The following is a 57,671-nucleotide window of genomic DNA, read 5'->3' as shown; positions in this document are numbered from 1 at the left end:
GCGTCTTTCACAATTCCGTTTACTTGAAATTGCGCTTGAAGCGAAAGCGTAAAAAAGAAGAACAATGCAATAAAGTGCTTCATAAAAAAAGATGCTAACTATTCGGACTCTAATCTTAAATGCGATTACACAAAACTTTGAATTGCCTCTAGCTTTAGCTAGAGGAATGAAGTTTTGTTGTAGCAAAAATAGCAATAAAAAAATCCGTCTCGTTCCAAAAAACAAGACAGATTTAATATAATGATCATAAAAGATTAAACTTTCATGATTTCGGCTTCTTTGACAGCTAGATGCTCATCTATTTTTTTTATAAAAGAATTAGTCAAGTTCTGAACTTCTTCTTCGGCGCTTTTGCAAATGTCTTCCGAAGTTCCGTCTTTTTCTAATTTTTTAATATCCGTATTGGCATCTTTTCTGGCGTTTCTAATACCAATTTTGGCGTCTTCAGCTTCTACTTTAGCTTGTTTTGCCAGTTCACGTCTTCTGTCTTCAGTAAGAGGTGGAACACTAATAATGATCAGGTCGCCATTATTCATTGGGTTAAACCCAAGATTGGCAATCATAATCGCTTTTTCGATAGGATGCAACATGTTTTTTTCAAAAGGTTGAAGCGTAATCGTTCTTGCGTCCGGCACACTAATTTTTGAAACTTGAGAAAGCGGAGATGCTGATCCGTAATAATCTACAAAAACACTCCCCAACATGGCTGGTGATGCTTTTCCTGCACGAATATTTAAAAAAGCTTTTTCTAAATGTTCAATAGAACCTGTCATAGATTCTTTGGTACTATCTAATATAAATTCAATTTCTTCTGTCATAATTTTTTATTTAGTGGTCAGTGATCAGTTTTTAGTGATCAGTTCCGACTGCAAACTGAACACTGAATACTGCTAACTATATATTAACTACGGTTCCTATATTTTGTCCTTCACAAATTTTCAATAGATTGCCTATTTTGTTCATGTCAAAAACGACTATTGGTAATTTGTTTTCCTGGCTTAAAGTAAATGCTGTGGTGTCCATTACGTTTAATCCTTTTTTTAATACATCATCAAAAGAAATGTAGTCAAACTTTACAGCCGAAGCATTTTTCTCAGGATCCGAATCATAGACACCGTCTACACGAGTTCCTTTTAGAATCACATCGGCATTAATTTCGATACCGCGTAAAACGGCAGCTGTATCTGTTGTGAAATAAGGGTTTCCTGTTCCTGCTCCAAAAATCACGATTCTTCCTTTTTCAAGATGACGATCCGCTCTTCTTTTGATGTAAGGCTCTGCAATTGATTCCATTTTTAAGGCAGTTTGCAGACGCGTTTTCATTCCTTTTTCTTCAAGAGCTCCTTGTAATGCCATTCCGTTGATAACTGTGGCTAGCATTCCCATGTAGTCACCTTGCACTCGATCCATTCCGGCACTGGCTCCTGCAACACCTCTAAAAATGTTTCCTCCACCAATTACTATAGCGATTTCTACTCCTTTTGCGTGAATTTGCTTGATTTCATCGGCATATTCCGCCAATCTTTTTGGATCGATTCCGTATTGTAAATCACCCATTAAAGCTTCGCCGCTTAATTTCAGAAGGATTCTTTTGTATTTCATCAGTCAGTTTTTATTTTAAGGTCTCCCTAGAATTATCGAAAGTAAATTGCATTACATTTTAAGTCAGTATTGCATAATTTGTGCAAATATAGACATATTCTGATTTTTTTGAAAATAGAGTTACTTAAATATTTAAATTAAGTTTTTTGGCAACTATTCCGTACGCTCATTTAGATGCTAAGGCACTAAGTCGCTATCCCGATAGATTCGGTGTTGATTTACAGTTGAAATATTAATTTTTTATTTTCGAGATATTAATTTTTCTTTTTTTAAACTGTCTGCTTAAACTTTAGCAACTTAGGGTCTAGTGAAGAATTAAGTTTTTTATATGATTTTTTAGCCGACTCGTACCCAATAGTAAAAATAGCTTCCATTTTTGCTTTATTGGTTTCGAATGTGCTATACAATGATAGCGCTTCGGGCTTAATCAACCAATCGCAATGATCAAATTTCTGTATACTGGAATTGGCCGAAAATAGATCAAAAGCTCTGGACGTTACAGATTTGATTGAGTTTAAATCTTTGGCTTCTATTTTTTGCATTGGACTAACGTAAACTCCGATTAAAGTTTCGCATTTATCTTTTAAAATTTCGGTTGGAAAATGATTGAGAATACCACCATCACTGTATAATTTGCCATTAATTTCATAAGGTGACATTACTCCCGGAAATGACGATGATGCCAAAATAGCATCTATTGTTTTTGTTTCGGGATTAAATATTTTAGTTTTTCCTTTGATCATGTCTGTTGCGGTAATATGAACAGGAATTCTAAGTTCTGACAAAGTAGTATCCTTGAAAATTTCGTAAAAATACTCTTTGAAGGATTCTGAATCAATCAATCCGGCTTTTGTGAAGGTGAAATGTTTCCAATGGAAAAAATAAATGGACTTAAAGAATTCCAAAATATCCATCGGTGATTTTCCGATTCCGTATAAAGCCGCAACGATTGATCCAGCACTTGAACCTGCAATCTCAATAGGAACAATGTTTTTTTCTTCCAAGAATTGTAAAACCCCAGCATGTGCAATGCCTTTTGATCCCCCTCCGGATAATATTAAACCGATTGATTTTGATTTGTCGTCCATTTTATAAATTTATGCATTTTGTTTGGTCTAAAGTGATTTTTATCACCTTTTTAAAGGAACAGTATTCCTAATTTTACAAAAAATAATAATTCAATTATGAAAATCTCAGTTGCCAAAGCGTTATTTAATAGTTATACCTATTTGGAGTATAGAAAAATTGTTACCGATTTGTTGTCCGAAGGAAAGTCAACGGGTAATGAGCAATCCGAAGATTTGTTGCATTACAGTACCTTGAATGAAACGCGTTTGAAACGTTTGGATAAAACTATAACCGTTCCCGAGGAAATTAGTGCAGAATTAAAGGCATTGGAAAAGGAATATATTTGGTTGGTCATAGTTGAAGGCTGGTGTGGAGATGGCGCACAAATTTTGCCAATATTAAATAAAATGGCTTTAGAGTCGAACAGAATCGATTTGAGAATCGTTTTTCGCGATTTGAATGATGATGTAATGAATCATTTTTTGACCAATGGAGCCAGAGCCATACCAAAACTTATCATAATTGACAAAGCATCTGGGAAGGTTTGTAATCATTGGGGACCAAGGCCAAAAGGCGCTTCGGAATTAATTAAAAACTATAAGGAACAATTCGGAATTGTAGATGAAGAAGCCAAATCGCAATTGCAATTGTGGTATTTACATGACAAGGGTTTGTCTATTCAGAATGAAGTTGTAGAGATAATGGAAAGTATGAAATGTAACCTATTAATATAATTTTTTTATTTTATTTTTATTTGTGTCAAAAAATATGTAAATTGCTGACTGCTAACCGGATCTATTATTTTGATTTGCTTTTTTATTGGTGCATTTAAATATTGTTTAACAATTTTTTTAAAAAACATCGTTATGAAAAAACTATTTGAAAAAGTTTATGATTATGTGTCTCATTTGCTGTTTGGAAATGAAAGTGCCACTCATTATTAACCAATAGTGGGGGTAAATTGTAGAAAAGTATGGATTAACAATACTTTAGTTTTAGCAAAAACACATCGCAAATCCAATTTTGTATTTGTTATGTGTTTTTTTTTGATTATAATCGAGGAGTTAGAGTTTGCTCGAATAAACTCACATCTATAGCATCTTTCACATCGTAATCCCCAATTTTTGTTCGGCGCAAAACTGTCAAGTGTGAGCCTGAATTCATAGCTTTTCCAAAATCAAAAGCAAGGGAGCGGATATAGGTTCCTTTGCTGCAAACTACTCTAAAGTCGATTTCTGGAAGTGCAATTCTTGTGATTTCAAATTCGTGAATGGTGGTTTTTCTCGAAGCAATTTCTACCGCTTCTCCAGCGCGTGCATGTTCGTATAAGCGTACTCCGTCTTTCTTTATGGCCGAAAAAATAGGTGGCTTTTGGTCAATTTCGCCCAAGAATTGTTTTACGGTTTCGTGTATGAGGGTCTCGTCGATATGCTCCGTTGGGAAAGTTTGATCAATTTCGGTTTCGAGATCATAGGATGGAGTGGTGGCTCCAATATAAAAGGTGCCGGTGTATTCTTTGGCTTGACCTTGAAGTTCAGAGATTCTTTTGGTAAATTTTCCAGTACAAACCAATAATAATCCAGAGGCTAATGGATCCAGAGTACCCGCATGTCCAATCTTGAATTTTTTAGGTAACCCTACTTTATTGATAAGTGCATATTTGAGTTTATTTACCGCTTGGAAAGAAGTAAAATGCAAGGGTTTGTCAATTAAGAGGATTTGTCCGTTTAAGAAATCTTCGGCGGTTATCAATGGGCTATTGTTTTATGTATGAAAAGTAAATTAGAAGAAAAATACCAACGATTATTCTGTACCATCCCCAAGGCTTGAAACCGTATTGTTTGATGATTCCAATAAAAAATTTGATGGCTATAATGGCTACAATAAAGGCAATGACATTACCCATTAAGAATAATTTTATGTTTTCTGGAGATTGAATAAGAAGTTCGTACCCTTTTAGTTGTGATACTTCGTAAGTCTTTAATAATAAAGAATAAGTGGTTACCGCCAACATTGTTGGGACTGCGAGGAAAAAAGAAAATTCCGCAGCGGCTTGACGTGTTAATCCTTGTTGCATACCTCCAATAATAGAAGCGGCAGAACGACTCGTTCCTGGCATCATCGCTAAACATTGCCAAAAACCAATTGCAACTGCTTTTTTAATAGAGATCTCTTCTTCTGTTACTATGGTTGGACTTTGGAATCTACTGTCTACAAATAGCAATATAATTCCGCCAAGGATCAGTACAATTGCAATAGGAATTGGATCTCCAAGTACGGCTTCTATTTTGTCGTCGAATAATTTTCCCAAAACCAAAGCCGGTATCACAGCGCAAGCTAGTTTGATGTAGAAATTTAGTTTAGAGAAATCAAAAAATTTCTTCCAGTATAATGCCACTACGGCCAAAATTGCTCCAAACTGAATGGATACTTGGAATAATTTTACGAAATCGTCGTTTTGAATATTGAAATAAGAACTTACAAAAATCATATGTCCTGTTGAGGAAATAGGAAGATATTCAGTTAAACCTTCAACAATGGCAAGGAGGATAGCTTGTAATGTGTTCATTTTGCAGTAGTGATCAGTGATCAGTTTTTTTAGTGATCAGTTGATTTAGTTTGCTTTTTACTGCAAACTGCAAACTGATTACTGTTTACTGTTTACTTATTTTTTAGGATTTTTAAGAATGGCATAAATGGTGATTCCAAAACCAATTAAAACAGTTGTTGGTGCCAAACGAATTCTTCTGAAATCGAAAACAGAGTCGTTAAAAACATTAGGATCATCACTTCCTCCTCCAGACATTAGGATGAAACCCAATGCAATTACTCCAATTCCGATTAATAGAATTTTATAGTTTACTTTTTCGAAAAGAAAATCTTGTTTGTGTTCTTCGTTTTTCATTTTTATTTATTTTTCTAATCTTAGGATGATTTGCGTTTACTTTTAGTTCTGCACCCGAGCCTAAAAGACGAACTGGTGAAGCAATCTAAAATCTATATTCTAAAATCTTAAATTAGTATAGGTCGTCTGTTCTTAAATTCAAGAAACGTTGTGTGGCAAAATAAGTACTCAGCCAAGTGATTAAAACGCCAATTCCAAAAACGCCAATTAAAACAAGACCTATCAGTAATTTGTCGTCTAGGATTCCAAGATCGGGAAAACTGGTTTCCAGATAAATCAAAACTCCAATTAAAGCAAGAATTGCTAGACCAGCTCCAATCATACCTAGTTTTATGCTACGCATTACAAATGGTTTTCTGATAAAGGATTTGGTAGCTCCCACCATTTGCATCGTTTTGATGATAAATCGATTCGAATGTATAGAAAGTCTCAATGAACTATTGATTAGTAACACCGCAATAAATGTTAGGAATGCACTGACGATTAAAATCCACATACTTACTTTTTTGATGTTATCGTTGACTAAGTTTACCAATTGTTTGTCATAAACGATGTCCGAAACCATTACGTTTTTGCGCAATTGTGATTCGATTTTTGCGATACTGTCTCTAACAACGTAATCGGCTTTTAAGTGAATGTCGTATGAATTTTGCAATGGGTTTTCGCCTAGAAAGGTTACGAAATCCTCGCCTATAATATCGGTGTGTTCTTTTGCAGCTTGCTCTTTGGAAACATACACAAAAGATTTAGAGAATTTGGTTTTCTTCAAATCTTGACCAAAAGCTTTAAGTATAGTGTCGTTGGCTTCTTTTTTGAAGAAAACGGTCATTGCTATTTCTTCTTTGAAGTCATCGGCCAGTTTTTTGGAATTGATAATAAACAATCCCAATATACCCAGTAGAAACAATACCAAGAATACGCTTAGTACTACTGAAAAATAAGAAGAAATTAACCTGCGCTTTTGAAAATTTTCAAAGGATGAACTCATAATGTATCTAAATTATGGGGTAAAAATAATAAACATATTCTTTAATTTGAAGTTAATAACTCCCAAAGTTTTAACTTTCGTACAATAAATGTAAATTTGTCGACTCATTATTCTTTTTAGCTCTTCTTTTTAGCTTTGTTTTTTTGGTGATTGTGAATTATTTACACCAAATGTCTTGGTTTCGAGAGCGCGTGAGGGATAGAAGCTGGCTACCGAAGTAGCGCGCATAGCCCGACCCATTAAGGAAAAGGGCCGAATAAGCGGTGCTATAAGTTGGCCCTTTTTCTTAATGAGGTCACGCCCAAATGAATTTTAAGTTAAAATACGAATTAATATAGATGCACCTTTGGTTGCTTTACTGAAGGTTTTGCAAAACAATAAAAATGACTTGAGTATGCGATAGCATGACTCCATTTAAAAACAATAAAAAAGAGGAATGAAGTACAATCCGAACGAAATTGAGGCCAAATGGCAAAAATACTGGGCAGAGCATAAAACTTTTGCAGCCAAAAACGATTCAGACAAACCAAAACATTATGTATTGGATATGTTTCCTTATCCGTCAGGAGCGGGATTGCACGTGGGGCATCCGCTAGGGTACATCGCATCGGATGTGTATTCGAGATACAAAAGACACCAAGGTTTTAATGTGTTGCACCCGATGGGGTATGACAGTTTTGGGTTGCCGGCGGAACAATATGCTATTCAAACGGGGCAACGTCCTGAGGATACCACTTCGGTAAATATTGATGGCGGTGTGGATAAAGAAGGAAAAGTGATTGCTGGGTACAGAAAGCAATTGGATAAAATAGGATTTTCATTTGATTGGGATCGCGAAGTGCGTACTTCGAATTCGGATTATTACAAACATACGCAATGGATTTTTATCCAATTGTTTAATTCTTGGTATAATAAAAATACGGACAAAGCCGAAGATATTACAACTTTGATTTCAATTTTCTCTACAGAAGGAAATGCGAAGGTGGATGCAGTTTGTGATGACGCTATTGATGCTTTCACGGCAAGTGAATGGAACGCTTTCGCAAAAGAACAGCAGGAGAAAATTTTGCTGCAATACCGATTGACATATTTGGCGGAGACGGAAGTGAACTGGTGTCCTGGATTGGGAACGGTTTTGGCGAATGACGAAATTGTAAACGGTGTTTCGGAACGTGGCGGTTATCCTGTGATTCGTAAAAAAATGACACAATGGAGCATGCGAATTTCGGCTTATGCGGAACGTTTGCTACAAGGTTTGAATGATATTGATTGGAGTGAAAGTATTAAGGAAAGTCAACGCAACTGGATTGGAAAATCTGTGGGGGCGATGGTTTCATTTGCTGTAAAACCTCACCCCCAGCCCCTCTCCAGAGGAGAGGGGAGCCAAGCTGTTGAGAAGGGGTATATGACAGCTAATGCTTCTATTGCTTCGCAATTGGTTGGTAACGCTAGGGAAAAGCGTAAGAATCCAACTGAAGCTGAAGATGTACTTTGGCAGGAAGTTAGGAATTCGAACTTAGGATATAAAATAAGAAGACAGCATTATATTGGTAATTTTATTGTTGATTTTGTTTGTCTTGAGAAAAAGTTAATTATTGAAGTTGACGGAGGGTATCACGATACAAAAGAACAAATTGAATTAGATGAACTACGAACATTAGAGTTGGAACAAAAACATCTTTATAAAGTAATTCGTTTTACTAATGAAGAAGTTTTAAATGATATTAAAACTGTTTTATCAAAAATAAAAGAAGAATTAAGCTTGCGAAATTCTTTTAACACGAACGTGGAGCTAGCTCCCCTCTCCTCAGGAGAGGGGTTGGGGGTGAGGTTTATTGAGGTTTTCACAACCCGTCCTGACACCATCTTCGGAGTAACCTTTATGACTTTGGCTCCAGAACACGAATTGGTTTCGCAAATCACGACTCTAGAACAAAAAGCAGCAGTTGAAGCCTATATAGAAAAAACAGCCAAGCGTTCTGAAAGGGAGCGTATGGCCGATGTGAAAACCATTTCGGGAGTTTTTACAGGAGCATATGCGGAACATCCGTTTACAAAAGAATCAATTCCGGTTTGGATTGGCGATTATGTTCTTGCAGGATACGGAACAGGCGCAGTGATGGCGGTTCCTTGTGGAGACGAAAGAGATTATGCTTTTGCAAATTTCTTCAAAGGGCAAAACGGCATGCAGGAGATTAAAAACATCCAAGAAGGAGCTGATATTTCAGAGAAACCGTTTGATGACAAAGAGAAAACGCTTTTGGCCAATTCCGATTTTCTAAACGGATTGAATTATAAAGAAGGAACCAAAAAGATAATTGAAGAACTAGAAAAAATAAACCAAGGAAAAGGGAAAATCAATTACCGTTTGCGTGATGCGGTTTTCTCCCGTCAGCGTTATTGGGGAGAGCCTTTCCCTGTGTATTATGTGAATGGTTTGCCACAAATGATAGAGGCGAAACATTTGCCGATTATCTTACCCGAAGTGGAGAAATATTTACCAACCGAAGACGGGCAACCACCTCTAGGGAATGCTTTGGTTTGGGCTTGGGATACTTCAAATAATAAAGTGGTTGAAACGAGTTTGGTTGATAATACTACGGTTTTTCCATTAGAATTAAACACTATGCCAGGTTGGGCAGGAAGTTCTTGGTACTGGATGCGTTATATGGATGCGCATAACGAGAATGAATTTGCGAGTAAGGAAGCTTTGGCATATTGGGAAAGTGTGGATTTATACATAGGTGGAAGCGAACACGCCACCGGTCACTTATTATATTCTCGTTTTTGGAACAAATTCCTTAAAGACAAAGGTTTTGCACCTACCGAAGAACCATTCAAAAAATTGATTAACCAAGGGATGATTTTGGGAATGAGTGCGTTTGTGTATCGTTTGGAAGGAACGAATGTTTTTGTTTCCAAAAATAAAATAAACGGGCAAAGTGTACAGCCTATTCATACAGATGTTTCATTTGTGAATGCATCTGATGAGTTAGATATTGAAAGATTTAAAAATTTCAGAGAAGATTATAAAGACGCAGAGTTCATTTGTGACGATAATGGTAAATATATTGTAGGCCGTGAAATCGAGAAAATGTCAAAATCGAAATACAATGTTGTAACTCCAGATGATATTTGTAACGAATACGGAGCTGATACCTTGCGTTTGTATGAAATGTTCTTAGGGCCATTAGAGCAAGCGAAACCTTGGAATACAGCTGGAATTTCTGGAGTTTTTGGATTCTTGAAAAAATTATGTCGTTTGTATTTTGATGAAAATGGTTTGATTGTTACCAATGACGAACCAACGAAAGACAATCTAAAATCATTGCACAAAACCATCAAGAAAGTGGCGGAAGATATTGAGAATTTCTCTTTTAATACTTCGGTTTCTCAGTTTATGATTTGTGTGAACGAATTGTCAACGCAAAATTGTCATTCTCGCGCCATTCTAGAACCGTTAGCGATTGTGATTTCGCCTTATGCGCCGCACATTGCTGAGGAATTATGGTCGTTGTTAGGGAATACAGGTTCTATTGCAACGGTTCCTTTTCCAGCTTTGGATGAAAAACATTTGGTAGAAAGTGATAAGGAGTATCCGGTGTCTTTCAACGGGAAAATGCGTTTTACAATGGTTTTGCCTTTGGATTTAACCAAAGAACAAATCGAGGAAATCGTAATGAAAGACGAAAGAACCATCAAACAACTGGAGGGTAAAACGCCAAACAAGGTAATTATTGTTCCAGGGAAAATTATTAATTTGGTGGGGTAATTCTAAGATTTAAAATATTTAAAAAGTCAAATTTCAACTATTGAGATTTGGCTTTTTTTGTTTTTATAAACGACTAACATTAAAATAATAAAGAGCGATTAAAAATATTTTTTAACTTTTGTAACATTTTAATATGTTCTGTATCTAAAAGACAAATTTGATCATTTAACAACTTAAATCTATTAAAAATGAAAAAGTACATCTTCTTGATTATCGTTCTATTATTTTCAGCATTGTGTTTAAATGTATTTGGGCAAACAAAATCGTATCCGTTTGAAATTGCCAAAACAGGAAAAGGGAAACAATCCATAATCTTCCTACCCGGATTTGCCAGTTCTGGAGACGTCTGGAACGAAACAAAATCTAATTTTGAAAAAGAATTTACCTGTTACACTTTTACAATGGCAGGTTTTGCTGGAGTTAAACCACAACCTAATGCTTCGTTTAAAAATTGGGAAACAGAAATTGCCAATTACATAAAAACAAACAAAATCGAAAAGCCAATTTTAATTGGTCATAGTATGGGTGGTGGGCTTGCACTCGCTATTGCTTCCGATTATCCGGAACTAATTGGGAAAATTGTGGTTGTTGATGCGCTTCCTTGCTTGTCTGCTTTGATGGATGCTTCATTTAAAGCAAAAGAAAATAATGATTGCGCTCCAATGGTCAATCAAATGATAGCGATGTCTGATGATAAATTTTATGAGTCACAAAAAAAGTTCCTACCAAGGCTTTTAGAAGACACATCAAAACAAGATTTGCTACTTAGTTGGAGTGTTAAATCGGATAAGAAAACATTTGCCGAAATGTATTGTGATTTCTCAAATACAGATTTGAGAGATAAAATTGCGACTATAAAATGTCCTTCTTTAATATTATTGGAAGCTTATTTTGCAAATCTAAAACCTGCCATTGAAACTCAATATAAAAACCTTAAAACTGCCAATTTTCAATATGCAAACAAAGGATTGCATTTTATTATGTATGATGATAAGGAATGGTATTTAGCACAACTAAACAACTTTGTAAAATCAATATAATGGAGTTTGGAGAACTATACAAATCCTATTGGCAAAAGATATTTCGCTTGTGCATGGGTTACGTAAATGATTACGACATTGCACAGGATATGGCTCAGGAGACCTTCATTATTGTCTGGCAAAAACTCCATACATATAGGAACGAAGCCAGTATCGGAACTTGGATTTTCAGAATTGCATCCAACAATTGCCTGAGGCAAATAGAAAAAGAAAAGCGATTCCCTAAATCTGAACTGCCTATAAATATTACAGAAGAAAAGCACTATTCGTTGGAACCGCAGATTCAGTTTTTGTACAAATGCATTGCCGAATTGCCAGAAACCGACCGCATTATTATTTCACTCGAACTGGAAGATGTAAAACAAGCAGAAATAGCAAATATCGTTGGACTCTCAGAAGCCAATACGAGAGTTAAAATTCATAGAATAAAAGAAAAATTAACTCAAAAATTTAAAGAAAATGGACAATAATATAGACTTTAAAGATTTATGGAAACAACAGGCTGTAAGTCCGCCAAATATAGAAGAATTACTTTCTAAGATGAAAGATTTCAAGAGAGTAAGTCTGAGAAAGTTAGTTATAACAAATGTTTTGCTTGTCGCGACAATTGTGTTTATTATTTCTATTTGGTATTATTATCAGCCTGAGTTTATTTCGACCAAAATTGGAATTATTTTAACTATTTTGGCAATGGTAATTTATTTATTCAGCTACAATAAATTAGTTGGATTTTATAAAACTATTGATGGTACTCAAAGCAATAGTGAATACCTGCAAAAATTAATTTCAATTAAAGAAAAACAGCAGTTTTTACAATCTACCATGTTGAGTTTGTATTTTATACTGCTTGGTTCTGGGTTATGTTTGTACATGTATGAATACACATCTCGAATGACAACATTTGGGGGAATTTTTACTTATGTAGTAATGTTGGGATGGGTAGGGTTTGCTTGGTTTTATTTAAGACCAAAAGAAATTAAAAAAGAGCAAGCGAGGGTCAACGGTTTGATCGCTAAATTTGAAGATGTAAATAAGCAGTTGAGTGCTAATGGATAGTACTGTTTCTAATTTTCGTGTCATTTTGTCATTTTTTTAATTTGGTTCAGATTTTGCTGTTTCATTTACAGATTTTAAACTTTAAATTAAAAAAAACAAAAGATATGGGAATGAGTTATTTAATTCTTGCAGGTGCTATTATGCTGGCAAGCTGGTTAGTGAGTTCTACACTAAAGAATAAATTTGAATTTTATTCGAAATTGCATTTGCAAAACGGGATGTCGGGTGCCGAAATCGCCGAGAAAATGCTTGCTGATAACGGTATTCGTGATGTTCGGGTAATTTCAACGCCGGGACAGTTGACAGACCATTACAATCCGGTGGATAAAACCGTCAATTTGAGTGAGGCAGTTTACAACCAGCGAAACGCTGCAGCAGCAGCAGTTGCTGCGCACGAATGCGGACATGCAGTACAGCACGCTGTGGGGTATCAATGGCTGACGATGCGTTCTCAATTGGTGCCAATTGTAAATGTAGCTTCGACTTATATGCAATGGATTTTATTGGCCGGAATCTTGATGATTCGTACTTTTCCACAATTGTTATTGATAGGGATTATCATATTTGCAGCAACGACTTTGTTTTCGATTGTTACCTTGCCGGTAGAATACGATGCAAGTAACAGAGCTTTGGCTTGGTTAGAGAATAAAAATATGCTGACACAACAAGAACATGCAGGAGCGAAAGATTCTTTAAAATGGGCTGCCAGAACTTATGTAGTTGCTGCGTTGGGGTCAATTGCGACTTTGTTGTATTATGTCTCGATTTATATGGGAGGTAGAAGGAACTAGTTTAAAGGACAAAGAGCAGAAAGCAGAAAGCAGAGAGCAGAGAGCAGAAAGCAAAGAGCAAAGAGCAAAAAATCAAATTCCAAGTATTCAATTGGGATTTGGTTTTTTTTTATTTTTTATTGCCATTGAAATTGAAATTGCCATTGCCATTGCCATTGCCATTGCCATTGAATTTTGAAATTTTTACAGCTGTATTTGCCTGTCAATTTGTTGGTCCAGTGATATAAAAGTCTCCGTTCTGGAAACGCCTTCAATGGCTTGGATTTTGGAATTCAGCAATTGCATCAAATGTTCGTTATCGCGACAAATAATTTTGATTAAAATGGACCAATTTCCTGTGGTGTAATGGCATTCGAGTACTTCGGGTATTTTTTTTAAGTCTTTTACGGCTTCGGAGTTTCGGGCGGCTTTGTCCAGATAAATTCCAACAAAGGCCATGGTGTTGTATCCTAAAACTTTATGGCTAACGGTAAATTTAGAACCCGAAATCACGCCGGATTGTTCCAGTTTTCGAAGTCGCTGATGAATAGCCGCTCCCGAAATGCCTATTTTATTGGCAATTTGAAGGATTGGTTTTCGGGCATCTTCCATCAGGTAGCGTAAAATCTCTTTATCGATACCGTCTATTTCTACAACAAGGGAATTGATTTTCATAACGACCTATTTTAAACTAAAAGTAAGGTTTTAGTTTTAATTTGAAACCAAAAATAGTCGAAACTCACATCGAAAAAAAGTTTTCTTCCAATGAAATAAAAAAGGGAGTTCCTGACTGCTAAAATTTAAATGCTTTTCGGAAGAAATGATTTGAAAATAAAGAGAGTTTAACTCATTGGGTGTAATTCTGTTTAAATAAAAAACAAACCACATAGATGCATAGATTTACAATTAATGATTAAAGAAGGGATAGAAAATAGCACTATTTTTCACATAGATTGACTATGTGAAAAGTAAAACATCTATCAAACTTTTTATCAAAAACTATAAATTCTATGCTTCTATGTGGTAAAAAAACAATTACACCCAACGGATAGAATTTAAATAAAAAATTCCAAATTCCAATCGTGAAATTGGAGTTTGGAATCTTTATTGTTATTGAAATTGCAATTGATATTGCCATTTCATAGAAGTTTATTTTCCTTTATTAGCTTCAGCAATGTATTTCTCTAAAGCCATTGTCATAGATGGAGTTCCAGGTGTTGGAGCCATAATGTCTATGCGCAATCCGTGATCTAAAGCTTCTTTTTGAGTAGTGCTTCCAAAAACAGCTATTCGAGTATTGTTTTGCTCAAAATCTGGGAAGTTCTTATATAAAGATTTAATTCCGGTAGGGCTAAAGAAAGCTAGTACATCGTAATAAACATCGGCTAAATCTGAAAGATCGCTCATAACCGTTTTGTAAAAAGTGGCTGGAGTCCAGTCTACTTTTAAAGCGTTTAATGTTACAGGGATATCAGCGTTTAATTGATCTGATGCTGGCAATAAGAATTTTTCGTCTTTGTACTTTTTGATTAAAGGCGATAAATCAGCAAAATCTTTTGGTCCTACATAGATTTTACGTTTTCTGTATACTACGTATTTTTGCAGGTAAAACGCGATTGCTTCAGATTGACAGAAGTATTTTAATCCTTCAGGAACTTTATAGCGCATCTCATCTGCTACTCTGAAAAAGTGATCCACACCATTTTTGCTGGTTAATATAATAGCAGTGTAGTGGTTAAGGTCGATTTTCTGAAGCCTAATTTCTTTTGCACTGACTCCTTCTACATGAATAAAAGGTCTGAAATCAATTTTTACTTTATGCTTTTGTTGCAGCTCAAAGTATGGAGAATTTTCCACTTTAGGTTCTGGTTGTGATACCAAAATTGTTTTCACTTTCATATTAAATATTTTCTAAACACTACTTTTTGTAAACCAATAATACATAAAATAATAGGGTGCTATTTCAAGAGTGCAAAGATATAAAATAAAATAAAACAACTTGCCGAAAATTTCGTTTCTGTAGTTTTTTATTGAAACCAAATATAGTAATACGTTTAGTCCTAGTATTATATAGAAAACAAGGAGTGGAATATTTTCTAAAATAGAATCATAATAAAACAAAATAATGTCAACAGGGAGCAAAAGCAACCCAATATAGGTTCGATAGGTGACTTTTTGTAAATTAAATTGTTCGATAAGTTCTTCGATATCGAATGAAGTGGCGATAATTTTTTCTATCAAAAATTTAGATAAAATAAAATAGATGAGGAAAGTGAATATTTGAATGAATAGAATCCAATCGGTTTTTGATCCATATCCAAGATAACTCAGTAAGAGTTGTATGAAAAAGGAGAACGAAATGATTTGGACAAAAAACAAGGATATAGAAAACATGCCCATTAAGTGGCTGCTGTCCCTGTATATACGGATGTATTTATTGGAGTAAATTAATTTGACAAAATCCGCAAAACGATTTTCATAAACCGATTTGGTTAATGCAATGATGCCAAAAGCCATAATAAACACTAGTGTTACCCAGTCTTTATTTTCAACTATTCTAGGATGAAGTACTTGTTCTGTCATATCGTGGCAAAATTACTAATTTTTACAACATTATTTATTTATAATTTTATAATAATCAAATGGCTTAAAATGGTTACTTTTGCACCGAAATTACTTGAAACATGAACAATTGTATTGTTATAATTCCTACCTATAACGAAATTGAAAATATTGAAAGCATTGTTAGGGCAGTGCTCTCACAACACAAACCTTTCCATGTCTTAATTATAGATGATAATTCTCCAGATCATACTGCGGACAAAGTGGTTATGCTTCAGGCAGAATTTAATGGAAGATTATTTTTAGAAAAAAGAGCCAAAAAATCAGGTCTTGGAACGGCTTATGTTCATGGTTTTAAATGGGCGTTGCAAAATAGCTATGATTTTGTTTTTGAGATGGATGCTGATTTTTCTCATAATCCGTATGATCTGGAAAAGTTATATGACGCCTGTCATTTTGGAGATGCCGATTTAGCCATTGGCTCCCGTTATGTTACTGGAGTAAATGTTGTCAATTGGCCTTTAAGTCGCGTTTTGATGTCTTATTTTGCTTCGGTATATGTTCGATTGATAACCGGTATGAAAATACATGATGCCACAGCAGGTTTTGTTTGTTATAAAAGAAAAGTGCTGGAAGAAATTAATTTGGATAAAATTAAATTCGTTGGTTATGCTTTTCAGATTGAAATGAAATATAGAACGTATTGTAAAAAGTTTGCCATTTCTGAAGTGCCTATTATTTTTACCGATAGAACAAAAGGGCAGTCTAAGATGAGCAATTCCATAATAGTGGAAGCCGTGTTTGGAGTAATATCGTTACGTTTAAAAAAGTTATTTAACAGTTTGTAAAAAAAAGAGGATACTATGAATAGATATTTAATTAAAAATGCTAAAATAGTAAATGAAGGAGTTATTTTTGAAGGGGATGTGCTTATCGAAAACGATCTGATAGTAGAAATTTCAGAAAGTATTAGTGCAAAATCTTCTGATTGTATGATTATTGATGCCGAAGGGAACTATCTGATGCCTGGAGCGATAGATGATCAAGTGCATTTTAGAGAGCCTGGTCTTACTCATAAAGGAGATATAGAATCAGAATCCAGAGCTGCAGTTGCGGGTGGAATCACCTCGTATATCGAACAACCCAATACGGTTCCTAATGCGGTTACCCAAGAAGTTCTAGAAGAAAAATATCAAATTGCGTCTAAAAAGTCTTTTGCCAATTATTCTTTTATGATGGGTGCCACCAATGATAATCTGGAGGAAGTCCTAAAGACTAATCCTAAGAATGTCGCTGGGATAAAAATATTTTTGGGGTCTTCCACAGGCAACATGTTGGTGGATAATGAAGCTGTTTTAGAAAAAATATTTTCGTGTACTTCTATGTTGATTGCGGTTCATTGTGAAGATGAAACGACGATTAAAAATAATTTAGAAAAATACAAAGAGGAGTACGGTGAAGATATTCCCGTAACGGTTCATCACCTTATTCGTAGTGAAGAGGCATGTTATATTTCTTCTTCTAAAGCAATTGCTTTGGCCAAAAAAACGGGTGCAAGACTGCATGTTTTTCATTTGTCAACGGCAAAAGAAATGGAGTTGTTTACCAATAAAATTCCATTGGAAGAGAAAAAAATAACTGCCGAAGTTTGTGTGCATCATTTATGGTTTACCAATGAGGATTATGAAACCAAAGGAAATTTCATAAAATGGAATCCTGCTGTAAAGACAGAGAATGACCGAAAAGTCTTGTGGGAAGCACTGAATGACGGTCGCATTGATGTAATTGCCACAGATCACGCTCCGCATACATTAGAAGAGAAAAAGCAAAACTATCTTAAAGCACCTTCAGGAGGTCCTTTAGTACAGCATGCCGTAGTGGCTATGTTTGAAGCGCATCATCAAGGAAAGATAAGCGTGGAGAAAATCGTAGAAAAGATGTGTCATAATCCAGCGAAGATTTTCAAAATTGAAAAAAGAGGTTTTATCAAAGAAGGGTATTATGCCGATTTGGTAATTATAAATCCAGGATTGCCTTGGAGTGTAAAGAAAGAAAATATACTTTCAAAATGTGGGTGGTCTCCTTTTGAAGGGTTTACTTTTAAATCTAGAATTACCCATACTTTTGTAAACGGGCAATTGGTTTATTCTGGCTTTAAAGTAAAAGATATTCGTGCTGGTAAAAGAATGTTATTCGATAGATAAAGAAATTCATTAGATGAAGAAATTAGTATTCTTTTTGGTGCTACTTGTGATTTTTTCAAGTTGTAATAAAGACTTAGTCGAAAAACCTGGTAATCTTATTGAGAAAGGGGTAATGATTGATATTATGTATGACATGGCTCTTTTGGATGCTTTGAAATACCAAGATCCGAATTCATTATATAATAATGGTGTTAATCCTAAGACCTATATTTATAAAAAGTACAAAATCGACAGTCTACAGTTTGTAAAAAGCAATGCGTATTATGCAGCTGATTATCGGGAGTACAAAACAATGTACGATGCTTTAGCCGTCCGATTAAAAAAGGAGAAAGCTTCAGTAGATTTGGTAATCAAAAAAGAGCAAAAAAAAGCCACTGCACTTAAGAAAGCAAAAGCGAAAAAAAGACAAGATTCGATAACAAAAGCTAAGAAAGAAAAAGAATTGAAACTTAAAAAGGAGAAGGATTCTATTTTAAAAGCTAAGAAGAAATAGTTATAATGTTGTAATTTTTTTTATATAATCAGGAACGCCTATGAATGTTATATTCAAGGCGTTTTTTATTTTCTCATTAGAATATAAATCGGTTGAATAAGAAGATCTGGCGGAGGCTTTGCTGAGTTGTCTTTTTTTACCAAAAACATTCGATGCTATCCAGTCCAATTTCCATAAAGTATTCATTAAATATGGTTTTGTATGGTATTTAGGTCTTTTGACTTTTAGCGCATCTGCAATAGTAAATAGCAGGTCCTTAAAAACGATGTTTTGACTTACCAGTGTAAATCGTTCACCATGAATATCACTTTTCATCAATTCGTACATTATAGTAACAACATCAGAAACGGCTACAAAACCGGTTGATCCTTTCGTATAAAAAGGCAATCCATTTTTTACTTTCGTGAAAAGTTCTCCGCTTCCTTGGTCCCAAAATCCGGGGCCAATAATTATACCGGGATTTAGTATTATTACTTCAAGTCCTTCTTGTTGACCGCGCCAAATTTCCATTTCGGCACCATATTTTGAAATGGCATAATCGCTATGTGGTTTTTCGGGGTTCCATTCAGTTTCTTCGGTGATAATAGATTCGTGTGAAGCCAAGTCGCCAAGAGCGGCTATTGAACTCACATGACAAAGCTTTTTGATATTGTAAGCTAGGCAAAAATTAACAATGTTTGCCGTGCCTTCGATATTGGTTTTTCGAACGAGATCTTCTTCTTTCGGGTCAAAGGAAATCATAGCGGCGCAGTGATATACTTGGTCGATTCCCTGAAATGCATTTTCTAAGGAAGGAATGTCAAGAATGTCAGCTTCAATCCATTGTATTGATTCATAAAGGGCTTCCTTTTTGTACAAAGAGAACAGCGATTTTGCTTTTTGGGTACTTCCTAAGCTTCGATAGATAGCGCAGACATTTTCTCCCTTTTCTAATAGGTGAATTAAAAGATGTGCGCCTACTAAACCTGTTCCTCCTGTGACTAATACCATATTGACAAATATACCATTTTGTCTCAAACCATAAAATTTATTATTGTCATTGAAATTGTTATTGAAATTCATGTTGTCATTGATTTTTGAAATTGTCATTGAAATTGCCATTGCCATTGAAATTGCTATCTTTGTGAAAATTGATTATTTTACAGATGAAAAATATTATTTCCGAATTACAATGGCGTGGATTGGTTCACGATATAATGCCTGGAACCGAAGAACAACTTTTAAAAGAAATGACGGCTACTTATATTGGATTTGATCCCACATCAGATTCTTTGCATATTGGTAGTTTGGTGCCAATTATTTTGTTGGTACATCTCAAAAATTTTGGACATAAACCAATTGCCTTGGTGGGTGGTGCAACTGGAATGATTGGAGATCCTTCCGGGAAATCAGATGAAAGAAATTTATTAGACGAAGCTACTTTAAATCATAATGTTGAAGGTATAAAAGGGGTGCTGTCTCGTTTTTTAGATTTTAACGATACTGCCGTAAATGCACCAGTTTTAGTGAATAACTATGATTGGATGAAGGGATTGTCATTCATTAATTTTGCGCGTGACGTCGGTAAACGTATTACGGTAAATTATATGATGGCCAAAGACTCTGTGAAGAAAAGATTATCTGGTGAAGGAGAGGGAATGTCGTTTACTGAGTTTACCTATCAATTGATTCAGGGATACGATTTTTATCATTTGCATAAAGAATACAATTGTTTGTTGCAAATGGGAGGTTCGGATCAATGGGGAAATATCACCACAGGAACCGAATTAGTGCGAAGAATGAACGTTGGCGAAGAGGTCAAAGCTTATGCAATGACTTGTCCATTAATCACTAAAGCGGATGGTTCTAAATTCGGAAAATCCGAGGGCGGAAATGTGTGGTTGACTGCCGATAAAACTTCAGTATATAAATTTTACCAATTTTGGCTGAATACTACCGATGTCGATGCAGAAAAGTATATTAAGATCTTTACTTTCTTAGATAAGGAAACAATCGACACTTTGATTGAAGAACATAAAGTAGCCCCACATTTAAGGGTTTTACAAAGAAAATTGGCTGAAGAATTAACTGTTTTTGTGCATTCTGCCGAAGAATTGGAGAAAGCGATTAAGGCTTCGAATATTCTTTTTGGAAATGCGACTGCAGATGATTTGAAACAACTAGATGAGACTACTTTTTTGGAAGTTTTTGATGGAGTGCCTCAAGCCGAGATTTCAAGAAATGATGTTGAAGCAGGATTGGATATTGTTACTGTATTGAATGAAAAAACAGGTTTTTTTAAATCAAATGGAGAGGCAAGAAGAGCTTTGACTGCCAATTCTATTTCGGTGAACAAAGAAAAAGTAAACGAAACATTTGTGCTTTCTTCTAAAGATTTGATTAATAATCAATTTGTGCTGTTGCAAAGTGGTAAGAAAAATTATTTTGTGATTGAGTTGGTGTCTGATGTAATTGAGGGGAGTATTCAGAATTATGTAGAAGGAGCTTTAGTGCAACATGAGGAAAAGATGAAAGAGCTCGATGCAAATTATGACCCTGAATTAGAAATTTTAAATCCTATAGTTTTGCCTATTTCATTTAAAAATTCTAGTGAGCATGGTGGGCGGTTTATGAATGGCGATAAATTCACGATTTATAAAAATAGAGTAACATGCGTTGTAATGGTTACAGGATTTAATGAGAAAGGTGTTTTTGCCTTATCGGAAAAAGTTTGTTCACTACTAGGAATAGATGTTAAAGAATCGTTTAATTATAAATGGAAAGAGAAAAGTGAAGTGTTTCAAGTTTATTAGTGAACCACAAGATAATGTTCTTGTAGTTGAAGTTGTTGATTTAGGGCATCGAAAAGATATTTACGATTAAACCACCATCAAATTACAACCACGTATATCCGAATTGTCAAAACGTCCCAATACTTCGAAAGTGGTATTGGGATTTTTTTTGCCCAAATCCTGCGTAGCAATAAATGAACAAGAATTAATGTTGGCTAAGTCAATCACATTGATTCCGCCCGTTTTTCCGTCTTTTATATACGCAAGGGCATCTTCGGTGTCGCGAATGTGAATTTGCATCCAGGAGGGGCATTCAAATACGCCGTCTCCAAGGGAATACGCTTGGGAAAGTAATTCGGTCATCCCGTACTCAGAATGAATGGCTGTAACGCCAAAACCTTCGCAAAGCTGTTCGTGTAATTCTTCCCGAATCATTTCTTTGCGTTTGCCTTTCATACCGCCCGTTTCCATGATAATGGTGTGCTGTAGTTGGAATGTTCTTTTTTCGATTAAATCCAATAAAGCATAGGTAACTCCAATCAGAATTACATTTTGTCCTACTTGGTCTAAATCTATCAGTTTTTGAATTAACTCTTCGTGATTGTTGAGGTAAAAACCACTATCGCTGTTATTGGTCAATTGTATCAAATCTTGAACCATATAAATTAAAGAAGACCCTTCCCGTTCCAGATAGGAGGGAAGTAGGGCCAAAACCACGTAATCTTCAATGTTTCCGTAAAATTGAGAAAAACCTTTGCGGTAGCTTTCTTCATAAATAGTGACATCTGTAACTAAATGTTTGCTGGTTATGGCTCCCGTTGTTCCGCTGCTGGTAAAAGTAGCTTGAATAGGGTTGTTATTTGAAACAACAGTATGACTTTTGAAAAACTGAATGGGTAAAAAAGGAATTTGATGGAGTGACTTTACTTTTTGCGGATTTGTTTTTAATAAATCGCAAAACTCTTGGTACACCAAATTATTTTCATATTGAAATCGGAACACTTTTAGTGCTATTTTTTCAAATTGCTTTTGACTAGAAATGGTGAATATGTCGTTGGCTGTAATCAAGTTCTTTTTTTTGCGCAAAGATATTATTATTTTCTGCCTTTTAGATATTAACTTAATGCATCTATGTAAAGGAGAAGCAAAAAAAAAGTTCCAAAATATTTGGAACTTTTTTAATTTATTCAGAAGAGTTATCTGATGATTAGTTTTCTGCTGCTTGTCGCTTCTTCCTCGGTGATCTTTATGATATAAACACCTGGCTGTAAGTTAGATACGTTGAGTTCTTTAGTATCGATTCTGGTCTGTAATACTTTTTTTCCTAAAACATCAAAGATAAGAATTTCTTTTTCTAAGTCATTTTTTGATGAGATGTACACTTTGCCAGTAGTCACAGGGTTCGGGTACAAGTTTAAACCTTCAATTGAAGCGTTTTCTTGTAGTCTTGGCTGTTGTTTATTATCTTGTGCAGTTGCACTAATGGTAAAGAAAAAAGCCAATATAAGTGTAATATAAAAGTAGTTTTTCGTCATTAGCTTTGAGATTTGAGAGTAAATATAAGAAAAAATAATTACAAAAAAAAATACCTCTCAATTATTTGAGAGGTATTTTAACTAATTCAAAATTTGATTTTTAAATAGAAACTATTTAGTCAAGTCTACACCGTTAACTGTTGCCCAAGCACCTGCTGTTAATGAAGCTCCAGTTGCAGTAGTGGTAACTGTGAAATTTGCAGCTGGAAATGAAACTACTCCATCCCATGGTGTTTTTGCTACACCTAAAACCTCTTTAGAAGTTCCTGATATCTTTACGTTAGTAATTTTAATTTTAGAACCAATTACTTGGTTTGTGTTTGTTCCGGCATCTTGGATTTTTACGGCAGCTCCTGTGTATACTTTACCAGCTTCTGTGTAATCTCCGTAACCTTCTATGATGATGTTGCTGAAATCTCCGTTTCCTTCGTTTTTAAATTGGATAGCATCAACTTGGACGTCACCAATTGCTTCTGGAGTTGTTCCTGCAGCTCTTCTTAAAGTGATATTAGTAACTTTTGGAAAGAAATCATTGTTGTTTTTTGAAGATTCAACTTCGATTCCAAAATTTCCTTTTCCAGCTTGGTATGCATACCAGTTTGTACTTGCTTGACCTTTCCAGCCATCTTGCCAGTCAAAAGCATCATCAGTGTTTCCGTAAGAAATTGAATTTGTCAAACTTACTGTTCCACCATAGAATTCGAAACCATCATCAGCACCTTTGTAAGAAACCAAGTGATCCAATGTTGTTCCAGATCCTACAGAATAGAAAGAGAATCCGTTTAATTCTTTTGTACCATCAGCTAATTTTGAACCTGCATATTCTACTCTTACATATTTTAATGAACCACCATTATGTGCGTCATTCGTACCTCCGTATTTTAAAGCATTTCCATCTTCTGAAGTAGATTCGGTAACTCCAGCTGCAGCTTTAATAGATGCATCACCGTACATGATAATACCTCCCCAAGAACCTGCAATTCCTGATTTTTCAGTAAAGACTACTGGTTTGTCAGCTGTGCCATTGATGATTAATTTTCCACCGTTCAATACAACTAATGCATTGTCTCCAGTTGCTTTGTCAACAGTAATAGTTGATCCTGCTTCAAAGGTAACTGTTACGTCCTTAGCAATTTTAACAATTCCTTTCATAGTATAGTTTCCGTAAGTATACGTTTTGTTTGCTGTGAAAGTTCCTGTAATTTCTGGTGTTGCAGTTACAGTTGTTTTGTCTTCTTCATTTGTACATGATGCGATTAATAAGCTTAAAGACATTGCTAAAGCGAAAAATTTAGTTTTCATAATTGTTGTTTAATAGTTATTTTCTTGAAGCAAAGATATTTCAGGAATTCGTCCTGCACGTTAGCTAATTATTACAATATGGTTATCATAAAAGCTCTAAAGTGTAAATATAATGTTAAGAAGTTGTCTGGTTTTAGGTCATAAAAAAAGCACTGAATTAACAGTGCTTTTAAGTTTTTAGAATAAAATTTATTTTAAAAAGTATATCCGAGGTTTAAAGAAAATCCTCTTCCTTTTTTATAGCTTCTTGTCAATGCAGAATCTTCTACAATTGGGGTTAAACTATTGTCACCCAATTCAAACTGGCGAGCTGGATCTATTAAATTGTCTGCGGAGAATTTTAAGTCAAAATGTTCTGATAATTTACTGCTCCAAACAAAATCCAATTGTTGTACCGGTAATTCATAAATATGGTCTAGGCCAATAGTTCCTACTGCATAAATTCTTTTTCCAAATACAGAGTAAACTAGTGAAACTGTGTTACTCCATGATTTGCTTAGTTCGAACTGGTATTTTAAATCGGAATTGATTAACCAATTTGAAGCTCCCTGTAGGTCTCTTGAAGTATGCGTTTCAAGAGAGTTTTTGGGATTTACTTCTGCTTTGGTACCCATTAACGAAGTGTTAAATCCTAATGAGAAATCTGAAAGTGTACCGTTTATACGACCCAAATCATAAATAAACTCAATTTCAGCACCGTATAAAACAGCATTTTCCGAATTTAAATATGATATTATTGTTGAGCCAGCTGCATTTGAAGTGAAAGTTCTTTCGATAGGATTTTCCATTTTCTTTCCAAAAAGCCCTACTGCGAACATTTCTTTTGCTGTAGGGAAAAGTTCGTATTTTAAATCAAGATTATAATTATCACTATTTAATAAAAATGGATTCCCTTGCATCGAAGTTCCGTCAGCATTTATGTATTCAATAGGATACGCTTCCATTATTACTGGTTTTGTATATGTAATACCACCAGCGAAACGAACATTAGCATTTTCGGTTACCGAGTATTTTGCATTCAATGAAGGTAAAAAATATACTTTATCGTATTTTAAAGTTTGAAAGGGGTCATCAAATGAACCTTGTTGTCTGTATTGCGTTTCTCGATTCGTACTCTCAACCCTTACACCTCCGTTGGCTTCAAATTTCTCGTTGAATTTGTATAGTAAATTAGCATATCCTGCATTTGCGGCTTCTTTCAGTTTTGCTTTGTAAGTAGCGTTAGAGCTTTCTTTATAATAAAAAGCCTCTGAAGCGATATAGGCATTCAATTGTTCGTCAATACTGTTAAGCGGAGCATTGATGTTTGGACCTACTGTTGGAGAAATAAAACGGTAAGAAGATTCCATATCCGATGCATTTCCATTGTATCCTACTGTCAGTTTGTGACTTTTATCTTTGCCTCCAAATTTTAAATTGTATTCTGTTAATCCAGATAAATACGAGTTACCGGTGATTTCTAGATACTGTTTAATAAAGTTGTTTCCGGCAATCGAAGCACTTATTCCATCATTGGGAGTTGTTACTCCTGAAAAAGCTTTTCTGTCTGGCTGGTCGTATTTTGTTTTGGCATAAGATACTCCAGCTTTTATAGTTTGGTTTTTATCTTCACTTAAAGCGTATTCCCCTACTAATTGATTGTTCCAATAATTGGATTGGTCTAATTGATTGGTTCTGATAAGTGTTTCATTGGCTCCTGTTCCAGTCTCGGCATTGGCAACCCCGTATTGATCCTTGATTAAATTATCGGTTGTTTTTATATAAAGGCTGTTCAAAGATAATTTCAAACGATTTGTACTGTAATTTAAACCCAGCAGACCAGTTAGCGCTGTTTTATAATGATTGTCAGTAGTTACAAAGTCAGTTTTGTAGTCAATACCGGTGCTTTGATATCTGAATGTTCTGTCAACTCCTTCTTGAATGCCAAAATTGTTTTCTGCATTTATAGAAAAAAGATAAGAGAAGTTCTGTCCGTTATTTAAATTGAATTTTTCAGAATGTAAAAGACCGATACTTGTATTTAATGGGCTTTTAATTTCTGATACATCAAAACCACTTTTAAAAGAATCCAGAGATTCTTGTGGTGTGAATACACGGCTTGATGGAGTGTCGCCTAATAACGAAGGTAATTCTCTATTATCTGCTGTAAATCCAAAAAAACCTTCAGCTGAATCTGCATCTTTAGAAAGTGAAAAACTTTTCAAATTACTGTTTACGGTGTAACTTGTACCTATGTTTAATTTTGTAATGCTCTTTGAGCCTCTTGAAGTCTGGATATTAAAGGTTCCACCAGCAAAATCACCGTAAATGTTAGGGCTAAACGTTTTGTAAACCTCAATGACTCCTACAATATCTGTTGAGAATAAGTCTAATGGTATGATTTTTAAAAACGGATTGTTGGTTGGAGCGGCCAAATCATTGATCAATAAATTATTGTAACGATCTTCTAATCCTCGAACGAATAATCCTCTTGATCCCACTTTTGTAATTCCAGTTATTTTTGTCAAACCTTCTTCAACATCACTAACCCCTTTTCTGGACATTTCTTGCGCACCGATACTTTGTTTGATGACAACTGCATTTTTTTGGTCTAAAAGCAATGCTGTTTCTTTTTCTCTTCCTCCGCTCGATTTGATTACTACATCTTTTAATTTGTAGCTTCCAGATCCCAATGAGTTATTAAGTGTAATCGTTTCATTCGCAGCAACGGTAACAGGAACTTCTACAGTTTCATAACCCAAAAAGCTAAATTGAACGGTATAATTTCCAGGGGCTATAGTGATCGTGTATTTACCGTCAATATCCGTATTTGCACCAATTTTGGTGTCTTTTATTAACACATTTGCAAAAGGTAAGGATTGATTGTTGGAGTCTTTGTCTAATAAAACACCAGTTATTGTTCCTTTGTTTTGTGAGAAGCCAATAGCGCAAATAAGTAGTGTAAAGAATAGAAATTTTAATTTCATTTTGAATAGTGTTTAATTTTCTGCAAATAAATGGCGGGATTCTAGTCTTTGTGTTAACATCAAGTTACGAATCAATGTTATAATCATTATGAAATTGTTAACATATTAAATTAAGGTTAAGTCCGTTTTTTTAGCATTGATGCTTGCAGTTTATTACTACTTTTACATTGCAATAAAAAGTCATTGTATCTCAAATAGGTTGAAATGCAATAGAGGAACTTAATTTTGCTATTTTATGAAGAAAAGAAACACCAAGATTCTTCTGGTTGATGATGAACCAGATATTTTAGAAATTGTAGGCTATAATTTAGCACAAGAAGGGTATCAGATTGTTACCGCTATTAATGGTAAAGAAGCCGTTGAGAAAGCAAAAAAAGAATTACCGGATCTTATCATAATGGATGTGATGATGCCAGAAATGGACGGAATGGAAGCCTGTGAGAATATTAGAAAAATTCCGGAGTTGAATAATGTGATTATTACTTTTTTGACAGCCAGAAGCGAGGATTATTCGCAAGTTGCAGGTTTTGATGCTGGTGCTGATGATTATATCACCAAACCAATTAAGCCAAAATTGTTGGTAAGCAAAGTAAAAGCTTTGTTGCGTAGATTAAAAGAACAAGAGCAAAACAGCGAAACGCTCAATGTTGGTGGAATAGAAATTAACCGTGAGGAGTATAAAATCGTAAAGGATAATATTGAGATTGCTTTACCAAGAAAGGAGTTTGAGCTTTTTTATTTATTAGCTTCTAAGCCTGGAAAAGTGTTTAAAAGAGAAGAGATCCTAGACAAAGTTTGGGGCAATGATGTTGTTGTTGGCGGAAGAACCATCGATGTTCATATCCGAAAACTTCGTGAAAAAATTGGAGATGATCTTTTTAAAACCATAAAAGGTGTAGGTTATAAGTTTGAAGTTTAAATAAATGGTAACTTTAAAAGGTTTTTAAGGATCTTTTTTAGTAACCATAATTCGCATATCCAATTATATAATGAAAATCAATTTCAAAAAAAGTTACAAGTTTGCTATAAAATCGGCTTTGTTTATCAGTTTGTTTGTGTCCGGTTTTGGTATGATTCTCTCTGCAATACTGTTCAGATCTACTTTTAGTGCTTTGCTATTGGACGGACTTATCAGTCTGTTTTTTGTTTATTTGTTTTCTTTTTTTGTTTTGCAATACAGGGTAGAGCGTTTTATATACAGAAGAGTTAAAAAAATCTACGACGATGTATCATTGTTAGAGTCGAGTACTTTTATAAACAAACCCATAACAACCGATATGGAGACTTTGACTCGGGAAGTAAAGAAATTTGCAACCGATAAAAAGTTAGAGATCGAAATGTTGCAAGTTCGTGAAGAGTACCGAAGAGAATTTTTAGGGAATGTATCCCATGAGCTCAAAACCCCATTATTTACTGTACAAGGTTATTTGTCCACTCTTTTGGACGGAGCTATGGACGATAAATCGATTCGTAAAAAATACTTGAAACGTGCCGAAAAGGGAGTGGAACGACTTATTTATATTGTGGAAGATTTAGACATGATTACTAAACTGGAATCGGGCGATTTGAATCTTGAGTTTATAAAATTTGATATCGTAAAACTGATTCGCAACGTTTTCGATTTATTAGAAATGAAAGCCGATAAGAAGAAAATTACTTTAGCATTCGAAAATGATCATATTCAGCCCATTTTTGTAAATGGAGACAAAGATAAAATCCAGCAAGTAGTCGAAAATTTGATTGTAAACTCCATAAAATACGGAAAAGAAGGTGGTTTAACCGAAGTTTCGATTGTGAATTTGACCAATAAAAAAGTATTGGTTCGGGTTACCGATAATGGGGAAGGAATAGAAGTGCAAAACATACCGCGCCTTTTTGAACGTTTTTACAGGGTTGATAAAAGTGGCTCACGTACTGAAGGAGGTTCAGGATTAGGGCTTTCCATAGTGAAGCACATAATTGAAGCCCACAAAGAAAAAATTTACGTAGAAAGTGAATTTGGGATAGGTTCAGAGTTTTCATTTACCCTGGAAAAGACATTTATTACCGATCAATTTGGGCTTAAGAAAAATAAAAATTAACTTTAAATTCATATTCTGAAATACAAATCAAATAGGTGGTTGTTAGCGTTTTAATTGATTTTATTGTTTGAAAATGACAATCATTCTATTTAAAGAAAAAACCTATTAACATTAAATTATCATCTATATAACATTGAGTTAACATTAGCTTAACATTACAGTATCACCTTTGCGCAAAATTAACATTCATATTAAATAAAATGAAAAAAGTTATAGTTGCAATAATGGCATTGGTTTTTGGTGCAGTTAATGCGCAAGAGGTTGCAAATGATTCAGTTAAATCAATCAGTATTGACTCGTTACAACAAGCAATAAATTTGCATCAATTAAAATTTGATGCCTTAAATGAGCAAATATCTCCTTTGCAAGAGCAAGTAGATAAAATGGCTAAGTTAAAAATATCGGGGTACATCCAAGCGCAATTTGAGACTTATGATACGTGGAATGCTGGAATTCATGGTGTAAGCCCTGTAACAGGTACAGCTCCAATTACAAATTCATTTTCTATAAGGAGAGCACGGGTCAAATTTACTTATGAAGCATTAGATGGTGTCAAGTTTGTTTTGTGTCCAAATTTTGAAATTGATAGAGTGAGGCTTACCGATGTTTATGTCATGCTAAATGATCGTTGGACAAATACATTCTCATTGTGGATTGGGCTATTTAATAGGCCTACTTATGAAGTAGAATTTTCATCTGCATCAAGAGAGTTTGCAGAAAGAAGTTTATTTACCCGAATTTTATATCCACAGGAAAGAGATCAAGGAGCTAAATTAGAAGCGAATTTTATGACAAAATATGAAATTCCATTGAAGCTTCAAGTAGCAGTATTGAATGGGAATTTTGCAACGGGATCAGCTGCAAATCAAGTTAAAGATGTAGACAATAGTAAAGATGTAATGGCCAGAGCTGTTTATTCATTAAAATTCCCAAGTAAAGGCCTTGGGATTGATTTTGGAGGTCTTGGGTATTTTGGTAATAATGAAGTAATTACTCAAACTGCTACTCCAGCGATATTTACCGATGAAAATGGAAATAAATTTACTCCAAAAGTAGGTGATAATCTTAAAAAAGAATGGTACGGCGCAGAGATGCAAGTGTATTATGATTTTCTTGGCGGAACTTCATTTAAAACCGAATATGTAAGAGGTACATTGTCTGGATTTAAAGCTGCTGATTTTCCAACACAAGTGAATACATTATTTACTAATAATAATAAAGTAAGAGATATAGAAGGATATTATCTTTCATTAATAAAAAACGTTGGAAAAGATCATATGTTGTCTATAAGGTATGATGTTTTTGATCCAAACACAAAAAAATCCGGAAATGAAGTAGCGACTATAGATGATTTGAAATTTAAAGACTGGACTTTTGCTTATCAGTATTTCTTTGATGAAAATATAAAAATAATGTTGAGTTATACCATGCCCCTAAATGAAAAAAGTGCAAACCCAGCTATCACTAATCCAGATTTTGCTAATGTTGATCATATAGATAATACCTTAACATTGAGGTTTCAAGCAAAATTCTAAATAATAATAATTTATATCAAAATGAAAACAACAAAATTAAAAGCAGCGTTAATTGTAATGGTCGTAATGGGAATTGGATTTTCTTTCACGGCGATAAATAAAGTGACCGTAAAGGGGTCTGATACTATGGTTATTTTGTCCCAAAAATGGGCAGAAGTGTATATGAAGAAAAACCCAGGTGCTTCTATTCAAGTAACGGGTGGTGGATCTGGAGTAGGTTTGGCGGCATTAATTAATGGTTCTACAGATATAGCCAATTCAAGTCGTCCTATTAAAACATCTGAGGTAGAAAAATTAAAAGCAAGATACAATACAATGGGTGTGGAAATTCCTTGTGCCAAAGATGGTTTGTCTATCTATTTGAATAAAGCCAATCCAGTTTCTTCACTTACGCTTAAACAAATAGGACAAATTTTTGCCGGAAAAATTACCAACTGGAAAGAAGTAGGTGGTGCTGATGCTTCAATCAAATTATATGGAAGAGAAAGTAGTTCTGGAACATTTGGTTTCTTTAAAGACAATGTGGTAAAAACAGATTTTTCTCCATCTTGTCAAACATTGCCAGGAACAGCAGCAATTGTAAATGCAGTTAAAAAAGATAGAAATTCAATTGGTTACGGTGGAGCAGCTTATGCTGAAGGAGTAAAAGATTGTGGTGTAAAGAAAGACGATAAAAGTCCTGCGATTTTACCAACTGCTGCTACTATCAAAAGTAAAACCTATCCTATTACAAGATACTTGTACATGTATTTAAAATCAAAACCAACAGGTGAGACCAAAGCGTTTATCGATTGGATTTTGAGTCCTGCAGGTCAAGGTCTTATTGAAGAAGTAGGGTATTATCCTTTAAAATAATAATAAGTAAAATATCCCTCATTTTTTATAGAAATGGGGGATATTTGTGTTTTTTTTCTAAATGAAATCTTAAATAAATAAGATGAACACCCAAATGCCAATCAAACAGACTTTTACAGAAGAAAGTCTCAAAAAGCAATTTAGACTCTCTGAGTTTCTTGCCGAAAAAATTATATCGTCAGTTGCCTTTTTATCAATAGCGATTATTTTTTTAATTTTCATTTTTGTTTTTAAAGAATCGTTGCCATTGTTTAGTTTTGGAAGTGATGCTAAAGCAAAAACGGAAATAAATGCCACTACGGAAGCTAAGCCAGAAACCTATGGTGCTGAACCTACAGAAGAGTTAAAGCCAGAATCCTACGGAGCTGAACCAACAGAGGAATTAAAACCAGAATCCTATGGCGATACACCAAAGGAGGATTTGAAACCAGAAACGTATGGCTCAGAACCTGTTTCTCAAGAGGATTTAAAACCGGAAGCGTACGGTGATACTCCAAAAGAAGACTTAACTGTTGCTTCCGCTGATGAAACTATGGATGCTGTTTCCGAAAACCAAGAGGGAGCCGATAAAACTTGGAGCACTTTTTTTACGACAGAATGGGTACCCGTTTCTGAGAATCCAAGATTTGGATTGTTGGCGTTGTTATTTGGTACTTTAAAAGTGACTATCATTGCGATGCTTATTGCTGGACCTTTAGCGGTTCTTGCGGCATTGTACACTTCATGTTTTGCCTCAAAAAGAGTAAAGGAAATAATCAAACCTATTATAGAAATGCTGGCAGCTTTTCCATCAGTGGTTATTGGATTTTTTGCTTTGATGGTATTGGCTACTTTCTTTCAGGATGTATTTGGTTATGAATCAAGACTGAATGCTTTTATAGGAGGTGTGGCAATGGCACTTGCGGCTATTCCTATTATCTATACTATTTCGGAGGACGCTTTGGCCGCTGTTCCTAAAACCTATACCGAAGCGAGTTTAGCTTTAGGAGCGAGTAAATGGCAAACTGCTTTTTTTGTGGTCCTGCCTGCTGCAACTCCGGGAATTTTTGCCGCCTTATTATTAGGAGTTGGAAGGGTTTTTGGAGAAACGATGATTGCACTGATGGCAACTGGTAATGCGGCATTGTCGTCATTAAATCCTTTTGAAAGTGTGAGAACATTTGCGGCAACCATCGGTTCTGAAATGGCAGAGACGGTTTTTGGGGATACCCATTATAGTGTTTTGTTTTTTATTGGGTCTTTACTTTTCATCTTCTCTTTCGCCTTAAATGCTGTGGCAGAGTTTTATGTAAAAGGTAAATTATTGAAAAAATTCCAAGGTAAATAATTATGAAATCGCCATGATTCCAAAATATAAATTGGGATGAAGAATGGCGATACCATATTCAAATAAAAAACAAATATTATCTTCGTATGAATAAAGTTATAAATGAATCAGAAGACCACTTTTTTTCAAGTAAAAAAAGTATTTCGGATATAAAAGGGACGTTTTTTGTAGGTATCACTCAATTGGCAGTGATATTAATTATTGCGATACTGTTTGTCATTCTTGGAATTATAATATATCAAGGACGTTCTAAGTTTTCTTGGGAGTTTATTTCTTCGTTTCCTACTAATGGTATGACCGAAGGAGGGATATTTCCAGCATTGATTGGTACTTTTATTCTGGTGATCGTAATGTCTATCGCTGCAGTTCCTTTTGGAACAATAACAGCGCTTTACTTAACAGAATATGCCAGTGAAAATTCAAAATTTGCTGCGGCCGTTCGATTTTCGGTTCGAACTTTAGCAGTTGTACCGTCTATTATATTTGGTCTTTTCGGTCTTGGATTTTTCATCCAATTTTTGGGTGCCGGAGCCGATACCGCTTTTAATGGAGGAGAATTACGTTGGGGACAACCTAATATCCTTTGGGCAAGTTTAACCATGTCTTTATTGACATTACCCGTTATTATTGTGTCTGTTGAAGAAGCGCTGAAAACCATTCCGCGTGAATTAAGAGAAGCGAGTTTGGCGCTTGGAGCAACCAAATGGCAAACGATCAAAAATGTGGTGCTTCCGGGATCAGTTTCTGGAATTATGACAGGGACGATTCTTGCCGTAAGTAGAGGAGCTGGAGAAGTGGCTCCAATATTATTTACGGGTGCAGCTTATTACTTGGCTACATTGCCGGGTTCTTTAAGCGATCAATTCATGAACTTGGGATACCATATTTATATTATGTCTACCCAATCATCCGATGTAGAGAAAACCATGCCGATACAGTTTGCTACAACTTTAGTTTTATTAATTTTGACATTATCTCTAAATGTGGTTGCAGTACTAATTAGATCAAGAATAAGAAGAAACGCTAAGTAATTATTTTTGATTGCAGATTAACGATTTTGGATTGCAGATTTTACGTGGTAATTATTTAAATTACTACTTTTTAAAACAATAATAAAAAATGAAAGACATAAAAATAAAAGTAAATGATTTGTCATTATACTACGGCGAAAAAAAGGCTTTGAATGAAATCACAATGGATATTCCTGCCAATAAAGTGACTGCTTTAATTGGACCTTCAGGTTGTGGGAAATCTACCTTTTTGAGGTGTATCAATAGAATGAATGACCTTATGCCGAGTGTTTCTATCACAGGAAAAATGTTGGTAGAAGGGGTTGATATTTATGATAGAAATGTTGATGTTGTCAATATTAGAAAAAAGATTGGAATGGTTTTTCAAAAATCAAATCCTTTTCCGAAATCTATTTATGAGAATGTTGCTTATGGTCCTCGTATCAATGGAATAAAAGACAAAACACAATTAGACGAAATTGTTGAAACTTCTTTGCGTCAAGCGGCTATTTGGGATGAGTTGAAGGATCGTTTAGATGACTCGGCTTTGGGACTTTCTGGAGGACAACAACAACGTTTGTGCATCGGAAGAACATTGGCCGTAAGCCCAGATATTATTTTGATGGATGAGCCTGCAAGTGCTTTGGATCCTATTTCGACTTCAAAAATTGAAGAATTAATACACCAATTGAAAGAGCAATATACCATCATTATTGTTACTCACAATATGCAACAAGCTGCCAGAACGAGTGATCATACGGCCTTCTTTTATATGGGTGAATTGATTGAAATGGGCAAAACAAATTCTATATTTACCAAGCCGGTTCAAAAACAAACCGAGGATTATATTACAGGAAGATTTGGATAATAGTTTTTGGTATATTAGTTTTATAGTATAATGGTTAATTCTAAACTTTTAAACTTTTAACTTGAACTTTTAAATTCTTAAACTTTAAACTAAATAAAAATGGCATCATACTTCGAAATAGAATTAGATAAATTAAAAAGCATTATTGAAAAAATCGGAAAATTGGCTGAAAGCCAAGTAAGTGAATCCGTAAAAATGCTTTTGCAGGAACCTGAAGTAGCTGAAGGGAAAAGCATAAAAAAAACAGAAAATAAAATTGACAAATTAGATATAAAAATCGATGAAATTTGTCAAAGTATTTTTGCATTGCAACAACCGGTCGCTTCCGATTTGCGTTTTATAATGTCGGCAATGCAAATCAGTAATGAGATTGAACGAATCGGGGATTTATCAATCAGTATTGTAAAAAGGTCAAAAAATATTAAAGAAAAACACGACCTGATTGTTAAGTTCAATATAGCTGATGTTGCCAGACAGGTAGAGTTAATTACGGTTAAAACCAACAATTGTTTTATAACACGCGATGGGAACACCATTGGTGAGATATTTGTATTGAACAAAGAGATCAGAAATAATTGTGAAGACGCAATACACGATATTATCAATGAAATGAAAGTCAATTCTAAGGCTGTAGTTTCAGGAACTAATTTGGTGATTATTTTAAAGCATTTGGAGCGAATTTCAGAACATTGCACCAATATTGCAGAATATGTTTATTTTATGGTCAATGCAAAAATTATCAAGCACGATAAGTTTGATAATTTAAGATCGGAAGATTAATATTTCTCACTAAAAGTTAGAGATTAGTACCAATAAAAAGTCAGAACAGTGTTAATTGTTTTGACTTTTTTTATAGAATTACCTTCATCTAATTCAATCATAAATTTTTAACCATATAAGAAATATAAGTTCATTTAAGTTTGCTTATATTTCTTATATGGTTATTTTTTAGAATATGAAGTCAGATTTTTGTTTGCTAAAAGACTTTGAATAATTCTTCCCAATTTATGGTGCCGTCTAAATGGGGAAGCCCTTTATATTGATCTGTTCTTGAAAGATCTTCTATTCTAAAGTTCTCTTGGGTTGCATAGGGAACCAACCCCTCTTTTTCTAGTTTCTTGGCCAAATAGATTTGCTCATATTGCCCAGGTGTGGGTATAAAAAAAGCTTTTTTATGGAGCTTTACCAAGTCCATAATGGTGGTGTAACCAGATCGACAAAGTACTTTTTTACTTTCGTTGAAAGTTAGTTCCAACTGACGGGTTTTCATGAAATTATAGTAGGTTACATTTCCTATTTGTTCCTTTTTTTGTTCGGCTTCAATTATCCCTTTTACAAATACTACTTTTCCATCAAATCGTTTTATTTCTTCGGTAAGATGCGTTTCCAACAGTCCTCGTTGAGGTTCAGGACCAGATAAAATAATCATTAGGTCATAGTGTATAGGCAATCCCATTTTATGCATTCTACTCAATGGCCCCAGATAGTGTAGCGGTAAAGTACTATGCTCTAAATGGCCTAATTTCCCGGTCAGATTTAATGTTGAATCTACATCTGGAACCCAGCAGGCAGCGTATTTTTTTATAATGTGTTGATGTAATTTACTGGTAATCCATGTAGTATTTCCTGTCATGACATTTAATTGGTGGGTAATGAACACCGATGGGATTTTTTTGCTAAAAACACCCAGTCTATTATCCGATATAATACCGTCAATCTCATATTTTTTAATCCATTTTTTCACGATACTTTTTTCATCCCAAATGGCTTCCATCATTTTTGGTAGGCTTTTTAAAAGTTTCCATTTAAAGTTCCTGCCGTTTTTTGCATACTCAATTTGGTAGGACGGTAATTCGAGGGTTTTTAAATAAGGAAACTCTTTTCGAAGTAATTCAAGGGCAATTCCATCTGAAGCAATTATTGGGGTGTAATTATTTTCCTGTAAAGCTTTAATGATTGGAATACAACGGGTAGCGTGACCCAATCCCCAATTTAAAGGAGCAATCAAAATATTTTTATTGTCAGAGTTTAAATTCATTTTCAAGTCTTACTTATGTTTGTAAGTCTAAAGATATTCGATGCGTTTCGATCTAATGTTTGCAATGTATTACTAAAATATTATATAATTAAATAAAAAGAAGGCTAACCAATTAAGGATAGCCTTCAGTTATTTGTTTTCGGAATTAACTTATTGCTTAATATAGGTTTTGTTTCCGTTTGAATTAATGTAGTATTTACCTCCTTGTGGGCCAGTATATACTTTTTTTCCATTGTATTCTCCAGTTACCTTGTCAGCAGTTTTTACGGCTGCTTTTGATTTGTCGGTAGATTTAGCAACTTCTTTTTTTGTGTCTTTTGTTGCTTTATCAGCAGTTGCTTTCGAATCTTTAGCCACTTTATCTGTTGTTTTTTTAGCGTCTTTTGTTGCTTTGTCAACAGTTGCTTTAGAATCTTTGGCTACTTTATCGGTTGTTTTTTTTGTTTCTTTTGTTGCTTTGTCAGCAGTCGCTTTTGAATCTTTGGCTACTTTGTCTGTTGTTTTTTTTGTGTCTTTCGTTGCTTTATCGGCAGTTGCTTTCGAATCTTTAGCTACTTTATCCGTAGTTTTTTTGACATCTTTTGTTGCTTTTTCTGTTGCCGTTTTTTCTTTTGTCTTGTTTGTTTGTCCGTAAAAAGTATTCGATACAATCAAGAAGAAGCTTAATAACAGTAATTTTTTCATGTTCGTTTAGTTTTAAATTAGATTTAAATTTACTACTTTTTTTTAAAGTTTTAATCAATGGGTTAAAAATAAGCTCTCAGTGCAACACTTCCCGTGTGAATGGCCTCGCTGGTTTCGCTTTTTCGGCCTTGGTATATAAAATTAAGGTCCAAAAACGTAGTCAAATTCATTTGCAAAAGCGTTCTCCATGTTAAATTTTGTCCTGTTTGCAATCCTTCCAACATTTGATAACCCGCTGAAGAAAATTCATTTCCCTTAAAATTATTTTCATACAAAGAAACCTCTCCGTTTGCGGTAAATTTCGAATTTCCATTATAACTAAAGGAAGTGCCAAATCGGTTTTGCAATAAAGTGTCTAAACTGCCAATCTGATTTTCTTTGTTGATGTATTCATAAAAAAGATCTAAGCTGATATTTTTTGAAAAGAGATAGCTAATCTTTGGGGCCAATACATATCCTTCAATACTATAATTTTTTTCGGCAAATGTTTCTGATTCTGCTTTAGTCAAAATAGTTTTGGCCAACGCATCAAACAGCCAACTTTTTTGCAACAAGTGTTGGTACTGCAATTGATGAAAGCTGTTTTTGTTTTTAATGGTACCTACAGACAATATGTTTTGTGCTTGGTTTGTCATGTAGGTATAGATAACCGAATTGTTGCGCTTCCCTCTATTATAAAACAAACTATTGGTAAAACTAGCAAGTAATCCCAAGACATTTTCTGGTGCCGAATGAAACGGATTCAAATCAAGATGATCTCCTTCATTTTTAACTTTTTGATCTAGAATAAAGCTACTTTGCAAATAAAAATAGGACAGCACCTTTTTGAAAGAATTGCTGTTTTGCCAAATTATAGGATTAATTATGAAAGATTGTGAGAACTTGTTTTGATTGGTTTTAATATAAATCTGATTGGGTAGAAAGATTCTGGTATAGGTTGCTAAATCAATGAATGGTGCGATTTCAAATTCTTCGAGTTCTTTTATTCCGTTATTATTATAGTCGTTCCAAGTGTATTTTCCCTGTCCTGCGGGAACTTCGACATAAGTGTAATTTTGAAAAGGCATGGTTCCCGAATTGGTTTCGTAAAGCGTGTTGCTTTGAACCAATTGTTTGAAAAATTGATCACTGTAGATAATTCTCGAATTCAGTGAGGGCGTGTCTTTTAAAGTAGGATCGGTGTAATCTAAAACTCTATAATTCACAAATACCGATAGATCACGATTTTCTGTTTTAAATAATTGCGATTTAAAATTATAGCTATTCGAGGTGTTTACTCTTTGCAATACTCTCCCGAATCCCGAAATTTCGGGACGGGATTGAATGCTGTCGTTTGTTCTTCTTAAATAACCCAATTGCACATAAATACGTGTGCTGTCTCCATGGCCAGTATATATTCCGTATTCATTAAACCGTTGGCTTTGTAAAGAGAGTTGTTGGGTTGTTTTGTTTGTGCCTTGGTTGTCTTCAAAACGTAAGGTGCCGCCAATCCAGTTTTTTTTGAAGTTGTATTGCACTTGTGAAACGCTTCTGGCGAATTTAGTGGTGGTTTCTATGTCGTCACTTTTTAATAAACTGCCATCAGTTTTAATAGCCCAATTGTTGAATGTAAATCCGGCATTGATGTTGTTTTTTATACCAGAGTAATTGTTGGAAATGGTGAGTCTTTGAAAAGCATATGTTATTGATCCTAAGTTTTTTGAATTTGTATTAGGGATTGAATTAAAATTCAAACCAGTGCCCAGTAAACTTTGATTGCCTGTTATGGCAGAATTGATATTCCAATCTCGATAGAATTCGATGCTATTTATGCGTTCTACAGGTTTGAAATTGGCTTCTGTAACTTGTAAATTGGCAAAAGCATCCAGGTTCCATTTTTTAGAATACAACCGTTGCTTGGTGTTGATATCTCCGGACAATCCTTTATTGTTGTCGTCGTCAAGAGTTGAGAATAAGTTTTTATCGCTGTTGCTAATGGCGATTTCAAAATCAACGGCAGTTTTTTTAGAAGGATTATATTTTCCGAAAAAGGTGGCGACTTGTGATTTTATAGGGGCTATTAATTGTATGATGGGTTCGTAATTTCCTTGTGTAATTCCGTTTATTGGAGCTACATATTCGAAGATTTTATCAACGCTTGCTTCGTTTTTCAAAATGTAATTTCCTTTTTTTAATCCTATTAAAGTAAAGGTAACCGTATACAATTCATCACTGGCGTTTGTTGAATATTCATAAATGGATTCCGCTCCAAGGATGGTTTTTTTATACAGTATTTTTTTTTCGTCATAAGTGTCAAGATATGCCGAGGGTGCAATCATTAAATTGGGATTGTCTCCGGCTTCTGCCAAAACTTGTGCTTGTTCTTTGGAAAGGTTTTGTTGAACGGGTTGGTTTTTTAAGTCATTTTCTGAATAGACTGCGGCACCAAAATTAAATTTTTTATTGGTGAATGATCCTCCATCGTAGGTGACAAATCGGGTGTAGTTTATCTCGGAATATTGGTATTCGATTACGATTCGCATTTCAGATGTAATACTGAAAAACGGAGTAAACATGATTTCTCCAGAGTTATAATCGATAACATAATCATTAGTTTCTCCTCTTTTTAATAAAACGCCATTGACATAAACACGTTCAGAACCAATGATGACCAAAACATACAATTCACCATTTTGTCCAATTAATTTATAAGGGCCTTGATTTCCTTCTTGCCCTTTGAAGTTGCTGCTGGCATAATGCCCTGTAACCAACCCGCCCGATACAAATAGATTCGTTTTACTGTCTTCATTTCCTAAATTGATAATAGTAGACAACCCTTGTATTTTTTTGTTGAATGAAAGGAAACGCGTGGTGTTGTTGCCAATAAAAACATCTCCGGCACGAACATTCCAATTGTCGCTGAAGAGTTCCATAAAAATGTTGTCGTATTGATTCAGTTTCTGGGAATAGCTTCCTTCCTGAACGGGAATGTTGGTGTCTTGAATCGAAGCTCTAATGCTAACTTTGTCGGATATTTTTCCGGTGATTTGAAAATCTAAATTCGAATTGACCACCGCATTTTGATTGTTACCGACCGTAACTCCTCTTGAAAGACTTCCTTTGGTGACAAGGCCGTCAAAGGGTGTGTTCTTTTTTGTGGCTACACTTTCAATTTTATATAAATTCTGGTTAGTAGCTTCGTTGTCAATAATTTTACTACTGTCGTAAATGCTGTATTCTTTGGTTAATAGGTCGGGGAATTTTAGATAATGAACCGTTACGGAATCTGTAATGGATTGGTTTTTGTCTTTAAATAGGAGTATTCCTTTCGAAAAGTTAATTTGGTATAGTGAACTGTCAATGGCTTGGTTTTTGGAGTCCAAAACTTTGAAAGCATAGGAATTGATGCTTCCTGTTTCCAGATGAATAGTGTCTGTCGTAAAAGCTATTTTTTTGGTGCTGTACCCCGAATTCGTTTCTTGCGCCTGTAGCCCAGAAAAACAAAAAAGCACAACCCAAAACAATACATTTTTAAACATAAATACTATAACTCGAATGCGCCAAAATTAGTATTTATTATTTTATAATGTGTTAATTAGAGTATTACCTCAAGAAGGGATATTAAAAATGATTAAAAGTAATTGGTGTTAGAAAAATAGCAACAAAAAATGGAAGCCGAATTAACGACTTCCATTTTTTAGTAACCTTATTTAGTAATCAGTGTTTAATTCTCTTTAGTCACAATTTGCATTGTTTCTCTACTAACTTGTTTTAAAAGGACAGTTTTGTTTTCTTCTACCGTTTGGGCGGCTTGTTCGGTAAAATGTCGAATGGTATATAAAGTAACATTTTCAGTAAAATCTACTTTGAATTTTTTAGAAAGTATCGCATTCAAGTCATTGAAATTTCCAAATTTATCTTCTACACATACCGAAAAACTAATCGCTGAATTCTGTATTAAATTCACTTTAAGTTTAAATTGATGAAACAAAGCAAATATTTCGCTGATGTGTTCTTCCATAATAAAAGAGAAGTCAATAGACGATAATGAAATCAACAGTTGGTTTCTTTTTACAATAAAACACGGTAAATACGGTTCAAGATCAGCGCCTTTGGCAACGCGAGTTCCCGGTAACAAAGGATTGATAAATGATTTTACATACAAAGGAATTTCCTTTTTTTGTAAAGGTTGCAATGTTTTTGGGTGAATAACCGATGCGCCATAAAAAGCCAACTCAATAGCTTCGCGATACGAGATTTGATTCAACAGACTTGCATTTTCAAAATACCTAGGATCGGCATTCATAACGCCCGGAACGTCTTTCCAGATGGTTACACTTTCGGCATTCAGGCAATAAGCAAAAATAGCTGCCGTATAATCTGATCCTTCACGACCCAATGTGGTAGTAAAGTTATTTTCGTCAGAACCCAAGAATCCTTGAGTGATGTTCAGTATTTTTCGCTTTACATTTTTGGAGATGTTTTTCTGGGTCAATTCCCAGTCCACTTCGGCATCTCTATAAGTTGCGTCTGTTTTTATGAAATTTCTAACATCCAACCACTGCGTTTTGATTCCCATAAAAGCCATAAAATGACTCAAAATGGTAGTCGAAATCAATTCTCCGTAACTTACGATTTGGTCGTAAACAAAATTATAATTCGGTGATTTGTTATGCGACAAGAAATATTCTAAATCTGCAAACTGAGTGTTAACTGCTGTAAAAACTCCATTTTTTTCGTCTTCAAACAAATCCATCAAGATTTGATTGTGATATTTTTTTACCTCTTGTACCGATGAATTTAATTCCGGCGATTTGTCAAAATAATTTTTGATAACCTCTTCAAGTGCATTGGTTGTTTTACCCATGGCAGAAACGATAACCAATACATCCTCATAACCAACCTGTTGCAAAACGCTGTATACGTTTTTAATTCCTGCGGCATCTTTTACAGAAGCACCACCAAATTTGAATACTCTCATGCTAATTCTTGATTTTAGATTTTAGATTTTAGATTTTTAGTCCCAAAACAAAATCAGATTTTTATTTTTTTAATCGATTATCCACGAAATGGTTAATCGCAGCTTCATCCATTTGTGCCAAATACCAATTTTTCAGCACTTTTGCACCCGATTTTTCATAAAAATCGATTGCAGGTGTGTTCCAATCCAGTACATGCCAATCAATTCTGCGAACATTATCTTTTTTTCCTTGCTTGATAATTTCAGAATACAAAGCGTAGCCTAAACCTGTTCCTCGCATTTTGTCTTTTACAACTAAGTCTTCCAAATGTATTATTTTCCCTTTCCAAGTAGAGTAGCGATAATAGTACAAAGCAATGCCTACAATCTCCTTTTCTACTTCTGCAACAAATACATGAAACAAAGGATTTTCGCCAAAACCGTCTCGAATGAGGTCGTCAACGGTGATTAAAACAGCTTCTGGCTCCTTTTCGAATACGGCAAGCTCTTGAATTAGTGCTAAAACGCCTGTCATGTCCTCTTTATTTCCTTTGCGTATATTCATGATATCGTATTTTTATCTTGCTTTATTATTAAAAAACAATTAATTAAGGAGTTGTTTTTATGGAATATGTAGCAAATATACAATACTGATAAACTATGTTGTTATTATTTTTTTCGTTTTCACAAAAAAAACGATATTTGTGACTTAAACTAACTACATCGATTTCGCAATGGAAGAAAGCAACAAAACTCTCGGAGAATTTATCATTGAAAACCAAAATGCCTTTCAATATTCGTCAGGAGAATTATCTAGAATTATCAACTCTATCCGTTTGGCGGCAAAAGTGGTTAGCTACAAGGTCAACAAAGCGGGATTAGTAGATATTGTTGGTGCTGCCGGAGAACAAAATATTCAAGGGGAAGACCAACAAAAATTGGATGTCTATGCCAATAATATTTTTATTCAAACCTTAATCAATCGTGAAATTGTTTGCGGTATTGCTTCAGAAGAGAATGATGATTTTATTACAGTTGAAGGAAGCGACAGCAGTCATAATAATAAATATGTAGTTTTGATGGATCCTCTAGATGGTTCGTCTAATATTGATGTGAATGTTTCTGTGGGAACTATTTTTTCGGTTTATAGAAGAATAACGCCAATAGGAACTCCTGTAACATTGGAAGATTTTTTGCAACCGGGTATCAATCAAGTTGCTGCGGGTTATGTAATTTATGGAACCTCGACCATGTTGGTTTATACTACAGGACATGGCGTAAACGGTTTTACGTTAAACCCAGCGATTGGAACTTTTTATCTTTCGCATCCTAATATGAAATTTTCTGAAGACGGAAATATTTATTCGATCAACGAAGGGAATTACGTGCATTTTCCACAAGGGGTGAAAGATTATATTAAATATTGCCAGCTAGAAGAAGGGGATCGTCCGTATACCTCTCGTTATATTGGAAGTTTAGTGTCCGATATTCATAGAAATATGATCAAAGGAGGAATTTATATTTATCCTACAAGTTCTAAAGCACCAAAAGGGAAATTGCGTTTGTTGTATGAATGCAACCCAATGTCCTTTATCGTAGAGCAAGCTGGCGGAAAAGCCTCTGATGGATTTGATCGTATAATGGAATTGCAGCCAACAGAGTTGCATGAAAGAGTGCCGTTCTTTTGCGGAAGCATCAATATGGTCGAAAAAGCAGAAGAGTTTATGCATAAAGCAAAACTGAGTAAATATTAAACCAAGTAAGCCAAGATAATAAACCGAAAAAAGCTCCCAACCAGGAGCTTTTTTTTATTTGTACATGTTTTTCATCTCATATATAAAGGTTTCTAGGTCCACGTTTTTGTCAACTAGTTTGAGCGCTTTGTCTACAATATAATTTACATTGCTAGGGGTGAAGCCTAGTGCTAAGCCAAATTTAATGAGTAAGTGCTCTTGTTTGTCTCCTAATTGATGGTCTCTATGAACGATTCGTGATAGATTATATAACGCTTCGAGTCTTTCAATGTATAGATAGGGAGCGTTGATTGGGTATTTTGATGGGTTTTTTAGAATTTCCTTGTATTCGCTTTCGGAAATTTCAAGATCTAAGGCAAGTTTGTCTAAGAATTTTTTTTCTTGTTCGGAGATGTTACCGCTAGCGTAGGCTACATGGACAATGGCTGAAAAATGACCTCGGTTTCTTTGATTGAATTCACTACTAAATAAATCTGAAATGGACATAATAAGAATGTTTTAGGTTTGACATAAAGATAATTAATTTTTTTAGTATTGATTTTGTTTTGCATAACTTTTTTGTACGATTGGCCTTTGTTTTTTATTTATTTTAGAGAATGATTTTTTAATCAAATACACCATTTTCAAAATTAATCGTAAGTTTACAACCTTAGTAAATGTTCTGAAATAATTCGTGCAATTTTTCTCGTTCTTTTGCCCTTTTTCTTCGTTAAAAAATAGTTCAATAGCCCAGCTATTTAAAGATTTTTTGCCTTGAAAAAGACCAAAATAACTTCGCCAAATTTTGTACGCTTTATTTTAAAACCTTTGCTTATCAATTTAATTAATTTATCGATGTCAGAATTTTTGATTTACTTTCAAATAGGATTAAAACACGTATTGGATATACATTCCTATGATCATGTTTTGTTTTTAATTGCCTTGTCAGTTCCTTTCTCTTTCAATGATTGGAAGAAAATTTTACTTTTAGTGACGGTGTTTACTTTAGGGCATACCACAGCACTGTTTCTTTCTGTTTTTGAAATCATCACCGTCAAAGTTAATGTGGTTGAATTACTCATACCGATAACGATTTTAATAACCGCTTTTTATAATTTATTTACGGCTGGAAAATCCAGTAAAAACGGCAGTATCAATTTGGTTTTTATCATAACGCTATTTTTTGGAATCATTCATGGATTGGGATTTTCTAATTATTTTAAAACCATATTAGGAGGTAGTGCAACCTCAAAATTATTGCCAATGTGTGAATTTGCATTAGGAATAGAAGCAGCACAAATTGTGGTGGTTATAGTGGTTTTGATTTTGTCGTATATCGTTCAAACCGTTTTTAGATTTTCAAAACGCGATTGGACATTAGTGTTGTCGGCATTTATTATAGGAGTGGTGTTGCCAATGATAGTAGAAAATGAATTATGGAAGAGATAATAATTATGGAGAAAAAGAAGTTAAATAAATATGACAGAGCCTATCTTAGGATTGCTACAGAATGGGGTTTGTTGTCTTATTGCAAAAGAAAACAAGTAGGAGCGATTATTGTAAGGGACAGAATGATTATTTCTGATGGATATAACGGTACGCCTTCGGGGTTTGAAAATTGCTGCGAAGATGAAGACGGATTAACACGTTGGGATGTTTTGCATGCTGAGGCAAATGCCATATTAAAAGTAGCGAGATCTACACAATCCTGCGAAGGGGCGACTTTGTATATCACGCTTTCTCCTTGTAAAGAATGCAGTAAATTAATACATCAATCTGGGATAAAAAGAGTGGTGTATCATAATGGATACCGTGATGATTCCGGAATACAGTTTTTATTAAAAGCAGGAATCGAAGTAGAACATATTCCAGTTTTAGAAGAGTAAAAAGAGCTGTAGCTATTTAGTTAGTTTTCAGTCTCAGTTTTCTCCCGATATTGTGATAGTTTTCTGTTCAAAAGGATAATAATCTTAAAATAGTACTAAAACAGATTCAGCTTTTTGCAAATATTGTTTAGAAAGCGAATTGCAATGTTTACAGACAACTCTGAAAACTGCGACTGTGACTGAAAACTGTGACCTAAATGGTCGAAAAAAAACTTAATTTTAATGCTTTTTGTCAAAATAAAATGAAATACGATACCAAATATTTACCTATACTTATTGGAAGCATTTTTGCCCTGGGTATTTTTATTGGTAGTTTGTCTAATGCTCCCCAAACGCATGGGTTTTTAATTAAAAAAAATACAAAAGAAAAACTTGACAAGCTGATTGATTTCATAGATAGCGAATATGTTGATAATGTCAATACGGATTCTATTGTTAATCTTACGGTTGATAATATCCTGGCTCATCTAGATCCGCATTCGGTATATATTCCGCCCAGTGAGCAAGCGGGAATAGCCGAGACCATGAAAGGTGATTTTGTGGGTATTGGAATTAATTTTTACATGTATAATGATTCGGTTGCAGTCATAAATCCAGTTAAAAACGGCCCTTCGGCAAAAGCGGGAATCAAAGCTGGAGATCGTATTTTGTATGCTGATAAAATCAAGTTGTTTGGTCGAAAATTACCCAACGATAGTTTATTTGCGGCCTTAAAAGGGGAAGCAGGGTCTCAGATAGAATTAACGGTTTATCGAAAATCCGAACGTAAAAAAATCAAGTTAACCATCAAGAGGGATGTTATTCCACTAAAGAGTGTTGATGTAGCTTTGCTATTGAACAAAACAACAGGGTATATAAAAATCAATCGTTTTGCCGAAACTACTTTTGATGAGTTTAAAACGGGATTGACCAATTTAAAAAAACAAGGCGTAAAATCACTGGTTATCGATGTTCGGGATAATGGGGGAGGATATATGGAAGAGGCCATTGCTATTGCTGATGAATTTTTGAAAGACAAGGAGTTGATTGTTTTTACCAAAAGTAAAAATGGAGTGATCGAAAAAACATTTGCCACCAAGCAAGGTAGTTTTGAAAACGGCAATGTCTATGTTTTAATTAATGAAAATAGCGCCTCGGCAAGTGAAATTCTGGCAGGAGCTATCCAGGACAATGACCGCGGAAGGATTGTAGGTCGACGTTCTTTTGGAAAAGGACTGGTGCAACGCGAAATGGATTTCAACGATGGTTCGGCAGTGCGGTTGACTATCGCCAGATATTATACGCCAACGGGAAGATCTATTCAAAAGCCATATTCAAAAGGGAATGAGGATTATTTCAAAGAATCGGATTCTCGTTTTTTGCACGGTGAGTTGTATAAAAAAGACAGTATAAAGGTGGTTGATTCCTTGAAGTTTAAAACCAAAAAAGGTAAAATTGTTTTTGGAGGAGGCGGAATTGTACCTGATGTTTTTGTGCCTTTGGAAGCTGAACGTGGAGCAGAAAATGTTTCGTATTTATTGCAATCCGGAATTGTTGGTCACTTTGTGTTTGAACAATTAGATAAGAATAGAAACGCTTTTTCAAAACTAACTTTCGGACAATTTTTAAATACAATAAATGAAACCGATTTGTATTTCTATGACTTTCAAAAATACCTTGTTCAAAATGGTTTGTTTATAAAACTAGGACACAATAAGGCTCTAGTGAAAAGATATATAAATGCGGAGTTTGCCCGTCAATTGTATGGCGATAAATATTATTATGAAATAATTTTGAAAGAAGATGCCATGGTGAAGGCGGTATTGAAAGGGGATTTAAAATAAAAAAGCCAAATTCCAAAAGCTAATGTTTAAGTTAGGTGATGGAAATTTTCAATACTATGTGGTATTGTTTCTCAGATATGTTATTTTCTAATACTATCGTGAGAATGCGTCTGAATGCCATCATTCCATAGCGTAAGTAAGTCTGTGGCGACAGCAGCTCCACTTCCGGCTGCAATAGTCAGTTGGCTTCTCCATCCCGCAAGAGTTCCTACTACATAAATTCCATCATTGACTTTATGGTCGATATTCTTCAATTGGATTCTTTGCTTTTCGGGAAGGGATTTTTTATGGGGTTCCACAAACTGCATCAAACCTTCAATTGCAAATGTATTGGCTGCGCCGATTCCTACTACAACATTGTGGGTTTTGTAACTGTTTTTGTTTGTGATAATAGTAAATTCTGGATATTGACCTTCGATTTTTAATGCTTTTTCCTCAGGGATTTGAATGATATGCGGATATGTATTGGATAAATGATCTATACTTTCGATTAGCAAATCAGAACCTAATTTTCCTGGAGGAATTCCGTAGGCATTGTTAAAAACAGCTTCTTGAAGTGAGGATGTTTTTTGATGGGTAAAGATTCCAATTTTCTTAGAAGAAACAAATGGCTTTTTGCGGGCAGAACCCAATACTTGAGCGCACGACACCCCAGAAACGCCTCCGCCTATGATTAATACGTCAAACACGATTACGCGTTGTCGTTCATTTTTTCAACTATTTTTTTAGACATTCTAAAAATCAGAAGAATTAATACGGCACAAAATGAAGCGGCAATGCCAACAAACGCTATAACGCTATCTCCCTTAAATGGATTTTGAAAATCGATTAAAGTAATATTAAAAATAAGAAGTGCAACTGCTAAAAGTACTAAGATATTAGTAAAAAGTTTCATAGGTTTAATTATTCTTTTGTGTAAATAAAGATGTTCTTTGAATCAATTTTAAAAATTAAAACTTGTTCAAAAATTGGGACAACCTTTAATACATAAAATATTAGGGGGTAAATTTATAATTTTTTTTTTTAGACAAACAAACCTTTAACATTAGCGGCGAATAATTTAACAGCAATTGCCAAAAGGACTACTCCAAATGTCTTGCGAATTACTCCAAGGCCATTTTGTCCTAGCATTTTTTCAATTTTTCCAGAAGATTTTAAGACGATGTAAACCAATATGATATTTAGTACAATGGCAATAACGATATTTAGGGTGTGAAACTGGGAACGTAAGGAAAGTAAAGTGGTCATGGTTCCCGCTCCCGCAATTAGTGGAAAAGCCAATGGTACAATCGATGCCGAACTGGCTTCTTCATCCCGGTACAGATGAATTCCTAGTATCATTTCTAAAGCCAAAAAGAATAAGACAAAAGAACCGGCAACTGCAAAAGAATGCACATCAATGCCGATTAAACTTAAGAACTCTTCTCCAATAAACAAGAATAAGATCATTATTAATCCTGCAACTAAGGCCGCTTTTTCAGATTCGATATGACCGTGTTTGGCTCTCAATCCTACGATAATAGGAATGGATCCCACAATGTCAATTACGGCGAAAAGCACCATTCCTACCGTTATTACCTCTTTTAGGTTGAAATCCATCATAGTATTGTTTTTTACAGAATAGTTCTTGTTAATTGTTTTTTGTCTATCAAAAATACGTTTATTTTTTTTATTTTGGAGATTCGGTTATTAATTGATTGTGAAGTAAAGCATCTTTATTCTGTTTTAATTTTTAATAATATTGATTAAATCAAAAGTTAAATTGCGTAATAACTTGAAAGTCAATCTGTAAGTTTGTTGTGATTTTAAAACATATAAGGCGACTGGGAAATATTTGACATTCGCTCTCTTGTCTATGTTGTTTTCATACAGTTGAGGGTGAGTGTAAATTTGTAGGGAGATACCAAACTCAGTGTAAAAGATGCTTTTGATAAAACGTCTAAAATGATGAGTGTGACTATGGAATGCAACACCGATGAAATGTTTTGACTAGGACGAAATAACTGCCCTTTTGATAAATTTAGATTGTGAATTTATGTAAGTAAATTTGTTGCAACGTGTTAATTTGATTCGTTTATTGCGCTTATGTTTACCGCTCGCTTTTATTTCTTGAATCTTTGACTACCTTTGCAAAATGTTTCAACTAGGAAAAACCATCGTCTCAGAGGATATACTCGAAAAAGAATTTGTTTGTAATTTGTCAGCATGCAAAGGAGCTTGTTGCGTCGATGGCGATGCAGGAGCTCCATTGAGTTTGGCAGAAACAAAAATATTGGAGGAAATATATCCAAAAGTAAAACCATTTTTAAGAAAACAAGGAATTGAGGCTATAGAAGCACAGGGAACTTGGGTAAATGGAACAGATGGTGAACTTGAAACACCGCTGATTGATAACAAAGATTGCGCCTATGTGATTTTTGATGGTAAGACAGCCCTTTGTGGAATTGAGCAAGCCTACAATCAAGGAATAATAGATTGGAAAAAACCTGTTTCCTGTCATTTGTATCCGATACGAGTTAAAGATTTTACAGAGTTTGCTGCTGTCAATTATGACAAATGGGATATTTGTGATGCAGCCTGTTCTTTAGGTCAAGAACTCGAAGTTCCGGTATATAAATTTGTAAAAGAAGCCCTTATTCGTCGCTTTGGCGAAGATTGGTATTTAGAGCTTGAAAAAGTAGCCGAAGAATTGAAAAACAAATTGTAAAAAATTAAAAAATTAGTATCGGTAATTATTTAAAAATTCTATATTTTACAGGTGTTTAAGATGTTTTCACGTGGTTAATTCATTGATTGTTAGCGCGTTGTAGTTTGAAAGAAAAACACTTCATTTTTTGTTTATTGTTAAAAACTATGAACTATTGTGAATAAGTTTGACTTTTAATAACCGCAATATTTCACAATCTTTGTAATTCGCTTTTCGCACCGATTTTCATTAAAAATTCAAAAAAAAACAAATACAATCCAATGTCGCAAATTGAACCAATTTTACAAGAAAACAAAAATCGTTTCGTGATTTTTCCTATCAAACACCATGATATTTGGGAATGGTATAAAATGATGGAAGCTAGTTTTTGGACTGCCGAAGAAATTGATCTTTCACAGGATTTGAACGACTGGAATAATAAGTTGAGTGATGATGAGCGTTACTTTATAAAACATATCCTTGCTTTTTTCGCAGCATCGGATGGGATTGTAAACGAAAATCTTGCTGAGAACTTCGTAAATGAAGTGCAATATGCCGAAGCTAAGTTTTTCTATGGTTTTCAAATCATGATGGAAAACATTCATAGCGAAACCTATTCACTTCTGATAGACACTTACGTGAAAGACGAAGCCGAAAAAGCAGATTTGTTTAATGCATTGGAAGTTTTTCCTGCCATTAAGAAAAAAGCGGAATGGGCTTTGAAATGGATTGAATCGGATTCGTTTGCAGAGCGTTTGATCGCTTTTGCAGCGGTAGAAGGTATTTTCTTCTCGGGAGCATTTTGTTCTATTTATTGGTTGAAAAAACGTGGATTGATGCCAGGTTTGACTTTCTCTAATGAATTGATTTCTCGTGATGAAGGTGTTCACTGTGATTTTGCAGTGCATTTACACAACCACCATTTGATCAATAAAGTACCAAAAGAAAGAATTAGAAGCATCATAGTGGATGCTTTAAATATAGAAAGAGAATTTATTACCGAATCACTTCCAGTAAGTTTGATCGGGATGAATGCAGTATTAATGACCCAATATTTAGAATTTGTTGCCGATAGGTTATTGGTAGAATTGGGTTGTGATAGAGAATATAATGTTACCAATCCATTTGATTTTATGGATATGATTTCACTTCAAGGGAAGACTAATTTCTTCGAGAAAAAAGTTGCCGAATATCAAAAATCAGGTGTTAAAGTTACTGAAGGCGATTCTCAAAAAATTAGCTTCGACGCTGATTTTTAAAATACAGTTTTGAGTTTTAAATATTACCTAAGTATTTGATAGCTCCAAAGAATAAATAAAAAGTGTAAGTATAATTAAGTTGTTTTCATAAGATTCCCCCAAATCTGAAAACTAAGTTAATTCAGCCCAGATTGATTTTGGGACAAATGACGGCGTTTTGTTTCATCTTGTTTTTATGAGATGAAACAAAGTATCGAAATGGGTCATGGATTGACAGTGAGTAAAAAATGAATTATGAATTCCTACTATTCGTAAATCACAATTCATTAATAAAATAAATTCGATAAAGTATGTATGTAATAAAAAGAGACGGCCACAAAGAACCTGTAATGTTTGACAAGATTACAGACAGAATAAAAAAATTATGTTACGGCTTGAACGAATTGGTAGATCCAGTTAAAGTGGCTATGCGTGTTATTGAAGGTTTGTATGATGGAGTTTCTACATCAGAACTGGATAATCTTGCGGCCGAAACTGCAGCTTCAATGACCATTGCTCATCCGGATTATGCACAATTGGCAGCTCGTATTGCAATATCAAATTTACATTCGAATACCAAAAAATCGTTCTCCGAAACGATGAATGAAATGTTTCATTACATCAATCCGAGAACCAACCAAGAATCACCATTGTTGTCCGAAGAGGTGCATCAAGTGATTATGGAAAATGCTGAGTTTTTAGATTCTCACATTATATACAACAGAGATTTTAACTATGATTATTTTGGGTTTAAAACTCTGGAACGTTCGTATTTGTTGAAAATAAACGGAAAAATTGTGGAGCGTCCGCAACACATGTTGATGCGTGTTTCTGTTGGAATTCACTTGGATGATTTGAAATCAGTAATGGAGACTTATGACTTAATGTCTAAGAAATTCTTTACCCATGCAACGCCTACGTTGTTCAATGCAGGAACTCCAAAACCACAAATGTCTTCTTGTTTCCTTTTGGCTATGCAAGACGATAGTATTGATGGAATATATGATACTTTAAAACAAACCGCCAAAATATCGCAATCAGCGGGAGGAGTTGGACTTTCTATTCATAACGTTCGTGCTACAGGTTCGTATATTCGTGGTACAAACGGTACTTCAAACGGAATTGTTCCTATGTTGAGAGTGTTTAATGATACTGCTCGTTATGTAGATCAAGGTGGTGGAAAACGTAAAGGAAGTTTCGCTATTTATATCGAAACTTGGCATGCGGATATCTTTGATTTCTTAGATCTAAAAAAGAATACTGGAAAAGAAGAAATGCGTGCTAGAGATTTGTTCTTTGCCATGTGGACATCGGATTTGTTTATGAAGCGTGTTCAAGAAGATACTACTTGGACTTTGATGTGTCCTAACGAATGTCCAGGTTTGTACGATGTGTACGGAGACGAGTTTGAAGCGATGTACATTGACTATGAAAACAGGGGAAAAGGTAGAAAAACCATCAAAGCGCGCGAATTGTGGGAGAAAATCCTAGAATCACAAATTGAGACAGGAACGCCTTATATGTTGTACAAGGATGCAGCCAATAGAAAATCAAACCAAAAAAACCTAGGTACCATTCGTTCATCGAATTTGTGTACTGAGATTATGGAATATACTTCTGCGGATGAGGTTGCTGTTTGTAATTTGGCTTCTATTTCTTTACCAATGTTCGTTGAAAACGGAAAATTCGATCATCAATTATTATACGATGTGACCAAGCGTGTGACACGTAACTTGAATAGAGTAATCGACAGAAATTACTATCCTGTAAAAGAAGCCGAAAACTCAAACCTTCGTCACAGACCAATTGGTCTTGGGGTGCAAGGACTTGCCGATGCTTTTATCCTATTGCGTTTGCCTTTTACAAGCGATGCAGCTAAAGTATTAAACCAAGAAATATTCGAAACCCTTTATTTTGCTGCCTGTACCGCATCTATGGAAATGGCAAAGGAAGAAGGAGCTTATTCTACTTTCAAAGGTTCTCCAATGTCAAACGGAGAGTTTCAGCACAATTTGTGGGGGTTGAAAGACGAAGAATTATCAGGAAGATGGGACTGGGCTTCGCTTAGAAAAGAAGTGGTAGAGCATGGTGTTCGTAATTCATTATTGGTTGCGCCAATGCCAACGGCTTCGACTTCTCAAATTTTGGGTAACAACGAAGCATTCGAACCATACACTTCAAATATCTATACAAGACGCGTATTGTCTGGTGAATTTATTGTGGTGAATAAGCATTTATTGCACGATTTAGTAAAACTAGGATTGTGGAATGACAACTTGAAACAAGAAATCATGCGTCACAACGGATCGGTTCAAAACATCGATGTGATTCCGCAAGATTTAAAAGAATTGTACAAAACCGTTTGGGAAATGTCTATGAAAGACATTATCGATATGTCTCGTCAAAGAGGGTATTTTGTAGATCAATCGCAATCTTTGAACTTGTTTATGCAAGACGCCAATTATTCAAAACTAACGTCTATGCATTTCTACGCTTGGCAATCCGGTTTGAAAACAGGGATGTATTATTTGAGAACCAAAGCAGCGGTTGATGCCATCAAATTTACATTAAACAATGATAAAAAAGAAGATACTCCAGTATCAGAAGCGATAGATGTTGAGGATTTCAAAGCGATGTTGCTCAAAGCACAAGCCGCAGATCCTGAAGATTGCGAAATGTGCGGAAGTTAAGTCATTGCGAGGAACGAAGCAATCACATTCCTATAAAACCATTTTGTTAGGGTTAACAAAATGGTTTAAAAAACAAAATAATTGCGCTATAATTAAAACAGCTATCGTTTTTGGTAGCTGTTTTTTGTTTAATTTGTTTTGTATGGAGCTAATCCCGCTTTCCGTTTCAATCTTTTTTATCTCGTTAGAAAAAAAAACAAGATAAAAAAGGATTTCCACTTCAAACGGGGCTAAAAGACATTCATTTTCATGAGTAAATTTGTTTAAATTTGTAGTATTCAATGTTAATAAAGGAATTATGGAAATTAAAAATTTATCTAAATACAGCAATGCAGAAAAAATTGTTCTTGCCGAGCAGTTATGGGACAGTGTTTCTAAGAAGGATCTAGAAATTTCTGATGATGTGGAAAGAGAATTAGATATTAGAATAAAAAATTTAGAAGAAGGGAAAACAGAATTATATACATGGGATGAGGTTAAAAGTCATTTAAAATCTATTCGATAGTGTATAAAATTCATTTCGTAAGAGAAGCATTATTTGATATTGAAGATATTGTTCTTTGGTATGAAGATCAAAGAATAGGGCTTTCCTATGATTTTGAACTTTGTTTGGAAGCAGGAATTGATGCTATTTTAAGAAATCCAGAAGTATTCCAAAAAAGGTATAAAAATATAAAAATACGGTTTATTTCAAGATTTCCTTATGGTATTCATTATAGATTTGAAAAAAACGAAATTATAGTTATTGGTGTTTTTCATACCTCTCGTTCTCCTAAAAATTGGTCCAAAAGACTAACTTTGTGAAGTTAAAATTTCTTTAAAAAACCAATCCCCTTGAGTTTATTATATTTTACAGACCGAAGCATTGTTCATCTTGAAGATGTAGTCTTCAATGATGCCGTTTCAGGGCAAATTAATCAGTTTTTGAAGGAATACCAATTCAAGCAAGTTTTGGAACAATATGAGTTGCCTGTAGTTAATAAAATACTGTTGCACGGCAAAACAGGCTGCGGAAAAACGATGACGGCCAAAGGTATTGCCAGAAAACTGGACAAAAAAATAATCATTGTCAATCTTTCCCGAATTGTATCTTCCAAGTTGGGGGAAACTTCCAAGAATATCGAAGGATTGTTCAAGGAAGTGCAATACGAAAGTTCGGTTTTATTCTTTGATGAATTTGATTCCTTAGGTCAGATTCGGGATTACGACAACAAAGACAGTACCGAAATGAAACGAGTAGTCAACTCGATTATTCAACTAATAGATAATTTCCCAAATCGATCGGTATTAATCGCCGCTACGAATCAAATCCAAATGATAGACGAAGCTTTAGTGCGTCGTTTTGAAATGCAACTGGAATTTACGGCTCCTTCCGCTGCGGTTTTGGATAGTTATTACGAGAAGTTACTCGCAAAATATCCCATAGAATTCCAAGAAGTGACTCGTATTTATAACGTTACTTTTGCGGAAGCGAAAAATCATTTACTCAAAGAAGTGAAAAACAATGTCATCCAAGCAGAGATTAAGAAGCAAAAGTAAAAGGCTTTGTGCTCTAAAAAAATCTTAGTTTTTTGATTAATAAATAACAAGACAATTGGTAGTTTCTTAATTCATAATTGTAAAATTAATTCCTTATATTTGAGGGGGTTATAGTTTTGGTATGTTTTGTTTATAGTATTAAAAACAGAAAATATGGAAAGTAAAAAAATTACAGTTACAGATGATTTATTGGCTTCAAGGGGACAGCGTTTGTCAAATTTAATCATGGACTTGGCGATAGGGTATGTGATTTGGATTACAGTCGGAACAACAATAGCCATATTTGCGGATGTTATCAATAGTTCTTTTCTGAAGATTTGGATTAGCGGTATGGGAAAATCGGAAAAAGGACTTTCTTTTGCCGTAATTGCTGGTTTTTACTATTATTTGACCGAGCTGTATTTCTCTCGTTCAATTGCAAAATTCTTGACCCAAACCTATGTGATTATGAAAGATGGTTCAAAACCCAATTATAAAACCATTTTGAAGCGTACACTTTGTAGATTCATTCCGTTTGAGGCTTTTTCTTTTTTGGGTGGAACCGCAGAGGGATGGCATGATTCTATGTCGGAAACTTATGTAGTCAAAAAACACGAATTTGAGAAAAAAAAGAGAATTATTATTTTGCCTTAATGGAATTGTAAATGAATGTTTTGAATAAGTAAAAACCCTAGTAAATTATAAAATCTACTAGGGTTTTTTAGTTATAAATTAAACTGTTGCATTAGTCTCAACAGTAACTCGCATTTCTTTGGCGGCAGCGACCATTTCGATTAAAGCTTTTTTGGTTTCTTCCCAATGTCTTGTTTTTAAACCACAATCTGGATTTACCCAAAGTTGGTCAACAGGAATAACAGCCGAAGCTTTTTCTAATAATTTCACCATTTCGTTACGTGACGGCACACGTGGCGAGTGAATGTCATAAACTCCAGGGCCTATTTCGTTCGGATATTTAAAATCGGCAAAAACATCCAATAATTCCATTTGCGAACGCGAACATTCTATGGTAATCACATCGGCATCCATATCGGCAATATTTTGGATAATGTCGTTGAATTCGCTGTAGCACATGTGGGTGTGAATTTGAGTGTCGTCTTTTACGCCACTGGCCGAAATTCGAAACGCTTTTATCGCCCAACCAAGGTAATTTGCCCATTCTTCTTTGCGCAACGGCAAGCCTTCACGAATTGCAGGTTCATCAATCTGGATGATTTTAATTCCTGCTTTTTCAAGGTCGGTAACTTCATCACGTATCGCCAAAGCAATTTGTGTACAGGTTTCAGAGCGCGGTTGGTCATTACGCACAAACGACCATTGTAAGATAGTTACTGGACCGGTTAACATTCCTTTTACCCATTTTGGCGTAAGCGATTGCGCAAATTCTGCCCATTTTACCGTCATCGGATTTGGTCTGGAAACATCACCATAAATTACAGGAGGTTTCACACAACGGCTACCATAACTTTGCACCCAGCCGTTTTTGGTAAAGGTAAATCCGTCCAATTGCTCACCAAAATATTCCACCATATCGTTGCGCTCAAATTCTCCGTGAACCAAAACATCGATTCCTGTTTCCTCTTGAAATCGAATCGTTTCTTCGGTTTCTTTTTGGAGTAAATCATTGTATTGTTCTTGACTTAAATCTCCTTTTTTGAACTTGGCTCTCCAACTGCGCACTTCGGTAGTTTGTGGAAACGAACCAATG

The 57,671-nt window shown here is 34.7% G+C and carries 55 protein-coding genes and 1 pseudogene (2 of these 56 running past the window's edge); 30 read left to right on the top strand and 26 right to left on the bottom strand.

Going from position 1 to position 57,671, the window contains the following annotated elements; genetic code table 11:
* The 4 genes from DB891_RS06245 to DB891_RS06230 form a co-directional block, all read right to left on the bottom strand.
* Positions 1 to 83, bottom strand: partial view of a DUF5686 family protein gene (locus DB891_RS06245; protein ID WP_116761674.1) — the beginning only. The gene continues 2,416 nt to the left of window position 1, outside the view; only the first 83 of its 2,499 coding nucleotides appear in the window; it begins with the start codon at positions 81 to 83; the stop codon falls past the left edge of the window.
* Between the two features lie 171 nt (positions 84 to 254).
* The gene (gene frr, locus DB891_RS06240) at positions 255 to 818 is read right to left on the bottom strand and encodes a ribosome recycling factor (protein WP_116761672.1); all 564 of its coding nucleotides are present in this window, start codon (positions 816 to 818) and stop codon (positions 255 to 257) included.
* Between the two features lie 76 nt (positions 819 to 894).
* Complete coding sequence (pyrH, locus tag DB891_RS06235) at positions 895 to 1,602, bottom strand: UMP kinase (protein WP_116761670.1); 708 nt, start codon at positions 1,600 to 1,602, stop codon at positions 895 to 897.
* 269 nt (positions 1,603 to 1,871) lie between these two features.
* Positions 1,872 to 2,690 carry a patatin-like phospholipase family protein gene (locus tag DB891_RS06230; RefSeq protein ID WP_116761668.1) on the bottom strand — a complete coding sequence of 273 codons (819 nt, stop codon included), beginning with the start codon at positions 2,688 to 2,690 and terminating at the stop codon, positions 1,872 to 1,874.
* Between the two features lie 96 nt (positions 2,691 to 2,786).
* Between DB891_RS06230 and DB891_RS06225 the strand changes: the two genes are divergently transcribed.
* The gene (locus tag DB891_RS06225; protein WP_116761666.1) at positions 2,787 to 3,404 is read left to right on the top strand and encodes a thioredoxin family protein; all 618 of its coding nucleotides are present in this window, start codon (positions 2,787 to 2,789) and stop codon (positions 3,402 to 3,404) included.
* A 316-nt stretch (positions 3,405 to 3,720) separates the two neighbouring features.
* On the opposite strand, the gene truB is transcribed toward DB891_RS06225, so the two are convergent.
* From truB to DB891_RS06205, 4 genes are all read right to left on the bottom strand, one after another.
* Positions 3,721 to 4,419, bottom strand: a complete 699-nt coding sequence (gene truB, locus DB891_RS06220; RefSeq protein ID WP_116761729.1) for a tRNA pseudouridine(55) synthase TruB — start codon at positions 4,417 to 4,419, stop codon at positions 3,721 to 3,723.
* 7 nt (positions 4,420 to 4,426) lie between these two features.
* Positions 4,427 to 5,239 carry an undecaprenyl-diphosphate phosphatase gene (locus DB891_RS06215; RefSeq protein ID WP_116761664.1) on the bottom strand — a complete coding sequence of 271 codons (813 nt, stop codon included), beginning with the start codon at positions 5,237 to 5,239 and terminating at the stop codon, positions 4,427 to 4,429.
* A gap of 96 nt (positions 5,240 to 5,335) precedes the next feature.
* Complete coding sequence (locus DB891_RS06210; RefSeq protein ID WP_116761662.1) at positions 5,336 to 5,575, bottom strand: DUF3098 domain-containing protein; 240 nt, start codon at positions 5,573 to 5,575, stop codon at positions 5,336 to 5,338.
* A gap of 112 nt (positions 5,576 to 5,687) precedes the next feature.
* A complete protein-coding gene (locus DB891_RS06205) occupies positions 5,688 to 6,563 on the bottom strand; it encodes a cell division protein FtsX (RefSeq protein WP_116761660.1) in 876 nt (291 codons plus the stop codon).
* A gap of 436 nt (positions 6,564 to 6,999) precedes the next feature.
* Here DB891_RS06205 and leuS point away from each other — a divergent pair, with 436 nt between their 5' ends.
* From leuS to DB891_RS06175, 6 genes are all read left to right on the top strand, one after another.
* Complete coding sequence (leuS, locus tag DB891_RS06200) at positions 7,000 to 10,335, top strand: leucine--tRNA ligase (RefSeq protein WP_116761658.1); 3,336 nt, start codon at positions 7,000 to 7,002, stop codon at positions 10,333 to 10,335.
* A 188-nt stretch (positions 10,336 to 10,523) separates the two neighbouring features.
* A complete protein-coding gene (locus tag DB891_RS06195) occupies positions 10,524 to 11,375 on the top strand; it encodes an alpha/beta fold hydrolase (protein ID WP_116761656.1) in 852 nt (283 codons plus the stop codon).
* A complete protein-coding gene (locus DB891_RS06190) occupies positions 11,375 to 11,845 on the top strand; it encodes an RNA polymerase sigma factor (protein WP_116761654.1) in 471 nt (156 codons plus the stop codon). Before DB891_RS06195 ends, DB891_RS06190 begins: the two co-directional genes overlap by 1 nt.
* Positions 11,835 to 12,431 carry a hypothetical protein gene (locus DB891_RS06185; protein ID WP_116761652.1) on the top strand — a complete coding sequence of 199 codons (597 nt, stop codon included), beginning with the start codon at positions 11,835 to 11,837 and terminating at the stop codon, positions 12,429 to 12,431. Before DB891_RS06190 ends, DB891_RS06185 begins: the two co-directional genes overlap by 11 nt.
* Positions 12,432 to 12,535: 104 nt before the next feature.
* Positions 12,536 to 13,222, top strand: a complete 687-nt coding sequence (locus DB891_RS06180) for a zinc metallopeptidase (protein ID WP_189337108.1) — start codon at positions 12,536 to 12,538, stop codon at positions 13,220 to 13,222.
* The gene (locus DB891_RS06175; protein ID WP_116761650.1) at positions 13,188 to 13,400 is read left to right on the top strand and encodes a hypothetical protein; all 213 of its coding nucleotides are present in this window, start codon (positions 13,188 to 13,190) and stop codon (positions 13,398 to 13,400) included. Before DB891_RS06180 ends, DB891_RS06175 begins: the two co-directional genes overlap by 35 nt.
* A gap of 5 nt (positions 13,401 to 13,405) precedes the next feature.
* Here the strand turns inward: DB891_RS06175 and DB891_RS06170 are convergent, their stop codons facing one another.
* The 3 genes from DB891_RS06170 to DB891_RS06160 all read right to left on the bottom strand — a co-directional run bounded on the left by DB891_RS06170 (position 13,406) and on the right by DB891_RS06160 (position 15,784).
* Positions 13,406 to 13,876, bottom strand: a complete 471-nt coding sequence (locus tag DB891_RS06170) for an Lrp/AsnC family transcriptional regulator (protein WP_116761648.1) — start codon at positions 13,874 to 13,876, stop codon at positions 13,406 to 13,408.
* Between the two features lie 474 nt (positions 13,877 to 14,350).
* Positions 14,351 to 15,100 carry a uroporphyrinogen-III synthase gene (locus DB891_RS06165; RefSeq protein ID WP_116761646.1) on the bottom strand — a complete coding sequence of 250 codons (750 nt, stop codon included), beginning with the start codon at positions 15,098 to 15,100 and terminating at the stop codon, positions 14,351 to 14,353.
* A 12-nt stretch (positions 15,101 to 15,112) separates the two neighbouring features.
* Positions 15,113 to 15,784, bottom strand: coding sequence for a DUF4271 domain-containing protein (locus DB891_RS06160; protein ID WP_116761644.1), 672 nt, complete (start codon positions 15,782 to 15,784; stop codon positions 15,113 to 15,115).
* A 101-nt stretch (positions 15,785 to 15,885) separates the two neighbouring features.
* Here DB891_RS06160 and DB891_RS06155 point away from each other — a divergent pair, with 101 nt between their 5' ends.
* The 3 genes from DB891_RS06155 to DB891_RS06145 are packed head-to-tail and all read left to right on the top strand — an operon-like array spanning position 15,886 to position 18,460.
* Positions 15,886 to 16,611, top strand: a complete 726-nt coding sequence (locus DB891_RS06155) for a polyprenol monophosphomannose synthase (protein WP_116761642.1) — start codon at positions 15,886 to 15,888, stop codon at positions 16,609 to 16,611.
* A 15-nt stretch (positions 16,612 to 16,626) separates the two neighbouring features.
* Entirely contained in the window at positions 16,627 to 17,967 is a 1,341-nt protein-coding gene (locus DB891_RS06150; RefSeq protein ID WP_116761640.1) for a dihydroorotase, read from the top strand.
* A 13-nt stretch (positions 17,968 to 17,980) separates the two neighbouring features.
* Positions 17,981 to 18,460 (top strand): DUF4296 domain-containing protein, encoded by a 480-nt coding sequence (locus tag DB891_RS06145; protein ID WP_116761638.1) that lies wholly within the window; start codon positions 17,981 to 17,983, stop codon positions 18,458 to 18,460.
* On the opposite strand, the gene DB891_RS06140 is transcribed toward DB891_RS06145, so the two are convergent.
* The gene (locus tag DB891_RS06140) at positions 18,461 to 19,450 is read right to left on the bottom strand and encodes an NAD-dependent epimerase/dehydratase family protein (protein ID WP_116761725.1); all 990 of its coding nucleotides are present in this window, start codon (positions 19,448 to 19,450) and stop codon (positions 18,461 to 18,463) included.
* 155 nt (positions 19,451 to 19,605) lie between these two features.
* On the opposite strand from DB891_RS06140, the pseudogene tyrS reads away from it, so the two are divergent.
* A pseudogene (gene tyrS, locus DB891_RS06135) lies at positions 19,606 to 20,901 on the top strand (tyrosine--tRNA ligase); the annotation flags it as partial.
* 417 nt (positions 20,902 to 21,318) lie between these two features.
* Here tyrS and DB891_RS06130 read toward each other — a convergent pair.
* From DB891_RS06130 to DB891_RS06115, 4 genes are all read right to left on the bottom strand, one after another.
* On the bottom strand, positions 21,319 to 22,317 hold the full coding sequence (locus DB891_RS06130; RefSeq protein ID WP_394335988.1) for a LuxE/PaaK family acyltransferase: 999 nt from the start codon (positions 22,315 to 22,317) through the stop codon (positions 21,319 to 21,321).
* Positions 22,318 to 22,427: 110 nt separating this feature from the next.
* Positions 22,428 to 22,766, bottom strand: a complete 339-nt coding sequence (locus DB891_RS06125) for a T9SS type A sorting domain-containing protein (protein WP_116761634.1) — start codon at positions 22,764 to 22,766, stop codon at positions 22,428 to 22,430.
* A gap of 111 nt (positions 22,767 to 22,877) precedes the next feature.
* Entirely contained in the window at positions 22,878 to 24,068 is a 1,191-nt protein-coding gene (locus DB891_RS06120; RefSeq protein WP_116761632.1) for a hypothetical protein, read from the bottom strand.
* Positions 24,069 to 24,262: 194 nt separating this feature from the next.
* Complete coding sequence (locus DB891_RS06115; RefSeq protein WP_116761630.1) at positions 24,263 to 27,034, bottom strand: TonB-dependent receptor; 2,772 nt, start codon at positions 27,032 to 27,034, stop codon at positions 24,263 to 24,265.
* Between the two features lie 235 nt (positions 27,035 to 27,269).
* Here DB891_RS06115 and DB891_RS06110 point away from each other — a divergent pair, with 235 nt between their 5' ends.
* The 8 genes from DB891_RS06110 to phoU all read left to right on the top strand — a co-directional run bounded on the left by DB891_RS06110 (position 27,270) and on the right by phoU (position 35,490).
* Entirely contained in the window at positions 27,270 to 27,953 is a 684-nt protein-coding gene (locus tag DB891_RS06110) for a response regulator transcription factor (RefSeq protein WP_116761628.1), read from the top strand.
* A 70-nt stretch (positions 27,954 to 28,023) separates the two neighbouring features.
* Positions 28,024 to 29,115, top strand: a complete 1,092-nt coding sequence (locus DB891_RS06105; protein WP_116761626.1) for a sensor histidine kinase — start codon at positions 28,024 to 28,026, stop codon at positions 29,113 to 29,115.
* A 200-nt stretch (positions 29,116 to 29,315) separates the two neighbouring features.
* On the top strand, positions 29,316 to 30,650 hold the full coding sequence (locus DB891_RS06100; RefSeq protein WP_116761624.1) for a hypothetical protein: 1,335 nt from the start codon (positions 29,316 to 29,318) through the stop codon (positions 30,648 to 30,650).
* A 21-nt stretch (positions 30,651 to 30,671) separates the two neighbouring features.
* Complete coding sequence (locus DB891_RS06095; protein WP_116761622.1) at positions 30,672 to 31,505, top strand: phosphate ABC transporter substrate-binding protein; 834 nt, start codon at positions 30,672 to 30,674, stop codon at positions 31,503 to 31,505.
* 82 nt (positions 31,506 to 31,587) lie between these two features.
* Complete coding sequence (gene pstC / locus DB891_RS06090) at positions 31,588 to 32,832, top strand: phosphate ABC transporter permease subunit PstC (RefSeq protein ID WP_223256060.1); 1,245 nt, start codon at positions 31,588 to 31,590, stop codon at positions 32,830 to 32,832.
* Positions 32,833 to 32,918: 86 nt separating this feature from the next.
* Positions 32,919 to 33,863: a phosphate ABC transporter permease PstA gene (gene pstA / locus DB891_RS06085; protein WP_116761620.1), complete on the top strand. Its 945-nt coding sequence runs from the start codon at positions 32,919 to 32,921 to the stop codon at positions 33,861 to 33,863.
* 88 nt (positions 33,864 to 33,951) lie between these two features.
* Positions 33,952 to 34,710, top strand: coding sequence for a phosphate ABC transporter ATP-binding protein PstB (gene pstB, locus DB891_RS06080; protein ID WP_116761618.1), 759 nt, complete (start codon positions 33,952 to 33,954; stop codon positions 34,708 to 34,710).
* A 99-nt stretch (positions 34,711 to 34,809) separates the two neighbouring features.
* On the top strand, positions 34,810 to 35,490 hold the full coding sequence (gene phoU / locus DB891_RS06075; protein WP_116761616.1) for a phosphate signaling complex protein PhoU: 681 nt from the start codon (positions 34,810 to 34,812) through the stop codon (positions 35,488 to 35,490).
* 196 nt (positions 35,491 to 35,686) lie between these two features.
* Here phoU and DB891_RS06070 read toward each other — a convergent pair whose 3' ends face one another.
* The 5 genes from DB891_RS06070 to DB891_RS06050 form a co-directional block, all read right to left on the bottom strand.
* Positions 35,687 to 36,748 carry a glycosyltransferase family protein gene (locus tag DB891_RS06070; protein WP_116761614.1) on the bottom strand — a complete coding sequence of 354 codons (1,062 nt, stop codon included), beginning with the start codon at positions 36,746 to 36,748 and terminating at the stop codon, positions 35,687 to 35,689.
* 150 nt (positions 36,749 to 36,898) lie between these two features.
* Positions 36,899 to 37,432, bottom strand: coding sequence for a hypothetical protein (locus DB891_RS06065; RefSeq protein WP_116761612.1), 534 nt, complete (start codon positions 37,430 to 37,432; stop codon positions 36,899 to 36,901).
* A gap of 62 nt (positions 37,433 to 37,494) precedes the next feature.
* A complete protein-coding gene (locus DB891_RS06060) occupies positions 37,495 to 40,950 on the bottom strand; it encodes a hypothetical protein (protein WP_116761610.1) in 3,456 nt (1,151 codons plus the stop codon).
* 185 nt (positions 40,951 to 41,135) lie between these two features.
* On the bottom strand, positions 41,136 to 42,392 hold the full coding sequence (locus tag DB891_RS06055) for an aspartate kinase (RefSeq protein WP_116761608.1): 1,257 nt from the start codon (positions 42,390 to 42,392) through the stop codon (positions 41,136 to 41,138).
* Positions 42,393 to 42,453: 61 nt separating this feature from the next.
* A complete protein-coding gene (locus DB891_RS06050) occupies positions 42,454 to 42,936 on the bottom strand; it encodes a GNAT family N-acetyltransferase (RefSeq protein ID WP_116761606.1) in 483 nt (160 codons plus the stop codon).
* 169 nt (positions 42,937 to 43,105) lie between these two features.
* On the opposite strand from DB891_RS06050, the gene fbp reads away from it, so the two are divergent.
* Positions 43,106 to 44,125, top strand: a complete 1,020-nt coding sequence (gene fbp, locus DB891_RS06045; protein WP_116761604.1) for a class 1 fructose-bisphosphatase — start codon at positions 43,106 to 43,108, stop codon at positions 44,123 to 44,125.
* Between the two features lie 54 nt (positions 44,126 to 44,179).
* On the opposite strand, the gene DB891_RS06040 is transcribed toward fbp, so the two are convergent.
* The gene (locus tag DB891_RS06040; protein WP_116761602.1) at positions 44,180 to 44,611 is read right to left on the bottom strand and encodes a tellurite resistance TerB family protein; all 432 of its coding nucleotides are present in this window, start codon (positions 44,609 to 44,611) and stop codon (positions 44,180 to 44,182) included.
* 348 nt (positions 44,612 to 44,959) lie between these two features.
* Between DB891_RS06040 and DB891_RS06035 the strand changes: the two genes are divergently transcribed.
* From DB891_RS06035 to DB891_RS06025, 3 genes are all read left to right on the top strand, one after another.
* Positions 44,960 to 45,553, top strand: coding sequence for a HupE/UreJ family protein (locus tag DB891_RS06035; RefSeq protein WP_116761721.1), 594 nt, complete (start codon positions 44,960 to 44,962; stop codon positions 45,551 to 45,553).
* Positions 45,554 to 45,558: 5 nt separating this feature from the next.
* Positions 45,559 to 45,990, top strand: a complete 432-nt coding sequence (locus DB891_RS06030; RefSeq protein WP_116761720.1) for a deoxycytidylate deaminase — start codon at positions 45,559 to 45,561, stop codon at positions 45,988 to 45,990.
* A gap of 242 nt (positions 45,991 to 46,232) precedes the next feature.
* Positions 46,233 to 47,813: a S41 family peptidase gene (locus DB891_RS06025; protein ID WP_116761718.1), complete on the top strand. Its 1,581-nt coding sequence runs from the start codon at positions 46,233 to 46,235 to the stop codon at positions 47,811 to 47,813.
* A gap of 80 nt (positions 47,814 to 47,893) precedes the next feature.
* On the opposite strand, the gene DB891_RS06020 is transcribed toward DB891_RS06025, so the two are convergent.
* The 3 genes from DB891_RS06020 to DB891_RS06010 form a co-directional block, all read right to left on the bottom strand.
* Complete coding sequence (locus tag DB891_RS06020; RefSeq protein ID WP_116761600.1) at positions 47,894 to 48,502, bottom strand: FAD-dependent oxidoreductase; 609 nt, start codon at positions 48,500 to 48,502, stop codon at positions 47,894 to 47,896.
* Between the two features lie 2 nt (positions 48,503 to 48,504).
* Positions 48,505 to 48,708 (bottom strand): hypothetical protein, encoded by a 204-nt coding sequence (locus DB891_RS06015; RefSeq protein WP_116761598.1) that lies wholly within the window; start codon positions 48,706 to 48,708, stop codon positions 48,505 to 48,507.
* A gap of 128 nt (positions 48,709 to 48,836) precedes the next feature.
* Positions 48,837 to 49,412: a MarC family protein gene (locus tag DB891_RS06010; protein WP_394335989.1), complete on the bottom strand. Its 576-nt coding sequence runs from the start codon at positions 49,410 to 49,412 to the stop codon at positions 48,837 to 48,839.
* A 535-nt stretch (positions 49,413 to 49,947) separates the two neighbouring features.
* On the opposite strand from DB891_RS06010, the gene DB891_RS06005 reads away from it, so the two are divergent.
* The 7 genes from DB891_RS06005 (at position 49,948) to DB891_RS05970 (ending at position 56,599) form a co-directional block, all read left to right on the top strand.
* Complete coding sequence (locus DB891_RS06005; RefSeq protein WP_116761594.1) at positions 49,948 to 50,520, top strand: DUF3109 family protein; 573 nt, start codon at positions 49,948 to 49,950, stop codon at positions 50,518 to 50,520.
* Positions 50,521 to 50,780: 260 nt separating this feature from the next.
* A complete protein-coding gene (locus tag DB891_RS06000) occupies positions 50,781 to 51,758 on the top strand; it encodes a ribonucleotide-diphosphate reductase subunit beta (RefSeq protein WP_116761592.1) in 978 nt (325 codons plus the stop codon).
* Positions 51,759 to 52,048: 290 nt separating this feature from the next.
* Positions 52,049 to 54,427 (top strand): ribonucleoside-diphosphate reductase subunit alpha, encoded by a 2,379-nt coding sequence (locus DB891_RS05995; protein WP_116761590.1) that lies wholly within the window; start codon positions 52,049 to 52,051, stop codon positions 54,425 to 54,427.
* Between the two features lie 298 nt (positions 54,428 to 54,725).
* Complete coding sequence (locus DB891_RS05985) at positions 54,726 to 54,932, top strand: addiction module protein (RefSeq protein ID WP_116761586.1); 207 nt, start codon at positions 54,726 to 54,728, stop codon at positions 54,930 to 54,932.
* On the top strand, positions 54,932 to 55,231 hold the full coding sequence (locus tag DB891_RS05980; RefSeq protein ID WP_189337107.1) for a type II toxin-antitoxin system RelE/ParE family toxin: 300 nt from the start codon (positions 54,932 to 54,934) through the stop codon (positions 55,229 to 55,231). Before DB891_RS05985 ends, DB891_RS05980 begins: the two co-directional genes overlap by 1 nt.
* Positions 55,232 to 55,261: 30 nt before the next feature.
* Complete coding sequence (locus DB891_RS05975) at positions 55,262 to 55,966, top strand: AAA family ATPase (protein ID WP_116761582.1); 705 nt, start codon at positions 55,262 to 55,264, stop codon at positions 55,964 to 55,966.
* A gap of 153 nt (positions 55,967 to 56,119) precedes the next feature.
* Positions 56,120 to 56,599 carry an RDD family protein gene (locus tag DB891_RS05970; RefSeq protein WP_116761580.1) on the top strand — a complete coding sequence of 160 codons (480 nt, stop codon included), beginning with the start codon at positions 56,120 to 56,122 and terminating at the stop codon, positions 56,597 to 56,599.
* A gap of 78 nt (positions 56,600 to 56,677) precedes the next feature.
* Here DB891_RS05970 and metE read toward each other — a convergent pair whose 3' ends face one another.
* Positions 56,678 to 57,671, bottom strand: the 3' end of a protein-coding gene (gene metE / locus DB891_RS05965) for a 5-methyltetrahydropteroyltriglutamate--homocysteine S-methyltransferase (RefSeq protein ID WP_116761578.1). The gene runs 1,331 nt beyond the window's last position; only the last 994 of its 2,325 coding nucleotides appear in the window; its start codon lies off the right edge, out of view; it ends in the stop codon at positions 56,678 to 56,680.

It is taken from the genome of Flavobacterium laiguense, assembly GCF_003097655.1.
GTDB classification, from domain to species: Bacteria; Bacteroidota; Bacteroidia; order Flavobacteriales; family Flavobacteriaceae; genus Flavobacterium; species Flavobacterium laiguense.
This window is presented reverse-complemented; position numbering and strand designations above follow the sequence as displayed.

Excerpts from the sequence above, each read along its gene's own strand:
- frr (WP_116761672.1), bottom strand. The coding sequence starts at position 818 with ATGACAGAAGAAATTGAATTTATATTAGATAGTACCAAAGAATCTATG.
- pyrH (WP_116761670.1), bottom strand. The coding sequence starts at position 1,602 with ATGAAATACAAAAGAATCCTTCTGAAATTAAGCGGCGAAGCTTTAATG.
- DB891_RS06230 (WP_116761668.1), bottom strand. The coding sequence starts at position 2,690 with ATGGACGACAAATCAAAATCAATCGGTTTAATATTATCCGGAGGGGGA.
- DB891_RS06225 (WP_116761666.1), top strand. The coding sequence starts at position 2,787 with ATGAAAATCTCAGTTGCCAAAGCGTTATTTAATAGTTATACCTATTTG.
- DB891_RS06215 (WP_116761664.1), bottom strand. The coding sequence starts at position 5,239 with ATGAACACATTACAAGCTATCCTCCTTGCCATTGTTGAAGGTTTAACT.
- DB891_RS06210 (WP_116761662.1), bottom strand. The coding sequence starts at position 5,575 with ATGAAAAACGAAGAACACAAACAAGATTTTCTTTTCGAAAAAGTAAAC.
- DB891_RS06205 (WP_116761660.1), bottom strand. The coding sequence starts at position 6,563 with ATGAGTTCATCCTTTGAAAATTTTCAAAAGCGCAGGTTAATTTCTTCT.
- leuS (WP_116761658.1), top strand. The coding sequence starts at position 7,000 with ATGAAGTACAATCCGAACGAAATTGAGGCCAAATGGCAAAAATACTGG.
- DB891_RS06195 (WP_116761656.1), top strand. The coding sequence starts at position 10,524 with ATGAAAAAGTACATCTTCTTGATTATCGTTCTATTATTTTCAGCATTG.
- DB891_RS06190 (WP_116761654.1), top strand. The coding sequence starts at position 11,375 with ATGGAGTTTGGAGAACTATACAAATCCTATTGGCAAAAGATATTTCGC.
- DB891_RS06185 (WP_116761652.1), top strand. The coding sequence starts at position 11,835 with ATGGACAATAATATAGACTTTAAAGATTTATGGAAACAACAGGCTGTA.
- DB891_RS06180 (WP_189337108.1), top strand. The coding sequence starts at position 12,536 with ATGGGAATGAGTTATTTAATTCTTGCAGGTGCTATTATGCTGGCAAGC.
- DB891_RS06175 (WP_116761650.1), top strand. The coding sequence starts at position 13,188 with ATGTCTCGATTTATATGGGAGGTAGAAGGAACTAGTTTAAAGGACAAA.
- DB891_RS06170 (WP_116761648.1), bottom strand. The coding sequence starts at position 13,876 with ATGAAAATCAATTCCCTTGTTGTAGAAATAGACGGTATCGATAAAGAG.
- DB891_RS06165 (WP_116761646.1), bottom strand. The coding sequence starts at position 15,100 with ATGAAAGTGAAAACAATTTTGGTATCACAACCAGAACCTAAAGTGGAA.
- DB891_RS06160 (WP_116761644.1), bottom strand. The coding sequence starts at position 15,784 with ATGACAGAACAAGTACTTCATCCTAGAATAGTTGAAAATAAAGACTGG.
- DB891_RS06155 (WP_116761642.1), top strand. The coding sequence starts at position 15,886 with ATGAACAATTGTATTGTTATAATTCCTACCTATAACGAAATTGAAAAT.
- DB891_RS06150 (WP_116761640.1), top strand. The coding sequence starts at position 16,627 with ATGAATAGATATTTAATTAAAAATGCTAAAATAGTAAATGAAGGAGTT.
- DB891_RS06145 (WP_116761638.1), top strand. The coding sequence starts at position 17,981 with ATGAAGAAATTAGTATTCTTTTTGGTGCTACTTGTGATTTTTTCAAGT.
- DB891_RS06140 (WP_116761725.1), bottom strand. The coding sequence starts at position 19,450 with ATGGTATTAGTCACAGGAGGAACAGGTTTAGTAGGCGCACATCTTTTA.
- DB891_RS06125 (WP_116761634.1), bottom strand. The coding sequence starts at position 22,766 with ATGACGAAAAACTACTTTTATATTACACTTATATTGGCTTTTTTCTTT.
- DB891_RS06120 (WP_116761632.1), bottom strand. The coding sequence starts at position 24,068 with ATGAAAACTAAATTTTTCGCTTTAGCAATGTCTTTAAGCTTATTAATC.
- DB891_RS06115 (WP_116761630.1), bottom strand. The coding sequence starts at position 27,034 with ATGAAATTAAAATTTCTATTCTTTACACTACTTATTTGCGCTATTGGC.
- DB891_RS06110 (WP_116761628.1), top strand. The coding sequence starts at position 27,270 with ATGAAGAAAAGAAACACCAAGATTCTTCTGGTTGATGATGAACCAGAT.
- DB891_RS06105 (WP_116761626.1), top strand. The coding sequence starts at position 28,024 with ATGAAAATCAATTTCAAAAAAAGTTACAAGTTTGCTATAAAATCGGCT.
- DB891_RS06100 (WP_116761624.1), top strand. The coding sequence starts at position 29,316 with ATGAAAAAAGTTATAGTTGCAATAATGGCATTGGTTTTTGGTGCAGTT.
- DB891_RS06095 (WP_116761622.1), top strand. The coding sequence starts at position 30,672 with ATGAAAACAACAAAATTAAAAGCAGCGTTAATTGTAATGGTCGTAATG.
- pstC (WP_223256060.1), top strand. The coding sequence starts at position 31,588 with ATGAACACCCAAATGCCAATCAAACAGACTTTTACAGAAGAAAGTCTC.
- pstA (WP_116761620.1), top strand. The coding sequence starts at position 32,919 with ATGAATAAAGTTATAAATGAATCAGAAGACCACTTTTTTTCAAGTAAA.
- pstB (WP_116761618.1), top strand. The coding sequence starts at position 33,952 with ATGAAAGACATAAAAATAAAAGTAAATGATTTGTCATTATACTACGGC.
- phoU (WP_116761616.1), top strand. The coding sequence starts at position 34,810 with ATGGCATCATACTTCGAAATAGAATTAGATAAATTAAAAAGCATTATT.
- DB891_RS06070 (WP_116761614.1), bottom strand. The coding sequence starts at position 36,748 with ATGAATTTAAACTCTGACAATAAAAATATTTTGATTGCTCCTTTAAAT.
- DB891_RS06065 (WP_116761612.1), bottom strand. The coding sequence starts at position 37,432 with ATGAAAAAATTACTGTTATTAAGCTTCTTCTTGATTGTATCGAATACT.
- DB891_RS06060 (WP_116761610.1), bottom strand. The coding sequence starts at position 40,950 with ATGTTTAAAAATGTATTGTTTTGGGTTGTGCTTTTTTGTTTTTCTGGG.
- DB891_RS06055 (WP_116761608.1), bottom strand. The coding sequence starts at position 42,392 with ATGAGAGTATTCAAATTTGGTGGTGCTTCTGTAAAAGATGCCGCAGGA.
- DB891_RS06050 (WP_116761606.1), bottom strand. The coding sequence starts at position 42,936 with ATGAATATACGCAAAGGAAATAAAGAGGACATGACAGGCGTTTTAGCA.
- fbp (WP_116761604.1), top strand. The coding sequence starts at position 43,106 with ATGGAAGAAAGCAACAAAACTCTCGGAGAATTTATCATTGAAAACCAA.
- DB891_RS06040 (WP_116761602.1), bottom strand. The coding sequence starts at position 44,611 with ATGTCCATTTCAGATTTATTTAGTAGTGAATTCAATCAAAGAAACCGA.
- DB891_RS06035 (WP_116761721.1), top strand. The coding sequence starts at position 44,960 with ATGTCAGAATTTTTGATTTACTTTCAAATAGGATTAAAACACGTATTG.
- DB891_RS06030 (WP_116761720.1), top strand. The coding sequence starts at position 45,559 with ATGGAGAAAAAGAAGTTAAATAAATATGACAGAGCCTATCTTAGGATT.
- DB891_RS06025 (WP_116761718.1), top strand. The coding sequence starts at position 46,233 with ATGAAATACGATACCAAATATTTACCTATACTTATTGGAAGCATTTTT.
- DB891_RS06015 (WP_116761598.1), bottom strand. The coding sequence starts at position 48,708 with ATGAAACTTTTTACTAATATCTTAGTACTTTTAGCAGTTGCACTTCTT.
- DB891_RS06010 (WP_394335989.1), bottom strand. The coding sequence starts at position 49,412 with ATGGATTTCAACCTAAAAGAGGTAATAACGGTAGGAATGGTGCTTTTC.
- DB891_RS06005 (WP_116761594.1), top strand. The coding sequence starts at position 49,948 with ATGTTTCAACTAGGAAAAACCATCGTCTCAGAGGATATACTCGAAAAA.
- DB891_RS06000 (WP_116761592.1), top strand. The coding sequence starts at position 50,781 with ATGTCGCAAATTGAACCAATTTTACAAGAAAACAAAAATCGTTTCGTG.
- DB891_RS05995 (WP_116761590.1), top strand. The coding sequence starts at position 52,049 with ATGTATGTAATAAAAAGAGACGGCCACAAAGAACCTGTAATGTTTGAC.
- DB891_RS05985 (WP_116761586.1), top strand. The coding sequence starts at position 54,726 with ATGGAAATTAAAAATTTATCTAAATACAGCAATGCAGAAAAAATTGTT.
- DB891_RS05970 (WP_116761580.1), top strand. The coding sequence starts at position 56,120 with ATGGAAAGTAAAAAAATTACAGTTACAGATGATTTATTGGCTTCAAGG.